The sequence below is a fragment of the Streptomyces sp. NPDC029216 genome (assembly GCF_040648015.1).
In the GTDB taxonomy this organism is placed as follows: domain Bacteria; phylum Actinomycetota; class Actinomycetes; order Streptomycetales; family Streptomycetaceae; genus Streptomyces.
In genome coordinates, this window is sequence record NZ_JBEZWL010000025.1 from 1 (window position 1) to 55521 (window position 55521).

The window sequence follows — 55521 nt, forward strand, 5'->3', positions numbered from 1 at the left end:
GCCGCCGCCGCGCGCGGGCGGCGGCTGCTGCGCCGGCGCCGCGCGCTGCGCCGGTTCGGCTGGGCGGTGCTGTGGGCGGCGGCGGTGGCCTTCACGGTGTGGGCGGCGCTGACGCACCCGTGGGTGACGCCGCCCAGCCACGTCTCACCGCCCCTGGAGGGCTGGTAGGCCCTCCAGGGGCGGCGGCGTACGACTAGCCCAGGGCCTGGGTGAGGTCCGCGATGAGGTCGTCGGCGTTCTCGATGCCCACGGACAGGCGGATCAGGTCCGCGGGGACCTCCAGGGCCGAGCCGGCCACCGAGGCGTGGGTCATGCGGCCCGGGTGCTCGATGAGGGACTCGACGCCGCCGAGGGACTCGGCGAGGGTGAAGATCTTCGTCCGGCCGCAGATCGCGACGGCCTCCTCCTCGCCGCCGGCGACCTGGAAGGAGACCATGCCGCCGAAGTTGCGCATCTGCTTGGCGGCGACCTCGTGGCCGGGGTGCTCGGGCAGGCCCGGGTAGAGGACCTTGGTGACCTTCGGGTGGCGCTGGAGCACCTCCACGACCTTCGCGGCGTTCTCGGCGTGCCGGTCCATGCGCACGGCCAGGGTCTTGATGCCGCGCAGCACGACCCAGGAGTCGAACGGGCCGGCCACCGCGCCCATGGCGTTCTGGTGGTAGGCGAGCTCCTCGCCGAGGGCCTCGTCGGCGGTGACCAGGGCGCCGCCGACGACGTCGGAGTGGCCGCCCATGTACTTGGTCAGCGAGTGCACGACCACGTCCGCGCCGAGCGCGAGGGGCTGCTGGAGGTAGGGGGAGGCGAAGGTGTTGTCGACGACGAGCTTGGCGCCGGCGGTGCGGGCGATGTCCGCGATCACCGCGATGTCGGTGATGCCCAGCAGCGGGTTCGAGGGGGTCTCCACCCAGATGACCTTGGTCTTCGGGGTGAGGGCGGCGCGCACGGAGGCGGCGTCGGAGGTGTCGGCGACCGACCACTCCACGCCCCAGCGGGAGACGACCTTCGCGAAGAGGCGGAAGGTGCCGCCGTAGGCGTCGTTGGGGATGACCACGTGGTCGCCCGGGGAGAGCAGCGTGCGCAGCAGGCAGTCCTCGGCGGCGAGCCCGGACGCGAAGGCGAGGCCGCGCCGGCCGCCCTCCAGCGCCGCGAGGTTCTCCTCCAGCGCGGTGCGGGTGGGGTTGCCGCTGCGGCTGTACTCGTAGCCGCCGCGCAGTCCGCCCACGCCGTCCTGCTTGTAGGTGGACACCTGGTAGATCGGGGGGACGACCGCACCGGTCTGCGGGTCCGCCGTGTTGCCCGCGTGGATCGCGCGGGTCTCGAAGCTCTGGTGCTCGTGGCTGTCGTCGCTCATGGGGCTGATGCTATGCCCCGTCCGTGCCGTGGTCCTCTCCTGGCCTGACGCCGCCTTGACACGGCGCTGACCCGGCCCGGGAAGGGGCCGCGGGCGCCGGCATTCGCGTTTGGCCCGCCGGGTCTGGTTCGCTGGGAGGCATGCAGATTATCTGGGTCCTGATGGGACTGGCCCTGGCCGGCCTCATGGTCTTCTCGTTCGTCCGGGCCAGGCGCGGTGGCGGCATCCGGCTGGTGGCGCCGGGCAGCCCCGACGCGGCCGACCCCGCGGACTACGGGTTCGCCCGGCAGGAGGAACTGGACGTCCGGGTGCCCGGGCCCGACCGGGACCTGATGGACGCTCTGGCGAACGTCCAGCGCAGCGGCGGCTGGCAGGCCGCCTCGGCGCTGCTCGCCGGGACCCCGAAGGACGGTGAGCTGCGCTGGCAGCGGGTCCAGGCCTTCGGCGGGGCGGCGGCGCTGGAGCTCGTGGAGCGTCCGGGGGTCGGTGCTCCGTGGCTGAAGGCGTGGCGGCTGGAGGCGGAGAAGGACGCGGGCGGCGCCCAGGTGCACGCGGAGCTGCTGGTGCAGCAGGCGTGGCGGTCCTCGGGCGGGGTGGGCTCGCAGGACCACCGGATCATCCTGGAGGAGGCGCGGGAGGCCTGCCGCAAGGCGGCGCTGCTGGCGCCGGGCGACCCGGTCCCGTTCATCACGGAGCTGGCGGTGGCGCGCGGACTCGGGTACGCGGAGGCCGAGTTCGACGCGCTGTGGGCGAAGGTGATCGACGTGGCGCCCGCGCACATGGGTGCGCACCTGGCGGCGCTGCACTACTGGTGCGAGAAGTGGCACGGCTCGCGGGAGAAGGCGGCCGCGTTCGCGGAGGCGGCCGCGGCCCGCGCCCCGCGGGGGTCGCTGCTGGCGGCGCTGCCGCTGTTCTCGCTGTACGAGAACCTTCCCGACACGGTGCTGGTGAGCGACTTCGGGCGGACCGCGGTCGTCTCGCGGGCGGTGGAGGGCGCCCTGTACGCGGTGCACCAGGCGCGGGCGGACGACCCGATGCTGGCGCACGTACGGCACCTGCTGCTGTGGTTCCTGGTGCGGATGGAGCGCTGGGCGGAGGCGATGGAGCAGGTGCGGCACGTGGACGGCTGCGTGGGCGCGCTGCCGTGGTCGGCGCAGCAGGACCCGGCGCACGCGTACGCGGTGGTGCGGGCGCTGGCGGTCGCCGGGTACGAGGCGAACGGCGGCTCTCCGGCGACGCTGCCGCACTGATCCTCCCGGGCGGGTACGGGAGTTGGGCGCGGGGGGAGCCGGAGCGGTGCGCGGGGGCCCGGGGACGGGCTCCCGCCGTCACCGAATCGTTGGCCAAATAAAGTTGCCGTAAGTGACGTGCGGGCCGCATGATCCGGCCGTGATCGCCAGTCACCGGGACCTCCCCCGCCCCGGCATCACCACCCGTACCGCCACCTCTCCACCCGGGGGATCCACCTGATGGGCGCCTCACTGCGCGCGCTGCGCGCTCTCGTCCTGCTCGCCGGCTTCTACCTGCTCGGCGCCATCCTGCTCAGCCTGCTCGGCCTCCTCGACTGGGCCGCCTTCAGCGTGCTGCACGGCCCCGCCGCCGGCAAGGTCCTCGTCGTCTCCGCCGTCCTCGCCGTCCCCATCGTGCGCGGCATGTTCATGCTCGGCGCCCCCGACCCGGAGCCCACGCCCGGAGTCCCCGCCACCGAGGCCGGCGAACCCGCCCTGTGGCAGGCCGTACGCGAGGTCGCCGCCCAGGTCGGCACCCGCGCCCCCGACGAGATCCTGCTGACCGACGAGGTCAATGCCGCCGTCTCCGAGGACGCCCGGCTGCTCGGCCTGCGCTCCGGCACCCGCCGCCTGCTCATCGGCCTGCCCCTGATGGCCGGCCTCGACGAGATGCAGCTGCGCGCCGTACTCGCCCACGAGATGGGCCACTACGCCAACCTCGACACCCGCCTCACCCCCCTCATCCGGCGCGGCCACATCCAGCTGTCCCGCACCGTCGCGCACTTCAACGAACGCGCCGACAAGAAGGTGGCCAAGGAACGGGCCAGGCAGGAGAAGCAGGCCGAGAAGCGCATCGCCCAGGGCAAGAAGGCCAAGGAGGTCGACACCGCCGGCCAGGGCATCAGCTACCGCGCCATGGCCCGCGTCTACGCCCTGTACGGCGCGTTCTACCAGCGCGCCACCCTCGCCGGCTTCCGCCGCCAGGAGCTCGCCGCCGACCTGGCCGCCGTCCGCGCCGCCGGCCGCGACGCCACCGCCTCCGCCCTGCGCGAGCTCAACGCCCTCGACCCGGCACACGGCTTCTACCTCGGCTCGTACGCCACCCTCGGCGTCCGCGTCGGCGTCCTGCCCCGCCCCGGCCAGTTCTTCGGCGGCTTCCGCCACCTCCTCGAAGCCCGCCACGCCGAACTCGACGAGCTGCGCACCGAGCTCTCCACCGAACCCGCCTCCCCCTACGACTCCCACCCCGCCCTCGCCGACCGCGTGGCCCGCATCGAGGCCCTGCCCGACGACGGCCGCGGCAGCCGGGACTCCCGCCCCTCGCTGGACCTGCTCGCCGACGCCGACGCCGCGATGGCCGCACTGGAGCCGCTCGTCCTCAGCCCCGAGGCGCTCGCACTGGAGCGCGCCGACTGGGACGACCTCGTCCACGCCACCATGAGCCACCACACCGTCCAGGACGCGCAGGGTCTCGGCGAGGAGCTCGAAGCCGTCGGCGCCGGCCCCGGCCTCGCCGCCCTGCTCGACGCCCTCGACGCCGACCCGGACGTGCGCTGGCGCTTCGCCGCACGCTTCCCCCAGTCCGACGAGGCCGCCGCCGCCACCGGCCGGGCCGCCCGCGAGTACGCCCGTCCCGTCGTACGCCGCGCCCTGGCGCTGCTCACCACCGTCGAGCTGACCGCCCGGGGCACCGTCCACTGGCAGGTGTCCTGGTCCGACGAGGCCGCCCTGCGCTACCCCGCCGACGGCTTCGAGGAGCGGCTGGCGGCCGCCCTGGACGCCGCCGCCGGAGACCCGTGCGACACCGAACCCCTGCGAAAGCTGGTCCTGACCCCGTGATGATCTTCCTGGCCGTGCTGGGCGCACTGCTGCTCGCCGGCGCCCTCTACGTGGCCCGCGGCTTCCTCCTGATCGCCAAGGCCAAGCGGCTGACCGCCCGGGCCGCCGCCATCGAGGCCGAGACCGAACTGCTGCGCGCGGAGACCGCCCGCATGGAGGCGGAGCAGGAGGCCTCCGAGGCCGACGAGGCCGCCGCCAAGGCCGCGGCCGTCGTCGCCCTCGGCTACGTCCCGGAGTCCGACCTCGACACGAGGTACTGGGCCCCCGTCCCCGCGGAGCGGACGGCGGTCCTGGCCTCCGTCCGCACGGGCGACTGGGCGGCAGGGGCCGCGTACGTCACGGCCGCCGGCTCCGACTGGGAGGAACGCTGGCAGCGGGTCGTCGCCCTCGCCGACCTCGCCGCCGAGGAGGACGACGCCTGGCTCCTCGCCTGGCGCGCGGCCCACCCCGAGGACCCCCTCGCCGCCCTCGTCAACGCCGAGACCGGGGTACGGACCGCGTGGAACGTACGCGGCCGCAAGGGGGCCGCGTACACCACCGCCGAACAGTTCCGCCTCTTCCGCGAGCTCCTCACCAAGGCCCAGCGGGACGCCCACGAGGCCCAGTCCCTGGCCGACCCGGCCGACCCGCTCCCGTACATGGTCGAACAGCACATCGCCCACGGCCTGGGCTACCCCCACGCCCGCTACCGGGCCCTGTGGGCCGAGATCACCGACCGGGCCCCGAAGGTCCTGTCGGCCCACACCCACGCCCTGGAGCACTGGTGCCAGAAGTGGCGCGGCTCCCACGAACTGGCCCTCGCCTTCGCCCGCGAGTCGGCGGCCGCGGGCGCACCGGGCGACCTGCTGACCCTGCTGCCCCTCATCGCGTACTTCGAGCAGGAGACCCACGAGGACGACCTGCTCGCCGAGACCTGGTACAAGGAGCCGGAGATCCTCGCCGCCGCGGACGCGGCCCTGGAGGACCTGGTCGCCGCCGAAACCGCCGACCCGGCCGACCCGCGGCTGCCCCGCATGCGGCACATGCTCGCCTTCGTCCTCTTCTGGCAGGACCGGGACGCGGAGGCGGTCGAACAGTTCCGCCAGGTGGACGGGCACATCGGCGTCATCCCCTGGTCCTACGCGGCCAACCCCCGCCGCCGCTACACGTACGCCCGCGACTGGGCGGTGGGCGTGGCACACCCGGACCTCTGAGACCGGCGGACGCGGACGCGGACGCGGACGACGGAAGGGAGGGGGAACGGGAACGGGAACGGGAACGGGGGAATGGGAACGACCCCCCGTCCGTTGTCTGTCCCACAAGGAGGAAATCCATGTTCTCGTACCGCCGCACGCCCGAGCTGCCCACCCGCGAGGAAGCCCTCAAGGGCCGCCCCGAAGCGCAGTTCTCCCTGCCGGAGCGCCACACGGTCCTCGGCAACCCCCTGGCAGGCCCCTACCCCTCCCACCTCGAAGTCGCCGACTTCGGCCTGGGCTGCTTCTGGGGCGCGGAGCGCAAGTTCTGGCAGACCCCCGGCGTATGGACCACCCTGGCCGGCTACCAGGGCGGCTACACGGAGAACCCCTCGTACGAAGAGGTCTGCTCGGGCCTCACGGGCCACACGGAGGTCGTCCGCGTGGTCTTCGACCCCGCCCTCGTCTCCTACGAGACCCTCCTCAAGCTCTTCTGGGAGTCCCACGACCCCACCCAGGGCTTCCGCCAGGGCAACGACGTCGGCACCCAGTACCGCTCGGCCGTCTACACCCACTCCCCCGCCCACCAGAAGACCGCCGAAGCCTCCCGCGACGCCTACCAGCGGGTCCTCACGTCCTCGGGCCACGGCACCATCACCACGGCCGTCCTCCCCGCCCAGGACCGCCCCTTCTGGCCGGCGGAGCCCTATCACCAGCAGTACCTCGACAAGAACCCCGGCGGCTACTGCGGCATCGGCGGCACGGGCGTCAGCTGCCCCATCGGCGTGGCCGAGGCCCCGGGCGCCTGAGGCCGGTCAGATGGTCGAGGCGTCGATCACGAAGCGGTAGCGGACGTCGCTGGCCAGGACCCGCTCGTACGCCTCGTTGATCTGATCGCCGCGGATCACCTCGATCTCCGAGCCCAGGCCGTGCCCGGCGCAGAAGTCGAGCATCTCCTGGGTCTCGGCGATGCCGCCGATCATGGAGCCGGCGAGGGTCTTGTTGCCGCCGATGACGGAGAACAGGTTCAGCTCCACCGGCTCCTCCGGGGCGCCGACGTTCACCAGCGCGCCGCCGACCCGCAGCAGGCCCAGGTAGCGGTCCAGGCCCAGCGGGGCCGAGACCGTGGACAGGATCAGGTCGAAGCGGCCCTTCAGCTCCTCGAAGGTGGCCCCGTCGGCGGTCGCGTAGTAGTGGTCGGCGCCCAGGCGCAGGCCGTCCTCCTTCTTGCGCAGGGACTGCGAAAGGACGGTCACCTCCGCGCCGAGCGCGTGCGCGATCTTCACCCCCATGTGCCCGAGCCCGCCGAGCCCGACGACCGCGACCTTCTTGCCGGGCCCCGCACCCCAGCGCTTCAGCGGGGAGTACAGGGTGATCCCGGCGCACAGCAGCGGCGCGGCGACGTCGAGCGCGAGACCGGCGGGGATGCGCACGGCGTAGTTCTCGTCGACGACGAGGTGCGTGGAGTAACCGCCGTACGTGGGCTCCCCGTTCCTGTCGAGGGCGTTGTACGTGCCGACCGCCCCCCGCACGCAGTGCTGCTCCAGCCCGGCCAGGCAGTACTCGCACTCCCGGCAGGAGTCGACCATGCAGCCGACGCCCACCCGGTCGCCGACCGCGAACTTCGAGACGCCCGCGCCGGCTTCGGTGACGACACCGGCGATCTCGTGGCCCGGGACCATGGGGAAGATGCCCTCGCCCCAGCCGTCGCGGGCCTGGTGGATGTCGGAGTGGCAGATGCCGGCGTACTTGATCTCGATGAGGACGTCGTGCTCACCGACCGGGCGGCGCGGCACGGTCGTGCGCTCCAGCGGGGCCTTGGGGGCGGGGACGGCGTAGGCGGCTACCTGCGTGACGGACATGCGGGGTTCTCCTCGGACGGGGGACGCCGGGCCCGCCGGAAGGGGCCGGCCGGGGCGTCCGTGCTGCGATGCCCCCACGATGCCCCGGCACGGTCCGGCCACCCAGCCCCCTGCGGAACCTAGGACCGCCGGACCTACCCCTGACGGGGTCAGGCTGAGGCCCCGCACCGCGCGGCCCCGCCCGGGATAATTGCGCCATGGACCACCGCCTGGACCAGCGAGCCGAGCTGGGAGACTTCCTCCGTACCTGCCGCGCCCGGCTGCGCCCCGAGGACGTGGGCCTGGCCGACTACGGGCGCCGCCGCCGGGTGCCGGGGCTGCGCCGCGAGGAGCTGGCGCAGCTGGCCGGGGTGTCGGTGGCGTACTACACGCGCCTCGAACAGGGCCACGGGCAGAACGTCTCCGCCGAGGTGCTCGACGCCATCGCCCGCGCGCTGCGCCTGAGCGACACGGAGGCGGCGCACCTGAACCACCTGGCCAGCCCCCGCACCCGCGCCCGCGGCCGCGCCCGGCGGCCCCAGCAGGTCCGCCCGGAGCTGCGCACGCTGCTGGACGCGATGGAGGGCGTGCCGGCGTACCTGGTGGGGCGGCGGCAGGACGTCATCGGCTGGAACCGGCTGGCGGCGGCCGTCTTCGGGGACTTCGGGGCGCATCCGGCGGCGGAGCGGAACCTGGTGCGGCTGGTGTTCCTCGACCCGGCGACGGCCGAGCTGTACGCGGACTGGGAGTGCCGGGCCTGCGAAGTGGTCAGCAACCTGCGGCTGTACGCGGGCCAGCACCCCGACGACGAGCAGCTGACGGCCCTGGTCGGGGAGCTGTCCGTGAAGCACGAGGAGTTCCGCCGGCTGTGGGCGGCGCACACGGTCGCCGACAAGACGCACGGGGTGAAGCGGCTGCGCCACCCGCTCGTGGGCCCGCTGGAGCTGGCCTTCGAGACGCTGACCCTGCCCGACGACCCGGCGCAGTTCCTGGTCACCTTCCACGCCGAACCGGGCTCCCCCTCGGCGGACGCCCTGCGGCTGCTGTCGTCGTGGACCGCACCCATGGCGCCCACCGCACCCGCGACTTCCGCCGGAGAGCCGGCCGGGGAGCCGGCCGCCTGACCGGGAGGGCCCCGGAGAAACGAAACGGCGGGGAGCCCCGAAGGGCTCCCCGCCGTCTGCCGGCCGGTGTCACGTCACGCGGACGGACCGGCCTTCCACTCCGCCCAGCTCATGTTCCAGCCGTTCAGGCCGTTGTCCGGCTTGATGGTCTTGTCCGGGGAGTTCACCACGGTGACCACGTCGCCGATGAGCGAGTTCTCGTAGAACCAGGCACCGGCGGTGTCCGGGTCGTTGGCGCCCTTGGCATCGTTGAGGCCGACACAGCCGTGGCTGGTGTTCACGCTGCCGAAGATCGAGTCGGCGCCCCAGTAGTTGCCGTGGATGAACGTGCCCGACGTGGACAGCCGCATCGCGTGCGGGACGTCCTTGATGTCGTACTCGCCCTTGCCCTCACTGTTCTTGAAGCCGACGGTGGAGCCGTCCATCCGGGTCTCCTTGAACTTCTCGGAGATCACCATCTGACCGTTGTAGGTCGGGTTCTCCGGGGAGCCCGCCGAGATCGGGATGGTCTTGAGGACCTGCCCGTCACGGGTGACCGTCATCTTCTTGGTCTTCGTGTCGACCGTGGAGACCTGGCTCCGGCCGACCTTGAAGGTGACCGTCTTGTTCTGCACGCCCTGGATGCCGGGCGCGCCCTGAACGCCCTGGAGGGCGAGCTTCAGGGTGACGGTGGAGTTCGCCTGCCAGTACTGCTCCGGACGGAAGTCCAGGCGCTGGTTGCCGAACCAGTGGCCGACGACTTCCTGGCCGCTGCTGGAGGTGACCGTGATGGCCGCCTGGACGGCCTTCATGTCCTTGATCGGCTTGTTGAAGTTGATCGAGACCGGCATGCCCACGCCGACCGTCTGACCCTCTTCCGGCGTGTAGTCGCCGATGAAGCTGTTCTCGGGCGACAGGGTGGTGAAGGAGGCGTTCTCGTGCGCCTCGCGCCCGGCCTCGTCCTTCGCGGTCGCCGCCAGGGCGTACTTCGTGGAACGCTTCAGCGCGGCGTCCGGCTTCCAGCTCTTGCCGTCGGCCGCGATCTTGCCCTCGACGGCCGTACCGTCCGAGCTCTTCAACTCGACCTTGGTGAGCGTGCCGTCGCTGACCGTGACGCTCGCTCCGTCGGTCGTGGCTATGTTGGTGGCACCGTCCTTCGGCGTGATCGCTATCTTCGCCTTGGAAGCGTCCTTCGCCGCCGCCGCGTCGACGTCGGCCTGGGACTTGGCCGAGCCGCCGCCCTGAGACTTGTCGGCACCCCCGTCATTGCAGGCCGAAAGCATCAGTACGCCGCCGAGCACAGCGGACACGGCCACCAGGGACCGTCGCCGCCGCTTGCTGTACGTCCTCACACGTCACTCCATCGTTGCCGGAAACCCCGAGGCTGCATTCCCGGGATCGGGCCGGGCAGGGGGGATCACCCCCTGCACGACCTGACAACGCGTTAACGACGCGGATCGGTTCCACATTCCGTTCGAATGTGTGCAACCCCACGGTCAGGCGTTGTCGGCCTCTTCTTCGAAGTCCCCATCTTCCCCGTCCAGGTCCCACTCCAGGGACTCGGGGTCGTATTCGACGGGTTCACTGCTCCAGGAGGCCTGGGCCAGCTCCACGCCGGCGAGCTCCGCGACCAGGTCGGTGGGGTCGACGAGGTAGGCCAGGGCCTCGGACTCATCTTCCCGCACCGCGGACTCGGCGTGGCCGCGTTCCTCGTCCGGCATGAACTCGTCGGCCTTGATGTGGGCGAGGGCGGCGCCGATGAGGGCATCGGAATCCGACACCTCCAGCACCAAATCGACGCGAAGCCGGACGTAACGTGATGTGTCAGAAGGGTTCATACGACGGAGAGTAAGCCCGCGACAGCCTCGACTTTCCCGCGACCCGCCCCTTTCACTAGCATCTGCGCACACGGCCAATTCGCTGCTTCCGCAAGGGGGATCGCACCGTGTCCGCACCTCGACCGCTGCTCACCGCTCTCGGAGCGACCACCCTCCTCGCCGCCCTCTGGTTCGTCCCCTCGGCGAACGCCACCGCCCCGGATCCCCAGACCTCCTCGGGAGCCCCCGCCGCCGCCAACACGGGCACGGTCACGGGCGAGGGCACGGGCGACGGCACCATCGCCCCGGAGGACCACCCCGCAACGATCACAGTCCTCTCCCTGGCCGACACGGGCAGCGTCGACACCACCCCGTACGTCCTGGGCGGCACCCTGTGCCTGGGCCTGGGGGCAGGCTTCGTGACGTTCTCGGTGCGGCGGTCGCGGGTGGGGTAGGGGGGCCGGGCATCCGGCGGCCTCATCGTCCTGATTCCGGACCAGGGGCCGCCCAGCCGAAACCCCGCCCTCCCCCGGCCCCGACCCCGCCCCTGAACACCAGAAGGCCGCGCCCCCGGGAAACCCCCCGGGGCGCGGCCTCCACCAGCACAGCCCCTACGCCAGCGGCCCCGTCACCGGCTCGACCGCCGCCACCAGGCCGCCCGCGCGGACGAAGGCGTCGGCCGCCGCGAGGTCCGGGGCCAGGAAGCGGTCCGGGCCGGGGCCCTCGACGCCCGCCGCGCGGACCGCCGCGAGGGCGGCCTGGCTGGCCGGGGCCGGGGTGAGGCCGTGGCGCAGCTCCAGGGCGCGGGTCGCCGCGTAGAGCTCGATGGCGATGATGCGGGTCAGGTTGTCGATCGCCGTCCGCAGCTTGCGCGCCGCCGACCAGCCCATGGAGACGTGGTCCTCCTGCATGGCGGAGGACGGGATGGAGTCGGCCGAGGCCGGTACGGCGAGCCGCTTCATCTCGCTGACCAGCGCGGCCTGCGTGTACTGGGCGATCATCAGCCCGGAGTCGACGCCGGCGTCGTCCGCGAGGAACGGCGGCAGGCCGTGGCTGCGGTTCTTGTCGAGCAGCCGGTCCGTGCGCCGTTCGGCGATGGAACCGAGGTCGGCGGCGGCGATGGCCAGGAAGTCCAGGACGTAGGCGACGGGCGCCCCGTGGAAGTTGCCGTTGGACTCGACGCGCCCGTCGGGCAGGACGACCGGGTTGTCGACGGCGGCGGCCAGCTCGCGGGAGGCGACGAGGGCGGCGTGCGCCATGGTGTCGCGGCCCGCGCCGGCGACCTGCGGGGCGCAGCGCACCGAGTAGGCGTCCTGCACGCGCGGGGCGGACTCCTCCTGGAAGTGCCCGGTGAGCCCGGAGCCCTTGAGGACGGCGGCCATGTTGGCGGCGGCGGCGCCCTGGCCGGGGTGCGGGCGGATGGCGTGCAGCTCGGGCTGGAGCACCTTCTCGGTGCCGAGCAGGGCTTCCAGGGTGAGCGCGGCGGTGATGTCGGCGGACTTGTACAGGGTGTCGAGGTCGGCGAGGGCCATCACCAGCATGCCGAGCATGCCGTCGGTGCCGTTGAGGAGGGCGAGGCCCTCCTTCTCGCGGAGCTCGACGGGCTCGATGCCGTGCTCGGCGAGCAGTTCGCCGGCGGGGCGGACCACGCCGTCGGGGCCCTCGGCGTCGCCTTCGCCCATGAGCGCGAGGGCGCAGTGGGAGAGCGGGGCGAGGTCGCCGGAGCAGCCGAGGGAGCCGTACTCGTGGACGACGGGGGTGATGCCGGCGTTGAGCAGGTCGGCCATGGTCTGGGCGACCGAGGGCCGTACGCCGGTGTGCCCGGAGGCCACCGTCTTCAGGCGCAGGAACATCAGGGCGCGGACGACCTCGCGCTCGACGCGCGGGCCCATGCCGGCGGCGTGCGAGCGGACGATGTTGCGCTGGAGCTGCGCGCGCAGCTCGGGGCTGATGTGCCGGGAGGCGAGGGCGCCGAAGCCGGTCGAGACGCCGTAGACGGGCTCGGGCTTGGCGGCGAGCGCGTCGACGATCTCGCGGGCGCGGCCGAGGGCTTCGAGCGCCTCGCCGGACAGCTCGACCCGCGCGTTGCCTCGGGCGACGGCGATGACGTCCTCGGCGGTGGTCCCGGAGGTCCCCACCACGACAGTGTGCATATCCATATTCAGCACCCTACGGACTGAATCCCTTCATGTCACTAGCTGGAAATGTCACGATCGGGTCCGCCCATTACCCCTTACGGACCAACCCTGTCGGCACCACCCGCCCCACCTGCACCCACGCCCTCACTGCCTCCCCCGGAACCGCCGCCGCTCCCCGGACGCCTCCCGCGCCGCGGCGTCGGCCAGGCGCACCACCGCCGTGTCGCGGCCCGCGACGACCGGGCCCACCGACCGGGCGGCCTTCGCCTTGTACTGCGCGGCGTCCGCCAGCCGGAACAGCCGCCGCGAGGACTTCACGGGCCCGATCGGGTCCCCCGTGGAGGCGACCCCGCAGGCCACGCCCTCCCCCAGCTCCAGCGCGGCGGCCCGGGCGCACACCTCCTCGGTCACCGCCACCACCTCGTCCGCCGACGGGCCGACGCTGACCAGGCAGAACTCGTCCCCGCCCAGCCGTGCGACCAGGGCGCCCGCCAGCATGGCCCCGCACAGGCTGAGCACCGAGCCGAACCGTTCCAGCAGCCGGTCGCCCGTCGCGTGCCCGAGGGTGTCGTTGACCTTCTTCAGGCCGTTCAGATCGCAGACGACCAGGCTCACCACCGCCCCCGAGCGCCGGTGCTCCTCCAGCGCCTCGTCGAGCCGCATGTCCACGGCCCGCCGGTTGGCCAGGCCGGTCAGCGGGTCGGTGAAGGCCAGCCGCCGGGCTTCCTCCAGGCGCTCGTTCTGCGCGAGCCCCGCCGCCACGACGGCCGCCAGGACGGTCGCGAACTCGGCGTCGGTGTCGTCGAAATCGGCCAGGCCCACGTCCCGGGCGACGTACAGCTCCCCCCAGGCGCGCCCGCTGAGCACGATCGGCGCGACCACGCACGTCCCGCGCCCCCGCGCCCGCAGGGCCGCGCCCCGGCGCCCGGGCCGGCCGGCGGCCGCGCTCTCCACCCAGGCGTGCGGCCCGCCGCCCCCGACCCAGCGCTCGTGCAGGAACTCGGTGATCTCGGGGAAGTCGTGCACGGGATAGGACTCGTCCTCGGGGAACTCCTCCTCCCCGGCCCGCAGCTCCCCCTCGTTGACGAGGACCCGCAGCCGCCCGCGCTCGCGCTCCCAGGCGGAGATGGCCGCGAAGGACCCGTCCATCGCCAGCCGGGCCCCCCGGGCGGCGGCCCGGACGCTGTCCCGCGGCGCGCAGGCCGCCGCCATGGCCTGCGCGAGGCCCACGACGGCCCGAAGCCGCCCGTCAACTTCCATCACCCTAGATTAGGGAGTTTTATCCGATTTAGTGATGGATGGCGCGACTTTGGGTGACCCCGGGACCGCACCGCGCAGCCGACGCCGGGCGGAGCAGGGGGCTACTGGCCCGGCCACTCCGGCTTGCGCTTCTCGTTGAACGCCGCCACGCCCTCCGCCCGGTCGCCCGAGAAGGCCACCGTCCGCCAGGCCGCGTCCTCGATCTCCAGCCCGGCCGCCAGGTCCATCCCGTGCCCCAGCCGCAGCGCCCGCTTGGCCGCGCGCAGCCCGACCGGGGAGTTCGCCGCCATCGCCGCGGCCAGCTCCAGGGCCCGCGCACGGTCCTCGCCGGCCGGGGCCAGCTCGTCGACCAGCCCCAGGGACAGCGCCTCGGCCGCCTCCACCCGGCGGGCCGTGAAGATCAGCTCGGCGGCCCGGGCCGCCCCGACCCGGCGCGGCAGCAGCTGCGTGCCGCCGCCGCCCGGGATCACGCCCACCGACACCTCGGGCAGCCCGACGACCGCCGTCCCGTCGGCCACGATCACGTCGCAGGCCAGCGCCAGCTCGAAGCCGCCGCCCAGCGCGAAGCCGTGCACGGCCGCGATGGTCGGCATCGGCAGCTCCAGCACGCCCCCGTACGCACCCCGGGTGGTCGGCCGCTGCCGCACCAGCTCGGCGTCCGTCAGCGAGTTGCGCTCCTTGAGGTCCGCGCCCACGCAGAAGGCCCGCTCGTGGGTGGAGGTCAGCACGACGACCCGTACGCCGGGATCGGCCGCGAGCGCGTCACAGGCGGCGGAGATCGACCGCGCCATCTCCGTCGACACGGCGTTCATCGCCTTGGGGCGGTCCAGCACCAGCTCCGCGACCACTCCGCGCTCGCCGTGCCGCCGCACCGCCACGAACTCCCCGAACCGGGCTTCGTCGTTCCCGCCCACGGCACACTCTCCCGGAAAAGTTAACGAACGTTACCCGGGGATCTTAGGCGTCCGCCGCGTCAACGACCAGGGCTCCACGACACCCAGTCCGCGCACCGGCCGCTGCCACATCGGCTGGAGCGCGAAGCGGTACGAGCCGCCGCCCTCCTCCTTCTCGGCCGACTTCTCCGACACCGGCGCCGCACCCGTGCGGCCCAGCTCCTCGGCCATCGCACCGTCCACCAGCACCGCGTCCTTCGGCGCTATGGAGGTCAGCCGGCTCGCCAGGTTCACCGTCGTCCCGAAGACGTCGCCCATCCGGGTGGTCACCGTCCCGAAGGCGATCCCGACGCGCAGCTCCGGCATCTGCGGGTCCGCTTCCATCGTCTCGATCAGCCGCAGGGCGATCTCCGCCGCCGTCGCGGCGTCGTCGGCGCAGTACAGGACCTCGTCGCCGAGCGTCTTGATCAGCCGGCCGCCGTGCGCGGCCACCAGGTCCGCCGCCGTGGTCTCGAAGGCCTCGACCAGCTCGCCGAGCTCCTCCTCCTCCAGCCGCCGGGTGAGCCGGGTGAAGCCCACCAGGTCGGCGAAGCCCACCGCGAGCCGCCGGTCGACCATCTCCTCGTCGTCCGCGACCTGCACCACCCGCCCCGTGGCCGCCGCCAGCTGGCGCCGCCACACGTAGACGAGGAACTCCTCCAGCTCCGGCAGCAGCAGCTCGACCAGCGGGTACGTGACCTCCGTACGGGTCATCCCGGGCTCCGGCGGCTCCGTCAGCCCCTCCAGGAAGGAGTCGATCTGCCATTCCGCCAGCCGGGCGGTGGTCTGCCCGGTGGAACGCGCCACCTGCACCGCCATCGGCTCGCTCAGCAGCCCGGCCTCCACCAGGCCGGCGAGCCGCCGCAGCGCCAGTACGTCGGCTTCCGTCAGGGCCTTGGCCTGCCCGATGTCCGCGAAGCCCATGGCCCGCCAGAACCGCGAGGCCAGCTCCATCGAGACGCCGGCGCTGCGGGCCGCCTGGAAGGGCGTGTAGCGCCGCTCGGCGCCCAGGATGAGCTGCTCCAGCCGGATGGCGAGCGGGTCGGCCGTGGGCTGCGCCGCATGGTCGACCTCGTGGAACGGGGTGTGCTGGTCCCGCCCGATCGGGGTCCCGGGATTGCCCGCGGAGCCGGACGAGGACGCGCTGGACGTAGAGTCGTCGACGGTCAAGGGCCGCCTCCTGTCCATTCCGTGCGCACAGCCGAACCGGGTGATCACCGCGAGGACCGGGATCGCCTAAACCATACGGCAGGTGTGCCGTAGCTCACTCCCCCAGTTCCGGCGCCGACGAGGTTCGAGCCACCCCCGGCCCCGCCGGCGGGTGAGGCGCCGGGGGTCCGGGGGCGGAGCCCCCGGCAGCGGCGCCGCACCCGAACCCCCTGGAAGCCGGTGCTAGCGGACCGCCCTCAGGTGGACCACGTCACCCGCCCCCACCGCCACCCGCTCGTCCTCGGCCGTCCGGATCACCAGGTGCCCGTCGGTGTCCAGCGCCTCGGCCGTACCGGTGAGCGTCCGGCCCCCCGGCAGGTCGGCCCGCACGTGCCGGCCGAGCGTCGCGCAGCCCGCCGCGTACGTCTCCTGCAGGCCGCTTTCCCCCGGGTCCCCGGCGGCGTCGCGCCAGCGCCCGTACCACTCCTCCAGCGACCGCAGCACGGCCTTCAGCAGCGGCTCCCGGTCGGTCACGGTCGCCTTCGCCAGGGCCAGCGAGCCCGCCTGCGGTACGGGCAGCTCGTCCTCGGTGAGGGTGACGTTGAGGCCGATCCCGATGACCACCCCGTCGCCCACCCGCTCGGCGAGGATGCCGCCCGCCTTGCGCTCCTCGCCCTCCACGGTCACCAGCAGGTCGTTGGGCCACTTGAGCAGGGCGTCCACCCCCGCCGCCCGCGACAGCCCGCTCGACGTGGCCACCCCGGCGAGCAGGGTCAGCCACGCCCACCGCTCCTCGGGCACGCCCGGGCCCGGCTTGAGCAGGACGGAGAAGAACAGCCCGGACCGGGCCGGCGCGACCCAGCTGCGGTCGAGCCGCCCACGACCGGCGGTCTGCTCCTCGGCGACCAGCACGGCCCCCTCGGGCAGCTCCGCGGCCCGGGCCGCGAGATCGGTGTTGGTGGACCCGGTGGAGGGCACGACCTCCAGCGAGGTCCACAGCCCGCCCTCGGTGACGAGGGCCCTGTGCAGTGCTGCGGGATTGAGCGGGGGCCGGTCCAGGCTCGACCAGCGTCCGGCTCCCGCTGCGGCTGAAGCATCTGATGGCGTCATGCAACCCAATCTAGGTGTGTCAAACGCCGCACTGCCGAGCGCCATGCCCGCCGATACGCTACGCACCAGTAGCCAGCAGCAGTCAATCAATTGACCAGGCAGTTGACACCACACAGGGAGCCGCGACCCCGATGTCCCAACCCTCAGAGCCGATCGACATGCACACGACCGCGGGCAAGCTCGCGGATCTGCGGCGCCGAGTCGAGGAAGCCACGCACGCCGGTTCCGAGCGCGCCGTCGAGAAGCAGCACGCCAAGGGCAAGCTGACGGCACGTGAGCGGGTGGCGTTGCTGCTGGACGAGGGGTCGTTCGTCGAGCTGGACGAGTTCGCCCGGCACCGGTCGACGAACTTCGGGCTGGAGAAGACCCGCCCCTACGGCGACGGCGTCGTCACCGGCTACGGCACGGTCGACGGCCGGCCCGTGGCCGTGTTCTCGCAGGACTTCACCGTCTTCGGCGGGGCCCTCGGCGAGGTCTACGGCCAGAAGATCATCAAGGTGATGGACTTCGCGCTGAAGACCGGCTGCCCGGTCGTCGGCATCAACGACTCCGGCGGCGCCCGCATCCAGGAGGGCGTCAGCGCCCTGGGCATGTACGGCGAGATCTTCCGCCGCAACGTCCACGCCTCCGGTGTGATCCCGCAGATCAGCCTGGTCGTCGGCCCCTGCGCCGGCGGCGCCGTGTACTCCCCGGCCATCACCGACTTCACGGTCATGGTGGACCAGACCTCGCACATGTTCATCACCGGGCCGGACGTCATCAAGACGGTCACCGGCGAGGACGTCGGCTTCGAGGAGCTGGGCGGTGCGCGCACCCACAACTCCACCTCGGGCGTGGCGCACCACATGGCGGGCGACGAGAAGGACGCCATCGAGTACGTGAAGTCGCTGCTCGCGTACCTGCCGTCGAACAACCTGTCCGAGCCGCCCTCCTTCCCGGAGGAGGCGGACACCGAGGTCTCCGACGCCGACCTCGAACTCGACGTGCTGATCCCGGACAGTGCGAACCAGCCGTACGACATGCACACTGTGATTGAGCACGTGCTGGACGACGGGGAGTTCCTGGAGACGCAGTCCCTGTTCGCCCCGAACATCCTGACCGGCTTCGGCCGCGTCGAGGGACACCCGGTGGGCGTGGTCGCCAACCAGCCGATGCAGTTCGCCGGCTGCCTGGACATCAACGCCTCGGAGAAGGCCGCGCGCTTCGTGCGGACGTGCGACGCCTTCAACATCCCGGTGCTGACCTTCGTCGACGTGCCGGGCTTCCTCCCGGGCACCGACCAGGAGTACAACGGAATCATCCGGCGCGGGGCGAAGCTGATCTACGCCTACGCCGAGGCCACCGTCCCCCTCATCACCGTCATCACCCGCAAGGCCTTCGGCGGCGCCTACGACGTCATGGGCTCCAAGCACCTCGGCGCGGACCTCAACCTGGCCTGGCCGACCGCCCAGATCGCCGTCATGGGCGCGCAGGGCGCGGTGAACATCCTGCACCGGCGCACGATCGCGGAGGCCGCCCCGGAGGAGGTGGAGGAGACCCGTGCCCGGCTCATCACCGAGTACGAGGACGCCCTGCTCAACCCGTACACGGCCGCCGAGCGCGGTTACATCGACGCGGTGACCATGCCCTCCGAGACCCGCGCCCACGTGGTGAAGGGGCTGCGGCAGCTGCGCACCAAGCGGGAGTCCCTGCCCCCGAAGAAGCACGGCAACATCCCCCTCTAGGCCCCGAGGAGCTCACAGTGATGATCAAGGTCGTCAAGGGCAACCCGACCCCCGAGGAGCTGGCCGCCGCACTGGCGGTGGTCCAAGCGCGCGCGGCGGCGCTGGCCTCGGCCCCGTCGGGCGCGCCCCGGGTCCCGGACGAGTGGGCGGCGCCGGGCCGGGTGGCCCGTCGGCACGCGCTGCGGCCGGGGCCGCGCGCGTGGGGCCGTACGTACTGGCCGGGCCAGGGCTGAACCCGTACGGGCCGCACGGCCCGCGGAATATGGCGCGAACGGACGGTGGCGCCTGAGTACCCGTACTCAGGCGCCACCGGCGTGCCGGGGCAAGGATCGGAGCATGCTCTGGTCAGACCCGAAGGACGAGCCGCCGAAGGACATGCGCGACGCCCAGGCGATGCTGCGGCGGATGCTGGTGGTGCTCCTGCTGGCGACGCTGGTCGGCGTGTACGTCCTCGGCGTGGCCCCGTTCTAGGCCCGCCTACGATGGCCCCCATGACCGTACGCACGCTCGTCCTCGCCTCCGCCTCCCCCGCCCGGCTGAACCTGCTGCGGCAGGCCGGGCTGGCCCCGCACGTGATCGTCAGCGGCTTCGACGAGGACACGCTGGACCACGACGACCCGGCCGCCCTGGCGCTGGCCCTGGCCGAGGCCAAGGCGGGCGTGGTGGCGGAGCTGGCGGAGGCCGCGGGCGCGCTGGTGATCGGCTGCGACTCGGTGCTGGAGCTGGACGGCGAGGCGCTCGGCAAGCCGGCCGACGCGGCGGAGGCCACGGCCCGCTGGAAGTCGATGCGCGGACGGGCCGGCGTGCTGCGCACGGGGCACTGCGTGATCGACACGGCGACGGGGCGTCAGGTCTCGGCGACGGCCTCGACGACGGTCCGCTTCGGCGAGCCGACGGACGCGGAGGTGGCGGCGTACGTGGAGAGCGGCGAGCCGCTGCACGTGGCCGGGGCGTTCACCCTGGACGGGCTGTCCTCGGCGTTCATCGACGGCATCGACGGGGACCCCGGCAACGTCATCGGCCTGTCGATGCCGCTGCTGCGCTCCCTGTTGGGGGAACTGGGCGTCTCCATCACGGATTTGTGGGCCTGAGTCCCTCCTGCGGCGCGGAGGGGGCCGTCAGGTCGTGCTCCGCGTAGAGGGTCAGCGTCAGCACGATCAGGCAGAAGAGGGCCGTCGTCGCCGCGAAGGCGCCCCAGCCGACGAGTCCGACGGCGAGGGCGCCGAGCACCCCGTGGGTGACGGCGGCGGCGACGAGGACGACCCGGGCGGCGCGGCCGGGCGGGCGGTCGCGCAGGGCGGTGACGGCGAGGAGCACGGCGTTGAGCAGCAGGAAGGCCCCCATCGCCACGCCCAGGCCATACGTTGCCTTGGACATGACATTCGGATCGCTGCCCGCGACCGACATCGACTGACTGGCGGTCGCCCGGCCGAGCACCACGTGGACGAGCACGAGCACCGCCGCCTCCGCAACGAGCGCGAGCGCGCCCAGCCCCGCCACGAGTCTGCGCAGCACGACGCCCCCATCCCTCCCACGCCACAAGCGTGTTCGACGCCACGGAGGCTACTAACGAGTAAACCTGTGGACAAGGGGTCGGGGCCGCTTCGTTACGGGAGGGGGTCCGTGACGGCTCTCACTCAAAGAATGCATAGGCCGTTCGTAGGGACTCCACAAAGAATCAGCAGGGGCGGCTGACCCGCCGAACAGAGACCTTCCCCGCGGTACGGGGTTACTGTGCAGTCGGGGATGTCCCTGACCTGGGGCTACACAAGGGTTTTCGCACTCGAAGGGCACTCGCATCACGCTCTGTGTGGGCAAGCTCACCACCGGGGAAGGGTCGTAAGGCCGTGTCGGCAGTCCCTAAACTCAGCTTGTTTCAAGGAGGGAGCCATCGTGCGCAAGGTGCTCATCGCCAACCGTGGCGAAATCGCTGTCCGCGTTGCTCGGGCCTGCCGGGACGCCGGGATCGCGAGCGTAGCCGTCTACGCCGATCCGGACCGGGACGCTCTGCACGTCCGCGCGGCAGACGAAGCTTTCGCGTTGGGCGGTGACACCCCGGCGGCCAGCTACCTCGACATCGGCAAGGTCCTGCAGGCCGCCGCCGACTCGGGTGCGGACGCCATCCACCCCGGATACGGCTTCCTGTCCGAGAACGCCGAGTTCGCCCAGGCCGTCCTCGACGCGGGCCTGACCTGGATCGGCCCGCCGCCGCAGGCCATCCGCGACCTCGGCGACAAGGTGGCCGCCCGTCACATCGCGCAGCGCGCCGGGGCCCCCCTCGTCGCCGGCACCCCCGACCCGGTCTCCGGGGCGGACGAGGTCGTCGCCTTCGCCGAGCAGCACGGGCTGCCCATCGCCATCAAGGCCGCCTTCGGCGGCGGCGGCCGCGGCCTGAAGGTCGCCCGCACGCTGGAGGAGGTCCCCGAGCTGTACGAGTCCGCCGTGCGCGAGGCCGTGGCCGCCTTCGGCCGCGGCGAGTGCTTCGTCGAGCGCTACCTCGACAAGCCGCGCCACGTCGAGACGCAGTGCCTGGCCGACTCCCACGGCAACGTGGTCGTCGTCTCCACCCGCGACTGCTCGCTCCAGCGCCGCCACCAGAAGCTCGTCGAGGAGGCCCCGGCCCCCTTCCTGTCCGAGGCCCAGAACGCCGAGCTGTACGCCGCGTCCAAGGCCATCCTCAAGGAGGCCGGCTACGTCGGCGCGGGCACCGTCGAGTTCCTGGTCGGCACCGACGGCACCATCTCCTTCCTGGAGGTCAACACCCGCCTCCAGGTCGAGCACCCGGTGACCGAGGAGGTCGCCGGCATCGACCTGGTCCGCGAGATGTTCCGCATCGCCGACGGCGAGGAGCTCGGCTACGGGGACCCGGTCCTGCGCGGCCACTCCATCGAGTTCCGCATCAACGGCGAGGACCCGGGCCGCAACTTCCTGCCCGCCCCCGGCACCGTCACCCGGTTCGACGCGCCGTCGGGCCCGGGTGTCCGCCTGGACGCCGGCGTGGAGTCCGGCTCGGTCATCGGCCCCGCCTGGGACTCGCTGCTCGCCAAGCTCATCGTCACGGGCGCCACCCGCGAGCAGGCCCTCCAGCGCGCCGCCCGCGCCCTGGCGGAGTTCAACGTGGAGGGCATGGCCACCGCCATCCCGTTCCACCGCGCGGTCGTCGCCGACCCGGCCTTCGCCCCGGCCGACGGCAACCCGTTCACGGTCCACACCCGCTGGATCGAGACCGAGTTCGTCAACGAGATCCCGGCGTTCACGGCCCCGGCCGCCGAGGACACCGAGGACGAGCCCGGCCGCGAGACGGTCGTCGTCGAGGTCGGCGGCAAGCGCCTGGAGGTCTCCCTCCCGTCCTCGCTGGGCATGACCCTGGCCCGCACGGCCGCGGCCGGCGGCGCCAAGCCGAAGCGCCGCGCCGCCAAGAAGTCCGGCCCGGCCGCTTCCGGCGACACCCTCGCGTCCCCGATGCAGGGCACGATCGTCAAGGTCGCGGTCGAAGAAGGCCAGCAGGTCAACGAGGGCGACCTGATCGTCGTCCTGGAGGCGATGAAGATGGAGCAGCCGCTGAACGCGCACCGCTCCGGCACCATCGTCGGCCTGACGGCCGAGGTCGGCGCCTCCCTCACCTCGGGCGCCACGATCTGCGAGATCAAGGACTGACGCCCCCGCACCCCCGCGAAGGCCCCCGCCCGGCTCCCCGGGCCGGGGGCCTTCGCACTTCCCGCCTGGCGGTGCTGGGCACAGCCCCCGCAGGGCCCCACAACACCGCCGGCCGGTGTCCGACGGGCCGCCCTGGCGGGGACGGCCCGGCGGACACCGGCCGGACGCTCTGGGTAACGCGCGGCTAGCGCCGCCTCATGTCCGCGACCCGCGCCCTCTCCCCCGCCGCCTGCTGCTCCAGCATCGCGGCGGAAGCGCTCCGCAGCTGCGCGGTCGGCCCCCCGCGCCGCTGCACCGGCAGCGGGGCGTCCCGGCGCGGCCTGCGCCCCTGCATGCCGTCCCCGGCCCCGCCGTGCCCGCCGGAGGCCGGCGCGGAGCCGGCCACGGTGATCTGCACGCCCTGGTCGGCCAGCGCCTGGAGCTCGGTGGCGGCCCGGTCGTCGTGCGCCGGGGGCTCGTCCGTCACGAGCCGGGTCATCACGTCCGTCGGCACCGTCTGGAACATGGTGTCGGTGCCCAGCTTCGTGTGGTCGGCGAGGACCACGACCTCCGCAGCCGCCTGCACCAGCGCCCGGTCCACGCTCGCGGAGAGCATGTTGGACGTGGACAGCCCGCGCTCGGCGGTCAGCCCGCTGCCGGACAGGAAGGCCCGCGAGACCCGCAGCCCCTGGAGGGACTGTTCGGCACCGCTGCCGACGAGGGCGTAGTTCGACCCGCGCAGGGTGCCGCCGGTCATCACCACCTCCACCCGGTTGGCGTGCGCGAGCGCCTGGGCGACGAGCAGCGAGTTGGTGACGACGGTGAGCCCGGGCACCCGGGCGAGCCGTCGGGCCAGCTCCTGGGTCGTGGTGCCCGCGCCGACGACGACGGCCTCGCCTTCTTCGACGAGGCCGGCCGCGACATCGGCGATGGCGGTCTTCTCCGCCGTCGCGAGATGGGACTTTTGCGGAAAGCCGGACTCCCGCGTGAAACCGCCCGGCAAGACCGCACCGCCGTGCCGGCGGTCGAGGAGTCCTTCGGCCTCCAGTGCCCGCACGTCCCGCCGTACGGTCACTTCGGAGGTCTGGACGACGCGGGCGAGCTCACGGAGCGATACCGCACCGTTGGCCCGCACCATTTCGAGGATCAATTGACGACGTTCAGCAGCGAACACGAAACTGACAGTAACCCCAACGACCGTCTGGTTTCAGCTCCTTGCGCCGGAATACCGAAGTTGTCCATACGGTGGGGCGACAAGTGGTATACGCGTCCGAACCGACACCGCACGTCCACCCGGACGTCACCGGGCGGCCGGGCGCCCGCCCCAACCGCCCTGCCAAGAGCGGCGGTTGGGCCGGACCGTGCCGAACGCTACGCCTCTCCGGCGGCCTTGCGCGTGTGCAGCTGGCGGGCGACCTCGGCGATCGAACCGGACAGCGAGGGGTACACGGTGAACGCGTTTGCGATCTGCTCGACCGTCAGGTTGTTGTCGACGGCGATCGAGATGGGGTGGATCAGCTCGCTCGCACGCGGCGAGACGACCACGCCGCCGACCACGATGCCGGTGCCCGGTCGGCAGAACAGCTTCACGAAACCGTCCCGGATGCCCTGCATCTTGGCGCGCGGGTTGCGCAGCAGGGGCAGCTTCACGACACGGGCGTCGATCTTCCCGGCGTCCACGTCGGCCTGGGTGTAACCGACAGTGGCGATCTCGGGGTCGGTGAAGACGTTCGAGGAGACCGTCTTCAGGTTCAGCGGGGCCACCGCGTCGCCGAGGAAGTGGTACATCGCGATGCGCCCCTGCATGGCGGCGACGGAGGCCAGGGCGAACACCCCGGTGACGTCACCGGCGGCGTAGACGCCCGGCGAGGACGTCCGCGACACCTTGTCGGTCCAGATGTGCCCGGACTCCTTCAGCCGGACCCCGGACTCCTCCAGGTTCATGTCCTTGGTGTTCGGGATCGCGCCGACCGCCATCAGGCAGTGGGTGCCGCTGATGACCCGGCCGTCGGAGAGGGTCACCTCGACCCGGTCGCCGACCCGCTTGGCGGACTCGGCGCGCGAGCGGCCGATGACGTTCATGCCGCGGCGGCGGAAGACGTCCTCCAGGACGGCGGCCGCGTCCGGGTCCTCACCCGGCAGCACGCGGTCGCGGGAGGACACCAGGGTCACGCGGGAGCCGAGCGCCTGGTACGCGCCGGCGAACTCGGCGCCGGTCACACCGGAGCCGACCACGATGAGCTCCTCGGGGAGCTCCTCCAGGTCGTAGACCTGGGTCCAGTTGAGGATGCGCTCCCCGTCGGGCATCGCGTCCGGGATCTCGCGCGGGGTACCGCCGGTGGCGATCAGCACGGCGTCGGCGGTGAGGATCGTCTCCGTGCCGTCGGCCGCGGTGACGATGACGTCCCGGGTGCCGTCGATGCCCTGCGGCCCGCCGAGCTTGCCGCGGCCGCGCATCACGCGGGCGCCGGCGCGGGTCACGGAGGCGGTGATGTCGTGCGACTGGGCGAGCGCGAGGCGCTTCACGCGCCGGTTCACCTTGCCGAGGTCCACGCCGACCACGCGGGCGGCCTGCTCGATGGGCGGGGTGTCGTCGGCGACGACGATGCCCAGCTCCTCGTACGAGGAGTCGAAGGTGGTCATGACCTCGGCGGTCGCGATGAGGGTCTTGGAGGGCACGCAGTCGGTCAGCACCGACGCCCCGCCCAGACCGTCGCAGTCGACGACGGTCACCTCCGCGCCGAGCTGGGCCCCCACCAGGGCCGCCTCATACCCGCCGGGTCCGCCGCCGATGATCACGATCCGGGTCACGAAAACTCCGCCTCACGTCTGCCCGGCCGGCTGCCGCCCCGGCCGGCGATCCGGGGGGTCTCCCCGGGGGATGCATTCCACGCCTATTGTCCCGCACGCTTCAAGGTGCTCCACTCCCGGTCCTTCATCCGTGCGCCATCCGGGCACGCGTGCCGGGGCGCCCCTCCCGTACCCTCGACCTCATGTCGCTCTACGCCGCGTACGCCGGCAACCTCGACCCGCGGCTGATGACGCGCCGCGCTCCGCATTCGCCGCTGCGCGGCACGGGCTGGATCAACGACTGGCGGCTGACCTTCGGCGGCGAGCAGATGGGCTGGGAAGGCGCCCTCGCCACCATCGTGGAAGCCCCCCGCCAGCAGGTCTTCGTCGCGCTGTACGACATCGCGCCGCTGGACGAGGACTCCATGGACCGCTGGGAGGGCGTCGGCCTCGACATCTACCGCCGCATGCGGATCCGGGTGCACACGCTGGACGGCGAGGAGCCGGCCTGGTGCTACGTCCTGAACGGCTACGAGGGCGGCCTGCCCTCGGCCCGCTACCTGGGCGAGATCGCCGACGCGGCGGAATCGGCGGGCGCCCCGCACGACTACGTGATGGAACTCCGCAAGCGCCCCTGCTGAGCCCGGGGCGGAGCCCCAGCCTCCTTCCAGCCCCGCCGGGGGACGATTCGGCGGAAACGACAAGGCAACGATCCGAACACCGTGAGCTGCGCCATCTACGCGCGTAGGCGATAAGCGGCTACGCTCGTCTGCGTGAACGCATCTGTTACCGACCCCTTCGCCGCCGCCGACGCCGCCGCCGCCCGCCTCCGCGAGCTCACCGGCGTCGAATCCCACGATGTCGCCCTCGTCATGGGCTCCGGCTGGGCCCCCGCCGCAGAGGCGCTCGGTGCGCCCGAGGCCGAGTTCCCGGTCACCGAGCTGCCCGGCTTCCCGCCCGCCGCCGTCCAGGGCCACGGCGGCAAGATCCGCTCGTACAAGATCGGCGACAAGCACGCCCTGGTCTTCCTCGGCCGGACCCACTTCTACGAGGGCCGCGGCGTCGCCGCCGTCGCGCACGGCGTCCGTACCGCCGTCGCCGCCGGCTGCAAGACCGTCGTCCTCACCAACGGCTGCGGCGGCCTGCGCGAGGGCATGAAGCCCGGCCAGCCCGTCCTGATCAGCGACCACCTCAACCTCACCGCGACCTCGCCGATCGTCGGCGCGAACTTCGTGGACCTCACCGACCTGTACTCGCCGCGCCTGCGCGCGATGTGCAAGGAGATCGACGAGACCCTCGAAGAGGGCGTCTACGTCCAGTTCCCCGGCCCGCACTACGAGACCCCGGCCGAGATCAACATGATCCGCGTCATGGGCGCCGACCTCGTCGGCATGTCCACCGTGCTGGAGGCCATCGCCGCCCGTGAGGCCGGCGCCGAGGTGCTCGGCATCTCCCTGGTCACCAACCTGGCCGCGGGCCTGTCCGGCGAGCCGCTGAACCACGAAGAGGTCCTCCAGGCCGGCCGCGACTCCGCCGCCCGCATGGGCACCCTGCTGACGCAGGTCCTCGCCCGCATCTGACCGACGACCGACGACGTACGAGAGGCAAGGCGGAAGCAGTGCAGGAAAAGGACGACCTCCTCATCCGGGCCCGTGCCTGGCTCGCCGAGGACCCGGATCCGGAGACCGCGGCGGAACTCACGGCGCTCATCGAGGCGGGCGACACCGCCGAGCTCGCCGGCCGGTTCTCCGGCACGCTCCAGTTCGGCACCGCCGGACTGCGCGGTGAGATCGGCGCCGGCCCGATGCGGATGAACCGCTCCGTGGTCATCCGCGCCGCGGCGGGCCTGGCGGCCTACCTCAAGGCCCAGGGCCACGAGGGCGGCCTGGTGGTCATCGGTTACGACGCCCGCTACAAGTCCGCGGACTTCGCCCGCGACACGGCGGCCGTGATGACCGGCGCCGGTCTGCGCGCGGCCGTCCTGCCCCGCCCGCTGCCGACGCCCGTCCTCGCGTACGCCATAAGGCACCTGGGCGCCGTCGCCGGCGTCGAGGTGACCGCGAGCCACAACCCTCCGCGGGACAACGGCTACAAGGTCTACCTCGGCGACGGCTCGCAGATCGTCTCCCCGGCGGACGCGCAGATCGCGGCGGAGATCGACGCGATCCCCTCGCTCGACGCGGTCCCCCGCCCCTCGGACGGCTGGCTCCAGCTCGACGAGGAGGTCCTGGAGGCCTACCTGGCGCGCACGGACTCCGTCCTGACCCCCGGCTCCCCCCGGGGCGTGCGGACCGTCTACACGGCCATGCACGGCGTCGGCAAGGACGTCGTCATGGCGGCCTTCGCCCGCCACGGCTTCCCGGCGCCGGTGCTCGTGGAGGCCCAGGCGGAGCCGGACCCGGCCTTCCCGACGGTCGCCTTCCCGAACCCGGAGGAGCCGGGCGCGATGGACCTGTCCTTCGCGAAGGCCGCCGAGGTCCAGCCGGACATCGTGATCGCGAACGACCCGGACGCGGACCGCTGCGCGGTGGCCGTGCCCGACAACGGCGGCTGGCGCATGCTGCGCGGCGACGAGGTCGGCGCCCTGCTGGCGGCCCACCTGGTACACAAGGGCGCCCAGGGCGTCTTCGCCGAGTCGATCGTCTCCTCGTCCCTCCTGGGACGCATCGCGGAGGCGGCGGGCCTCGGCTACGAGGAGACCCTCACGGGCTTCAAGTGGATCTCCCGCGTCGAGGGCCTGCGCTACGGCTACGAGGAGGCCCTCGGCTACTGCGTGGACCCCGAGGGCGTCCGCGACAAGGACGGCATCACGGCCGCCCTCCTCGTCGCCGAACTGGCCTCGGTGCTCAAGGAGCAGGGCCGCACCCTGACCGACCTGCTGGACGACCTGGCGATGGCCCACGGCCTGCACCACACCGACCAGCTCTCGGTCCGCGTCTCGGACCTGTCGGTCATCGCGAACGCGATGGCGCAGCTGCGCGCGGAGCCCCCGACGGCCCTGGCGGGCCTGCGGGTGGCCTCGGCGGAGGACCTGTCCCAGGGCACGGAGAAGCTCCCGCCGACGGACGGCCTGCGCTACTACCTGGAGGGCGACTACAAGGCCCGGGTGATCTGCCGCCCGTCCGGCACGGAGCCGAAGCTCAAGTGCTACCTGGAGGTCGTCGTCCCGGTGGCCGAAGCCTCGGACCTCACCCAGGCCCGCACCCGGGGCCAGGAAATCCTGGACACGCTGAAGAAGGACCTCGCGGCGGCAATGGGCCTGTAGCCCCCACCCCTGCCACACCCCCGGCCCCCGCAGCCCCGGCTGCGGGGGCCGGGGGCGTTCGGGGGGGGACAGCCGGGCGGGCCGGGTCCGGCAGACCGGGCATCCGACCCCCTCAGCATGCCCATCGGGACCCTCGTACGCCCCAGATCGCTACGCGCTCCTCATTTCTCAGCGTCCGGCGGCCGTCTGGGGTCGATCCCCGCCCGAGATGGCGGGCACCTTCATGATCATTACAGTGGGGGCATGACCGCACGAGACGACTTGCTCATCGATCTGATCAATCGGACGGAGATGGAGGGCGAGGGCCCGCGCATCACCGTCGTCGCGCAGGGCGTGGTGATAACGGGCCGGATCGCGGCCCATCGGCACTGGGCAACGCATCTTGCGGTGCAGCTCAGTGAGACGGGTTTGCCCGATGAGCGGTTCGCCGAGGACTTCAGCCGCGAGGCCGGGGAGACCCCTGAGTATCCCCCAGCCTTCCTCCATCTCCAGGGCTGCCACCTGATCTCCGGCGCCAGCAGCCTTCCCGCCGCACTGGGCGAGTCTTTCCGGGTCCCACTCGCCATGATCAGTGCGTGGAGCGTGCGTTGAGTCCCCATTCGCCTCACCGGCTTCCGGCGGTTGTGCGGGGCTGATCGAACGCGTACGGGATGCCGCGCTCCCACAGTTCTTCGGCATGGCCCGCGAAGCGGTCGTACATGCCGTCTTCGCCGTGTCGGCGGAGGTGGAACATGGGCGAGTCGTGACCGATCACGCGCGCGAGGTGAGGGGTGACGAGAGCGTCGGAGTCGAAGAGGAAGACGCTCAGGCCGACGTGGTTTCTCCCCGTTCGGGTCGCCGAGGAGAAAGCGGATCCGGCAGCCGCTCTGGACCTTCTTGCGGATGATCCCGGCGAGGCCAGGATCATGGTCCAGAAGAAGTAGTTCGTGTACCCGGCCAGCAGCATGTCGGAAGTCGTGTCGGCGACCAGCCTGGCCCACACCGTGGAAGGGCACGCGGAGCGGTACGGGTACGAGTGGACAAGCTCCCTGTCCTGCCCGGTCTTCACACGGCTGCTCACTGCTTCGGGCCAGATCATGCACTCCTCAACTCCCAACACCCGCGCCACATCCGCACGGTTTCGAGCATGCGGCACCAGCGTGGGTGTGACGCGGGTAGCGGCCCCGGACGGCCTGCGGCCGCCGAGACGACAGGAGCGCGTAGCGATCTGACGCGCCCATCGGCCCCGGATACCGGCCTGGTTGGCATTTGGTGCGGATATCAGCCACGGACGGCCGTCGGACGCTGAGACGAGAGAAGCGCGTAGCGATCTGACGCGGACGGCGGTCCCGATTACTGCTGATGGGGGGCCGGATGCCCGGTCTGCCGGCCCCCGGCCTCCCCGACTGATCCCTGACACGGCCGCATGCCCGACGGACATCCGTCCCGTTCCTTTGGGGGGTTCCCGGCAGTCTTCGGCATTTCGTGGCGGGTCGGCCTGTCAAGGGTCGCCGCAGGCGATCGCGTAGCGACGCGACCGAAGGGAGCGCCCTTGACAGGGCGGCCCGACGCGGAAGGACGATGAGACTGGCGGGAACCCCCCGAGCCCTCTCTGAGACCGCTGAGTGGGGTCCCGACCTCCCAGGTACCGGTGCGCTGGCCGGTTCCGGGCCGGGCAGGTGCCGCCGGGCGGCGGGTGGGCAGCCACCGCCCAGCCTCCACCCGTCGAGGGGGCGATGGCCGGCCCCCGCCGAGACGCGCCCCCCTCAGGTCGCCGTCGGCGTCGGCGAGCCGCTCGGCCGGACCAGTTCGCCCAGGGTGGGGGCCGACTCCGGGCGGGAGCGGACCGCATCCGTGCACTCCCATGCGCGGGGCGGGTCCGCGTCCGGGCCGCCCAGGACGACCGGGCCCGGGCCCGCCGAGACGGCGTCGCTCGCGGAGAGGGTGCACACGATCTGGGCCAGGGCCACCGGCGGCAGGTCCTCGGGCTTGCGGCTCAGCCGGACCGTCCCCGCCGGGTCGCCCGCGCGCGCCGGGGCGGCCGTGAGCCCCTCCGGTACGCCGGTCGTGAAGCCGCCCTCCCGTTCCTGCTCGGACGGGACGCGCTCCAGCTCCTCCAGCAGCGCCTGCGCGACCAGCGTGACGGGCTCGCGCCCGGTCCGCTTCTCCGGCACCGGGACGACCCGCTCCACGGCCACCAGCTGCGATCCGCAGACCAGCTCCACCTTGGCGCGGAAGCCCTGCACCCCGCTCTGCCCCGACGGCAGGTCCGGGGTGTCGCAGGACACCCGCGACGGGGCCGGCCCCACATCGACCGGAACCGTCGTGGCCCGGATCCCGCACCCCGACAGCAGAACGCCGACGGCGAGCACCCCGACCCCTGCCAGCCCCCTACGCGTCCGTACCGGAGCCACCGGCGATCACCTTCCCCACGTCCACCGGAAGCCGCAGCGTGAACACGGCCCCGCCCTCCGGGCCGTTCGCGGCCGTGATGTCGCCGCCGTGAATGTGGGCGTTCTCCATCGCGATCGACAGGCCCAGCCCGCTGCCGTCCGACTTCGGCCGGGAGGCGCTCGCCTTGTAGAAGCGGTCGAAGACGTGCGGCAGCACCTCCTCCGGGATGCCCGGCCCGTTGTCCTTGACCGCGACGACCAGCCACTCGCCCTCGACCCGTACCGACACCCGCACCGGCGAGCCGCCGTGCTTGAGCGCGTTGCCGATCAGGTTGGCCAGGATGACGTCGAGCCGCCGCGGGTCGAGGCGCGCCACGATCCCGCGTCCGGCGTCCACCTCGACGGCGTCCAGCCAGGCCCGCGCGTCGATGCACGCCGTGACCTGGTCGGCGACGTTCACGTCGTCGAGGACCAGCCGCGCGGTCCCCGCGTCGAAGCGGGTGACCTCCATCAGGTTCTCCACCAGGTCGTTGAGCCGTCGGGTCTCGCTGACCACGAGACCCACGGCCGGCGCGATCATCGGGTCGAGGTCGTCGACCTCCTCCTCCAGCACCTCAGCGACCGCGGTCAACGCCGTGAGCGGCGTGCGCAGTTCGTGGCTCATGTCGGCCACGAACCGCCGGCTCGCCTCCTCGCGGGCGCTCATGTCGGCGACCTTCTTCTCCAGGGCTTCCGCCGTCCGGTTGAAGGTCCGTGACAGATCGGCCAGTTCGTCGGTCCCGGACACGTCGAGCCGGTGGTCGAGCTCGCCCTCCCCCAGCCGCCGTGCCGCCTCGCCGAGCCGCTGTACGGGCTTCAGCACGGTCCGTGCCGCCGCCTGCGCGAGCAGCGCCGACCCGAGCAGTGCCAGCCCCGTCGCGATGGTCAGCGACCAGCCGAGCGCGTTGAGGTCGTCCCGCTCCGTGGCCAGCGACTTGTACATGTAGCCGGTGGGCCCGCCGCCCACGATCCGCGTGCCGCCGACCAGGTACGGGTTGCCGCCGGGCTTCGTCCGCTGCCAGTACATGTGGTACTCGGAGTCGTTGGCGGTCGTGGACTTCTGCCGGTCGTTCACGGCGTGCTGGAGGGACTTCGGTACGTCGTCGAGCCCGAACGAGGTGGCCCCGGCGGTGCCGAACACCAGCCGCCGGTCCTTGCGTTCGTGGACGAGCAGCACGCTGTACCCGGGGCTGCTGCCCGCCATCAGCTCGGCGGTGCGCTGCAGTTCCTCGGGGGTGGGGTCGGCGGGCAGGGCCGCGGCCCGGTTCTGCATCTCCTGGCGGAAGTCGCCGAGGGCCGCGTCCTGGGTGCGGGTGAGCACCGCCTCGCGGTTGAGCCAGTACGCGATCCCGGAAGCGGAGACCGCGGCCGTGAGGGCGACCAGGGCGAACACCACGAGCAGCCGCAACCGCAGGCTGGTCCAGCGCCGGCCCGCGAACAGGGCCTTGGTCACTGCGGGGAGTCCAGCCGGTAGCCGACACCCCGGACGGTACGGATCAGGGTGGGCGACGAGGGCACTTCCTCGACCTTGGCGCGCAGCCGCTGTACACAGGCGTCGACGAGCCGCGAGTCGCCCAGGTAGTCGTGCTCCCACACCAGCCGCAGCAGCTGCTGGCGGGAGAGCGCCTGTCCGGGCCGGCGGCTGAGCTCCAGCAGCAGCCGCAGCTCGGTGGGCGTGAGCTGGAGGTCCTCGCCGTTCTTCGTCACGGTCATGGCGGCCCGGTCGATGACGAGCGACCCGAACACGGCGGAGTCGCTGGCCTCGCGCTCGCCGCGGCGCAGCACGGCGCGGATGCGCGCGTCGAGCACCCGGCCCTGGACGGGCTTGACGACGTAGTCGTCGGCCCCGGACTCCAGGCCCACGACGACATCGATGTCGTCGCTGCGCGCGGTGAGCAGGATGATCGGCAGCTGGTCGGTGCGGCGGATCCTCCGGCACACCTCGAAGCCGTCGATCCCGGGCAGCATGACGTCGAGCACGATCAGGTCCGGCCGCTGCTCGCGCAGCAGTTTCAGGCCGTCCTCACCCGTCGCCGCGGTGGCCACACGGTGGCCCTGGCGTGTCAGGGAGAGTTCGAGGGCCGTGCGGATGGCGTCGTCGTCCTCGATCAGCAACAGGAAAGGCACGGGCTCATTCTGTCCCATCGGTCGTCGGGACTTCGACCGTCGCGCGCGACGGATCCGGCCCGGGGTGGCTGTGACAGTGCTGTGACAGTCGACGGACACGCCGGTTAAGTCCGCCGGGCAGTCTTTTGTCATCGAAGCACGGACCGAAGCAGACTCCACGACGGGGGGCGCGAGATGAACACGCTGCACAGCACCACCACCAGCGCGGTTGTCACGCGGCTGCACGACGCGAACCGCCGGGCGGGTGTCCGTACGGTGCCGGGCTCCCGGCGGCAGGCTCACGTTGTAGCCATTGACGCGAACCAGTACCAGGCGGTTCCCGCCCAGCGGACCCCGTCCTCCCCTTCCTCCTCGGAGGCGGAGTTCACGGCGTACGTCCAGGAGCGGCGCGCGGCCCTGTACGCGACGGCCTTCCACCTCACCGGCGACCGCCACGAGGCCGAGGACCTGCTGCAGAGCGCGCTGTTCTCCACGTACCGCGCCTGGGACCGGATCAGTGACAAGGCGGCGGTGGGCGGCTACCTGCGCCGCACGATGACGAACCTGCACATCAGCGCGTGGCGTCGGCGCAAGCTGAACGAGTACCCGACGGAGGAGCTGCCGGAGACGGCCTCCGACACGGACGCGATGCGCGGCACGGAGCTGCGCGCGGTGCTCTGGCAGGCGCTGGCCCGCATCCCGGAGCCGCAGCGCACGATGCTGGTGCTGCGCTACTACGAGGGCCGCACGGACCCGGAGATCGCGGAGATCCTGGGCATCAGCGTCGGCACCGTGAAGTCGAGCATCTGGCGCTCGCTGCGCCGGCTGCGCGAGGACGAGGTGCTGAGCTTCGGGCGTGACGAGGCGGAGTCCTTCGGGGAGCTCGTCGCGTAAGCCACACACCACAGACCACCGGCCAGGGGGTCCGTCCTACGGGGGTGGGGCGGAGGCCATGGGGGGGATGAAGGCGGGATCAGGCGGCCGGGGGTCCGTTTGGTCCCGCCTTCTCTTTGTGCCCGGGTACGGGAAGTGCCCGGGCACTTTCCATGCCCGGGCACTTCTGGACGACCGCCTGTGGCTAGGCCGCGGCGGCGCTCGCCGAGCGGTGGCGGCCCGCCGCCGCTGCCGCGAGGCGGCCCAGGGCTTCGTCGCGGCCGCAGGCGTGGGCGCCGAGGGCGATGTGCCGGGCGACGATGCCGCGCTCGGCCCGCATCAGGCGCAGGCCCCGGCGGACCAGGAACGGCAGCGACTTGCGGCCCTCGCGCAGGTCGCGGGCCAGCCGGCGGCGGAAGGTGGTGGAGGGGCGGCCGCGCAGGCAGATCGCGTCGGCGAGGAGGCCGAGCTCCTGGCAGCGGGCGGCGATGTCGGCGGCGAAGATGCCCTCCGCGATGAACAGCGGGGTGCGGGAGATGTCCAGGGTCTCCGTGCCGGTGCGGGAGCTGGTCGCGATGTCGTAGACCGGGACCTCGGTGCGGCCGGTGCGGCAGAGTTCGGCGACGGCGGCGACGGCGACGTCCGCGTCCCAGGACCGCGGGGAGTCCCAGTCGATGTCCGAGCTGCCCTCGACCAGGGGGAGGGTCGGGTCCGTCCCCTCCTTGTAGAAGTCGTCCAGGCGCAGTACGGGCAGACCCGAGCGGGCCGCCAGCGAGGACTTGCCGGAACCCGAGGGGCCGGTCAGGAGCACGACGCGCGTCGGAAGGGGAGATGAACAGCTCACGGGAGACCAGTGTGAGGCATTACCCGGCGTATCAACACACTGCCGACAGCCCCTGCGACCGGTCTCACACGCCGGGTTGGAATCCGGGAAGCCTCTGCGACTACGCTGTGTGCGCACGCGACTACGACCACAGGCGGGAACCAATGGCACGTCACGCAGCCTCCGACCCCTCTCCCCACCGGCTCCGCTCGGCCGGACTGACCCTCTCGATGGCCGGGGCGGCCCTGGCCATGGCGGCCGGCGGGGCGCAGGCGGGCGAGCTGGACCCGGCGGCGGCCGTCGCCGGGGTCGTCGACCCGATCTCCGACCTGAAGGTGAACCCGCTCGCCCACACCGGGGTGGACCCGCTGGACAACGGGGTGGGCACGAAGGTCGCCGACTTCCCGGCCGTGGGCACCACGATGGTGACGGGGGTGCTGACGCAGGGGCCGTCGGTGAAGGAGATTCCGCAGGCGGCGGTCTCCTCGCTGCTGGGGCCGGTCCTGCCGAAGTCGTAGGACGGAGCACGCGAAGGCCCCGGCAGCACTGGGGTCCCCCCCAGCGGTAGCTGGGGGAGGGTTGCTGCCGGGGCCGGTTCGTGTGGGGCTCTAGTACGAAGAGCCGCCCGAGCCCAGCGATCCGGTCGGGTGCCAGACCGTCTTGGTCTCCAGGAACGCCGTCAGGCGCGACGTGCCCGGGTCGGCGGTCCAGTCGTCCACAGGCTGTGGACGCAGGACGCGCTTGAGGTTGTCCGCCGCGGCGATCTCCAGCTCCTTGGCGAGGGCCGCGTCGGCGCCCGCGAGGTCGATCGCGTTGACGTCCTGGTGGGCCGCGAGGTGCGGGCCCATCTCGGCGGCCTTGCCGGAGAGGATGTTGACCACGCCGCCGGGCAGGTCGGAGGTGGCCAGCACCTCGCCCAGGGACAGGGCGGGGAGCGGGGCCTTCTCGCTGGCGATGACGACGGCGGTGTTGCCCGTCGCGATCACCGGGGCGATCACCGAGACCAGGCCCAGGAAGGACGAGTCCTGCGGGGCCACGACCGTGACGACGCCGGTCGGCTCCGGGGTGGAGAGGTTGAAGAACGGGCCCGCGACCGGGTTGGCCCCGCCCACGACCTGGCTGATCTTGTCGGTCCAGCCCGCGTACCAGACCCAGCGGTCGATCGCCGCGTCGACGACCGCGGCGGCCTTCGACTTGGACAGGCCCTCGGCCTCGCCGACCTCGCGGACGAACTGCTCCCGGCGGCCCTCCAGCATCTCGGCGATGCGGTAGAGGATCTGGCCGCGGTTGTACGCGGTGGCGCCGGCCCAGCCGCCGAAGGCCTTGCGGGCCGCGACGACCGCGTCACGGGCGTCCTTGCGGGAGGACAGCGGGGCGTTCGCCAGCCAGTTGCCCTTGGAGTCGCTCACCTCGTACACCCGGCCGCTCTCGGAACGGGGGAACTTGCCCCCGACGTACAGCTTGTAGGTCTTGAAGACGTTCAGACGCAGAGAGGACTCAGACATCGAGGTAGGCCTCCAGACCGTGGCGGCCGCCCTCGCGGCCGAAGCCCGACTCCTTGTAGCCGCCGAAGGGCGAGGTCGGGTCGAACTTGTTGAACGTGTTGGCCCACACCACACCTGCGCGGAGCTTGTTGGCGACCGCGAGGATGCGGGAGCCCTTCTCCGTCCAGATGCCGGCGGACAGGCCGTACTGGCTGTTGTTGGCCTTGGCGACGGCCTCGTCCGGGGTGCGGAAGGTCAGCACGGACAGGACCGGGCCGAAGATCTCGTCGCGGGCGACCGTGTGCGCCTGGGTGACGTTCGTGAAGAGCGTCGGGGCGAACCAGTAGCCGGCGGACGGCAGCTCGCACGCCGGGGACCAGCGCTCGGCGCCCTCGGCCTCGCCCGTGTCGGCGAGGGCCGTGATCCGGGCGAGCTGCTCGGCGGAGTTGATCGCACCGATGTCGGTGTTCTTGTCGAGCGGGTCGCCCAGGCGCAGCGTGGAGAGGCGGCGCTTGAGGGAGTCCAGCAGCTCGTCGTGGATCGACTCCTGGACCAGCAGGCGGGAGCCCGCGCAGCAGACCTGGCCCTGGTTGAAGAAGATGCCGTTGACGATGCCCTCGACGGCCTGGTCGATGGGGGCGTCGTCGAAGACGATGTTGGCGCCCTTGCCGCCCAGCTCCAGGGTGACCTTCTTGCCGGTGCCGGCGATCTGGCGGGCGATGGCCTTGCCGACCGCGGTGGAGCCGGTGAAGGCGACCTTGTTGACGTCCGGGTGGGCGACGAGTTCGGCGCCCGCGTCCCCGTAGCCGGGGATGATGTTGACGACGCCCTTGGGCAGGCCGGCCTGGCGGCAGATGTCCGCGAAGAACAGCGCCGAGAGGGGGGTCGTCTCCGCCGGCTTCAGGACGACGGTGTTGCCGGTGGCCAGCGCCGGGGCGATCTTCCACGCGAGCATCAGCAGCGGGAAGTTCCACGGGATGACCTGGCCGGCCACACCGAGCGGGCGCGGGTTCGCGCCGTAGCCGGCGTGGTCGAGCTTGTCGGCCCAGCCCGCGTAGTAGAAGAAGTGCGCGGCGACCAGCGGGAGGTCCGCGTCGCGGGTCTCCTTGATCGGCTTGCCGTTGTCCAGGGTCTCCAGGACGGCCAGCTCGCGGCTGCGCTCCTGGATGATCCGGGCGATGCGGAAGAGGTACTTGGCGCGCTCGGAGCCGGGCAGCGCGGACCACTTCTCGAAGGCCTTGCGGGCGGCCTTGACGGCGCGGTCGACATCGGCGGCGCCGGCCTGGGCGACCTCCGACAGGACCTCCTCGCTGGAGGGGCTGACGGTCTTGAAGACCTTGCCGTCGGCGGCGTCGGTGAACTCGCCGTCGATGAAGAGCCCGTAGGAGGGGGCGATGTCGACGACCGAGCGGGACTCGGGAGCCGGTGCGTACTCGAAGAGGGATGCCATGGTGATCAGTCCACCGTCACGTAGTCGGGTCCGGAGTAACGCCCGGTGCTCAGCTTCTGGCGCTGCATGAGCAGGTCGTTCAGCAGGCTGGAGGCGCCGAAGCGGAACCACTCGTTGGTCAGCCAGTCCTCGCCCGCGGTCTCGTTGACCAGGACCAGGAACTTGATGGCGTCCTTGGTGGTGCGGATGCCGCCGGCCGGCTTCACGCCGATCTGGATTCCAGTCTGCGCCTTGAAGTCGCGGACGGCTTCGAGCATGAGCAGGGTGTTGGCGGGGGTGGCGTTGACGCCGACCTTGCCGGTGGAGGTCTTGATGAAGTCGGCGCCCGCGAGCATGCCGATCCACGAGGCGCGGCGGATGTTGTCGTACGTCGACAGCTCGCCGGTCTCGAAGATGACCTTCAGCCGGGCGGCGGTGCCGTCCTCGCGGACGCACGCCTCCTTGACGGCCTTGATCAGCTCGTACGTCTCCAGGTAGCGGCCGGCGAGGAAGGCGCCACGGTCGATGACCATGTCGATCTCGTCGGCGCCGGCGGCGACGGCGTCACGGGTGTCGGCCAGCTTGACCGGCAGGGCGGCCCGGCCCGCCGGGAAGGCGGTGGCGACGGAGGCGACCTTGACGTCGGCGCCGTTCAGGGCCGCCTTGGCGGTGGCCACCATGTCGGGGTAGACGCAGACCGCGGCGGTCATGGGCGTCGTGCGGTCGAGGGGGTCGGGGTGGACGGCCTTGGCGGCGAGCGACCGGACCTTGCCCGGGGTGTCCGCACCCTCGAGCGTGGTCAGGTCGATCATCGAGATGGCCAGGTCGATGGCGTACGCCTTCGCCGTGGTCTTGATCGAGCGGGTGCCGAGGGCGGCCGCGCGGGCCTCCAGTCCGACTGCGTCGACGCCGGGCAGCCCGTGCAGGAAGCGGCGCAGCGCGCTGTCGGACGTCGTCACGTCAGCGAATGCGGTGAGGGTGGTGGGCATGGTCACCAGATGAGCATATCTACGCGCGTAGCGACCTGTCACCCCCCACGTGCACATCTGGGCGTGACGTCCACCATCGGTGCGGCCGGGCCCTCCGCCCGGCCGTACGGCAGAATCGGCGGCATGACCACACCCTCCCCCCATGAGCCGGTCTACGCCGACCGCGTCTACCGCTCCCCCATGGCCGTCGTCACCGGGGTGCTGCTGCTCGCGATGATCGCGTGGCTGTGCGGGGACGCCGTCGTGCGCGGCTCGGCCGACGGCCGGTGGATCGGGCTCGCCGCCGCCGTGTGCCTCGTCCCGCTGACCGTGGCGTACACGATCCGGCCCGCCGTCTTCGCCAACGAGGACCGGCTGCGGGTCCGCAACCCCTTCCGGACCATCGTGCTGCCGTGGGGCTCGGTCGACGCGGTGCGGGCCGGGTACTCGGCGGAGGTGCTGGCGGAGGGGTCGACGTACCAGCTCTGGTCGGTGCCGGTGTCGCTGCGCGAGCGCAAGAAGGCCAACCGCGGCGGGCTCCGCGCGGCGGCCACCGGCAAGGGTGCCGGCGCTGCGGACGGGGCGGCTGCGGTTCCGCGGGCCTCCGCGGACAAGGCCGTCGACGAGCTGACCGAGCTCGCCGAGCGCGGGGCGGCCCGGCCGGGGGCGCGGGGGCCGGTCACCGTGAAGTGGGCGTACGAGATCATCGCGCCGGCGGTGCTGGGCGCGCTCGCGCTGGTCGTGCTGCTGGCGGTCGGGTAGGAACCCCGGCCGAGACGGCTCACTCCTGACCGGAACCGCTGCTGCCGGGGGTGGCGTCCTCGGTGGTGTGCACCGTCATGAGGGCAGCGGCAGCGCCGCCACCGCCACACAGCTCCCGGTCCGTCCCCGGCTTCTGAGCGGGGCCCTGCTGGCCGCGCATCTGCTGCTCGTCGGATGGCTCACCCTGCGCCCCCTGGACGTGCCCTGGGCGGCGGCCGCGAACCTGACCCCGCTGGAGGGGATCCGGGCGGACCTGGCGATGGGGCCGCTGGAGGCCGCGCGGCGGATCGGGGAGGGGCTGGCGCTGCTGGCCCCGCTGGGGGTGCTGCTGCCGCTGGCCGGCGGCCGGCTGGTGGCGGGGCCGCTGGCGGCGTGGTCCTCGCTGGTGCGGACGGCGGCCGCGGCCGTCCTGATCTCGCTGAGCATCGAGATGCTCCAGACCGCGGTCCCGGGGCGGGTGCTGAACGTGGACGCCCTGCTGCTGAACACCGCCGGGGTGGTGATCGTGCACGTGGCGGTCGTACCGGCGCTGCGGGCCAGGCTGCGCAGGCCCCTGATGTCCCGGGAGGCCGCTTCTCAGGGGAGCACCCCGAGAATTCCCAGGGTCGGTCTCGGCCCGTGGACCGAGGTCCTTTCGGCGGTACCGCGCGAGTATTGATTCATCGCGCCAGGCAATCAAGGAAAGCGCGCGAATCCCGATGCGAAGGAGAACACCATGAGCGCGCTGACCCGCCCCCGTGACGGACGGCTGATCGGCGGCGTCTGCGCCGGACTGGCGAAGCGGTTCGGAATGAAGGCCCGCACGATGCGGCTCATCTTCGTCGTGTCCTGCCTGCTGCCCGGCCCGCAGTTCCTGATCTACCTGGCGCTGTGGCTGCTGATCCCGAACGAGAAGTCCGGCGTCGGGGCGCCGAGCACGGCCTGGTGATTCCGGCCGGTGCCCAGCCGCTTTCCGGCGGGGATCAGCCGGCCTTCCCGACCTTCTCCAGCTGCTTGTCGGCGACTTCCTGCGGAACCGCCGCCTTCTGGCCGGCGGCCGCCACGTTGAGGGCCATCAGCCGTACGACGGTGGAGCCCTCACGGACGACGACCAGGTGGACCTGGGCCGAGACGCCGTCGGCAGCGGCGGTCGTGGTCCAGCTGACGCTCTCGTCGCCGGCGGTCTTGAACGGGACCGCCTTCACGTCCCGGTAGGTGCCGCTCTGCTTCTGAACGGTGGCGGTGAAGCCGGAGCCACAGGCCGCGACGGCCTCGCGGAGCCGGGCGACGACCCGCTTGGCGTCGCTCTCGTCGTAGGAGCTGACGGAGGCGGAGACGGCGAGGCCGACCTGCTTCTGGGAGCCGATGCCGCGGTTGACGGTCTCGTGCGCGGCCGGGTCGGGCTTGTCGCCCATGATGTCGGCGAGCGGCTGGCAGGCCTTCTTGTCGGCCTGCGGCTGGCCGTCGGGGGCGTTCGGGTTCTTGCCCTGCGCGGAGACCTGGTAGCCGGGGAGGTCGCCCTGTTCGAGGGCGGCGCGGTTCAGCCGGTCGTCCTTGGCCTTGGGGGCGGGCGAGGCGGCCTGGGCGCCGGGGGTGCCCGAGGCGCCGGAGGGCGCGCCGGCCGCGGAACCCTTGGGGTCCGGGCTCTTGCCGGCCGCGGGTGCGTCCGTGCCGCTGCTGCAGCCGACGGCCCCGAGGAGCAGGGCGGGGAGCAGCGCGAACGCCGTCGCGGGCGCCTTGAAACGTGCCGTGATGCGCATGACCGAACCTCAGACCCCGTGTGTCGGCGGGCAGTTGGTGGTGATCGTGGCACACTGCGCCGCGTGGCGCACACCACCTCGAAGGGGTGCGCGCCACGCGAACGGGCGTGCGGTCGGGGGTCCGGATCAGCCGCCGAGGCCGCCGAGCGCGGGGACTCCGCCGAGCAGCTGGGTGATGGGGGCGGCGGGGTCGCTGGCCTGGCCCTCCTGGGCAGCCTGGTCCGTCTGGTTGGTGAGGGAGCTGGTGGCGCTGGTGACGGTGCCGAGGGCGTCCGTCAGGTTCGGGGTCGGGAGCGCCGAGGCGGAGGCGGTACCCGCGGCACCCGCGGCGAGGGCGGCACCAATGACAGCGACACCGAGGGACTTGGCAGCAGACTGCTTCATGAAAAATCGTCCTTGCGACGGGGAATCGAGCGGCTCCGCAAACTAGCCACTTCAAACCCCCTCCCGCAAACATCCTTAAATATGAGAAAGCGCCCGGGATTTACGATCCCCGGACGCTTTCCCTCTGTTATGCCGTGGCCTAGGCCGATACAGATCCGCTGGTCGAAGCGGTCTGACGGAACAGCCACTCGGACTTCAGCTCCGCGTAACCCGGCTTGATCACGTCGTTGATCATCGCCAGTCGTTCATCGAAAGGAATGAACGCGGACTTCATGGCATTGACGGTGAACCACTGCATGTCGTCGAGCGAGTAGCCGAAGGCGTCGACCAGGTGCTCGAACTCGCGGCTCATGCTGGTGCCGCTCATCAGCCGGTTGTCGGTGTTGACCGTCAGGCGGAAGTGCAGCTTGCGCAGCAGGCCGATGGGGTGCTCGGCGTACGAGGCGGCCGCGGCGGTCTGCAGGTTCGAGGTCGGGCACATCTCCAGGGGGATGCGCTTGTCCCGGACGTACGAGGCCAGGCGGCCGAGCTTCACGGAGCCGTCGGCGGCGACCTCGATGTCGTCGATGATCTTCACGCCGTGGCCCAGGCGGTCGGCGCCGCACCACTGGAGGGCCTGCCAGATCGACGGCAGGCCGAAGGCCTCGCCGGCGTGGATGGTGAAGTGGTTGTTCTCCCGCTTGAGGTACTCGAAGGCGTCGAGGTGGCGGGTGGGGGGGAACCCGGCCTCGGCGCCGGCGATGTCGAAGCCGACCACGCCGTTGTCGCGGTAGCGGTTGGCCAGTTCGGCGATCTCCAGCGCGCGGGCGGCGTGGCGCATGGCGGTCAGCAGGGCGCCGACGCGGATGCGGTGGCCGTTGGCCCTGGCGCGGCGCTCGCCCTCGCGGAAGCCGTCGTTGACCGCCTCGACGACCTCTTCGAGGGTCAGGCCGGCCTCCAGGTGCTGCTCGGGGGCGTAGCGGATCTCGGCGTACACGACGCCGTCCTCGGCCAGGTCCTCGGCGCACTCGGCGGCGACCCGGAAGAGGGCCTCCTTGGTCTGCATGACGGCGCAGGTGTGCGCGAACGTCTCCAGGTAGCGCGGGAGGGAGCCGGAGTCGGCGGCGTCGCGGAACCAGACGCCCAGCTTGTCGGCGTCGGTCTCGGGCAGCTTGTCGTAGCCGACCTCGGCCGCCAGCTCGACGATGGTGCCGGGGCGCAGGCCACCGTCGAGGTGGTCGTGCAGCAGCACCTTGGGGGAGCGGCGGATCTGGTCCGGGGTGGGCTTGTCGGTGGTCTCGCTCGTCATCCCGGCACTCTACTCCTACGCGCGTAGAGCAACCCGTCGGCGGCAGGCGTCGATATGTAACAGAGACCGTACGGACGGGTGGCATACACCTGCCGGTCTGAGACTGTTCCGCCATGGCACAGCATGCGCCGCCGGCGCGCGGGGCCCGCCTGGGGCGGGCGGCCGGCGCGAACGGCTCGGACACGACGGTCAGTGGTGTGGTCCTCCTGCTCCCGGGGACGTCCAGGATCACCCCCGGTCCCCTGCGCCCGCTCGCGCGGGCGCTGGCCCGGGCGGGCGGGGCGGAGGGGCTGGTGGCGCACCCGGTGCTGCACGGCCCCGGGGACCGCGAGGAGGCCGCGCGGTGGGCGGCGGACGAGGCGCTGCGCCGGTACGGGGACGTGCCGGTCTGCCTGGCCGGCTTCGGCACCGGGGGCCGGACGGCGCTGCGGGCGGCGGGGCACGACGCCGTCAACTCGGTGCTGGCGCTGGCCCCTTGTTTACCGGAGGAGGTGCGCGGCGGCTCCCCTGAACCGGTGAAACAGCTCGCCGGGCGCCAGGTGCTGATCGTGCACGGCACGAACGACGCGCGCAGCGACCCGGAGCGGTCCTTCCTGCTGGCGGCGCGGGCGAAGAAGGCGAATCGTTCTACCTGCCGGTTCGAGGTGCACTCCGACGGGCACGGGCTGCGGGAACACCGGGCGGAAGTGGTGGCACTCGGGGTGGACTTCGTCCTCGGCTCGATGCTCTCGGGGCGGTACTCGCGGCCGGTGACGGACGCGCTGGCGGCGCCCCCGCCGCTGGGGCTGCGGATGCCGCTGGCCTCGGGTTTCGGGCGGTCGCTGCGGGGGTGAGGGCGGTCGCTGCCGGGGTGAGGGGTGGGAGGCCCGAGAGTAAAGTGAGGAGTGGACTCGGGGGTTCTTTCTCTCCTGGAGGCGATGGGGCATGGCCGGATTGGTGCGCAGGAGTTTCGACAGCGCCGACGAGACCCGGCCGTTCGCGGACGGCAAGGGCCGGCTGGACCTGGTCCAGGCGGAAGGCGGAGCCGTCGGACGTGCGGTGTTCGAGCCGGGCTGGCGCTGGTCGGAGCACATCAAGCCGCTGGCCGGCACGGAGAGCTGCCAGTCGGCGCACACGGGGTACATGGTGAGCGGCCGCATGCACGTCGTCATGGACGACGGACAGGAAGACGACTACGGCCCGGGGGACTTCATGCAGATCGCGCCCGGGCACGACGCCTGGGTGGTCGGTGACGAGCCGGTCGTGGCGCTGGACTGGACGGGCTTCGGGGACTACGCGAAGCCGAAGTAGGACGGGCCCGCGGGGCGGGGGCGGGCGCGGCGTCCGTCCGTGCCTGCCGCTCCGCCCCCTCACGGTCGGACGGCACCGATGGATGCGGCGCGACCGCCCCCGGCACGCCGTGATCCCTACTGTGCCGGTTCGGCATATGCGGCATGCGGGGATCCAGGAGTCGACTTGTCGCCTTGCGGGAACCCGAGGGGTTTATAAACGGTCACGTTCAGGGACGAATAGGCATATGCCAGTCGATGCCGACGGAGCTGATGGATCCGATCTGAGCCCCGCCGCGCGGCGCCTGTACGCCTTCGCCGTGGAGCGGTACGCCTTCACCCCGGCCGAGGCCACCGCCGCGCTCGGCGCCCGCGCGGGCGCCGCCGTCACGGAGCTGGCCGCCGCCCATCTGCTCCAGCGGGCCCCCGGCGAGGAGGGCCCCGAGCGGTGGACGGCGGTCCCGCCGCGGGCGGCCGCCGCCCGCGCGCTGGCCCCGCTCGCGCTGCTCGTACGGGAGACCCACGACGAGATGGACCGGCTGCGCGGGCGGCTGGAGGCGCTGGTGCCGGCGTACGAGGCGGGGGCCGCGCACCGGGACGCGGGCGGGTCGGGCCGTCTGGAGCTGGTCACCGACCTCGGGGCGGTACGCGGGATGATCGCCGAGCTGGTGGCGGGCTGCGAGCGGGAGCTGCTGACCTCCCAGCCGGGCGGCGGGCGGCCGCAGGAAACCCTGGAGGAGGCGGTCGGGCGGGACGAGTCGCTGCTGGCGCGCGGGGTCCGGATGCGGACCATCTACCAGCACACGGCACGCTACTCGCGCCCGACGGCCGCGTACGTGGAACGGGTGACGGCGCTGGGGGCACAGGTGCGGACCCTGGGCGACGGCCTGATGCGGATGCTGATCTTCGACGCGCACACCGGCCTGATGTCGGTCCCCGACCGCCAGGGGGCGGCGCTGGTGGTCCGGGAACCGAGCGTCGTCCACTTCATGACGGCCGCCTTCGAACGCTCCTGGCTGGGCGCCCGCCCCTTCCCGACGACGGTCAGCCCGGAAGCCGCCAAGTCCCTCTCGGACGAACTCCGCCAGACCATCGTCCGACTCCTGTCGGAAGGCCTGGAGGACAAGGTCATCGCCCGCCGCCTGGGCATGTCGGAACGCACCTGCCAACGCCACATCGCGGAGATCATGCGCGCGATCGGCGCCAAATCCCGCTTCCAGGCCGGGTACTTGCTGTCGGCAGCGACAGCCGGCCGACCCGGCAAGAAAGACCCCGCGGGCCCCGACGGGCCGGGTTAGGACGGGGGTTCCAGTTCTGGGATCAGGCGGCCGCGGCGGGAGAGGAGGAAGCGTTTGAAGGCGGCTACCGGTGGGGTGTCCGGGTGGCCGTCCAGCCAGGCCACGCCGATCTCGCGGACCGCGCGCGGTGCCGTCACCGTCAGCTCGACCACCCCCGGGCGGGGGACGAGGGGCGGCGGAAGGAGGGCCACGCCCAGGCCCGCCGCGACCAGGCCGCGCAGGGTCTCGGCCTCCTCGCCCTCGAAGGCCACCTTCGGGGTGAACCCGGCCTCCGCGCACAGGTCGTCCGTGATGCGGCGCAGGCCGTAGCCCGCCTCCAGGGTGACGAAGGTTTCCTCCGCGGCCTCGGCGAGGCGGATGCGCTTGCGGCCCGCGAGGCGGTGGTCGTCCGGGACGACCAGGCGCAGGCGTTGCTCGTCGAGGCGGCGGGCCACCAGGTCGGGGGCGTCGGGCACGGGCGAGGTCAGGCACAGGTCGAGCTCCCCGGCGCGGAGCTTCTCCAGCATGGCCTCGCCGTAGTTCTGGACGAGGGCGAAGCGGACCCGCGGGTGGTCGGCCCGGAAGGCGCGGATCAGGCCGGGCACGGTCTCGGGGCCGAGGGTGTGCAGGAAGCCGAACGCGACCTTCCCGAAGGCCGGGTCGGCGTCCTGCTGCACGGAGCCGGCGGCGCGGGCGATCCCGCCCAGGGCCTCCTCGGCGGAGGCGAGGAAGGTCCGGCCGGCGGTGGTGAGGGCGACGGTGCGGCCCTTGCGGGCGAACAGCGAGACGCCCAGGTCCTGTTCGAGGCGGACCATCGCCCGGGACAGGGTGGACTGGGGTACGCCCAGCTCGTGGGCGGCGCGGGTGACGTGCTCGTGCCGGGCGACCGCGACGAACTGGGCGAGGCGGGGGGCCAGCTCCCGTGTCACGGCCATGTCTTCTTCGTAACGGTTCGTTGACACCTGCGCCCCTGAGCTGTGGTGATGCGTGAGTGGATTGATTATGGCGAATTCGTGCATTGGACGCATGAAAGGGGACGGCTTAGCGTCGAGGTATGTCTCCCGCTCATACCGGGGCACTCGTCATCCCGGGTGCCTCCACCCCGTCGTCCCCCGAGCCCCACTCCCCCGGCCGCCCCGGCTACCGCCGGATGAGCCTCGCGCTCTTCGCCGCCGGACTGGCGACCTTCGCCCTCCTCTACTCCACCCAGGCCCTGCTGCCCGCGGTCTCCGCCGGCTTCGGCGTGACGGCCGGTCAGGCCAGCTGGACGGTGTCCGCGGCCACCGGCGCGCTCGCCCTGTGCGTCCTGCCGCTCAGCGCGCTGTCCGAGCGGTTCGGGCGGACCCGGATGATGACCTGGTCGATGGTGGTGGCCGTCGCCGTCGGCCTGCTGGTGCCGTTCGCGCCGGGCCTGGAGTGGCTGGTGGCGCTGCGCGCGGTGCAGGGCGCGGCGATCGCCGGCATCCCGGCCTCCGCGATGGCGTACCTGGCGGAGGAGGTCCGGCCGAAGGCGCTGGTCGGGGCGATCGGCCTGTTCGTGGCCGGCAACTCCATCGGCGGGATGAGCGGCCGCATCGTCACCGGCTGGGGCGCGCAGCTGTGGGGCTGGCGCGGCGGGCTGCTGGCCGTCGGCGTGATGGCGCTGGCCTGCGCGGTGGCCTTCCTGGTGCTGCTGCCCCGGGCGCGGTTCTTCCGGCCGGCCTCGCTGAACCCGCGCGCGGTGGGCCGTACGGTCACCGGGCACCTGCGCGATCCGCTGCTGCTACGGCTGTACGGGATCGGCGCGCTGTTCATGACGGTCTTCGGGGCCGTGTACACGGTCATCGGCTACCGGCTGGTGGAGGCGCCGTTCTCGCTGGGCCAGGGCGTGGTCGGGTCGATCTTCCTGATCTACCTGGTGGGTACGGCCTCCTCGGCGGCGGCCGGGCAGCTGGTGGCGCGGACGGGGCGGCGCGGTGCGCTGTACCTGGCGGTGACCACGACCGCGCTGGGGCTGCTGCTGTCGCTCGCCGACACGCTGTGGCTGATCCTGCCGGGGCTGGTGCTGATCACGGCGGGCTTCTTCGCCGGTCACGCGGTGGCCTCCTCGGCGGTGAGCCGGACGGCGAAGACGGGCCGGGCGCAGGCCTCGGCGCTGTACCAGTCCGCGTACTACCTGGGTTCCAGCGCGGGCGGCACCCTGGGTGCGCTGGCGTACCACGCCGCCGGGTGGGAGGCCACGGTCGGGATCGCCCTGCTGGCGGTGCTGGGCGTCGTCTCGATCACCCTGTACGGGTCCCACGCGGCCCGCGCCGAGCGGCGGCTGCCGGTCACGGCGGCGGCCGCGCGCTGAAGCCCCGCCCGGAGTCCGTCCCAAGTCCCGCCCGGAGCCCGGTCAGAAGTCCCGCCCGAAGTCCCGTCCGACTCCTATCCGGCGTGCCCTGCGCGCTCTAGCGTGGAGGGCATCGGCGCCCCCAGGGTGCGGGCGCGGCAGGGGAGGACCGGATGGCGGGGATACGCGTGCGCGCGCGGCGGCGGGCCGCGGTGGTGTTCGGCGGGGCGCTGGCGCTGGCGGCGCCCCTGGTGGTCGCAGGGGGCGGGGCGGCGCAGGCCGCCGGCTCGTGCAACGTGACGACGGGGCCGTACCAGCGGCAGGTGGAACAGTTCCTGGGGCGGCCGGTGGACGGGGTGCAGTCGGCGGCCGACTGCTCCGCCATCCAGGCCTTCCAGGCCACCCACGGGATCACCCCCACGATGGGGTACGCCGGGCCGCTGACCTGGCAGACGATGAGCACGATGCTGGCGCAGCGGGCGGCCGGCAAGAACCCGAACGCCGAGGGCAAGTGCCCCGTCAACCTGGGGCGGATCGCCTGCGTCGACCTGACCCGGCAGCTGAGCTGGATCCAGGACGGGGCCACGCTGAAGTACGGTCCGGTGCCGGTGCGCACCGGCAAGGCGGAGACCCCGACGCGGACCGGGCTGAAGAAGATCTACTACCGCAACATCAACCACTGGTCGACGATCTACAACGTGGCGATGCCGTACGCCCAGTTCTTCGACGGGGGCATCGCCTTCCACTCGGTGGAGAAGAGCATGTGGAACCCGCCGGGCTCGGGCGGCTGCGTCAACATGACGACGACGGACGCGAAGGCGTACTGGAACATGCTCACCAACGGCGAGGACGTCTTCGTGTACGGGCGCAAGCCCGGGACCTGACGCACCGCGCCGCGCTGCGGCTGCCGTTGTCAGACCCCTCGGGTAGTTTCCGAAGTGACGGGAAACCACCTGGGGGACGGCAGCCATGAGTGACCTCGCAACCACCTCCCCGGAGCTCGACGCGGCGATGGACCGCTACCGCGTCGAGCTGACGGGCTACTGCTACCGGATGCTCGGCTCGGCCTTCGACGCCGAGGACGCCGTGCAGGACACCTACGTCCGCGCCTGGCGGGCGTACGGGAGGTTCGAGGGCCGCTCCTCGCTGCGGTCGTGGCTGTACCGGATCGCCATGAACGTCTGCCTGGACGTGCTGAACGCCGGGAAGAAGCGGGCCCGTCCGATGGACCTGTCCGCCCCGCAGCACCAGGCGTCGGCCGTGCTGAACGAGCGGCCCGAGGTGACCTGGCTGGAGCCGGTGCCCGACGGGCGGGTGCTGCCGCAGACCGCCGACCCGGCGGAGATGGCCCTGGCGAAGGAGTCCGTGCGGCTGGCGTTCGTGGCGGCCCTGCAGCACCTGCCGGCGAAGCAGCGGGCCGTGCTGATCCTGCGGGAGGTGCTGGCCTGGAAGGCGGACGAGGTCGCGCAGCTCCTGGAGACCACGGTGGCCTCGGTGAACAGCGCCCTCCAGCGGGCCCGGGCGACCCTCTCGGGGCAGGCGCTGCGGCCGAGCGATCCGGCGGACCCGCTGGACGCGGACCAGGCGAAGCTGCTGGAGCAGTACCTGTCGGCGTTCGAGGCCTACGACATCACGCGGCTGACCGCCCTGCTGCACGAGGACGCGGTGCTGTCGATGCCGCCGTTCGACCTGTGGCTCCAGGGGCACGCGGACATCGCCGCCTGGCATCTGAACCAGGGCATCGGCTGCAAGGGCTCGCGGCTGATACCGACGACGGCGAACGGGCTGCCGGCCTTCGGCCAGTACCGTCCGCGCGAGGACGGCCGGCCGGGGCACGTGCCGTGGGCGCTGCAGGTGCTGGAGATCTCAGAGGGGCGGATCGTCGGGCTGAACGCCTTCCTGGACACCGACCGGTGGTTCCCGCTGTTCGGGCTGCCCGAGGAGCTCGACGAGGCCTACGAGGCCTGCGAGGTCCAGCAGGGCGCGTAGCGCGGGGGTCGCCCCCGTGACGTGGAAGGGGGTGCGGTGGCTGCGGGCGGTCAGGGCCATGCGGGCGAGGGCGTCGACGGTGGCGAGGGTGGGGCGGGTGACGCCTGCTGCGTCGCAGACCACCGCCGCCGGCTGTCCGGGGCCGTCCCGGCAGGCCTCGCTGACGCGGGCGCAGAGGGCGGGGACGTCCGGCTGGGGCCCGTCCAGGGCCAGGGTTCTGATCTCCACAGGTGGATGACCTGCCGCGGCCGCGGAACTCATCGGTGGGGCCCTGCGGGGCTGGACACGGCCGCTGCGCGGCACTGTCCAGCCCGCGCAGCGGCCCTGCCCCGTGCCCGGGACTACGCGATGCGGTCCAGGACGATCGGGTTCGCCGTGAACGCCGTGCCGGCCGGGGCGACGTCGTAGCAGCCCTCCAGGGAGGCCAGGGCGTAGTCGAACTTCTCCGGGGTGTCCGTGTGCAGGGTCATCAGCGGCTGGCCGGCGGTGACGGTGTCACCCGGCTTCGCGTGCAGCTCGATGCCCGCGCCGGCCTGCACCGGGTCCTCCTTGCGGGCGCGGCCCGCGCCCAGGCGCCAGGCGCCGACGCCGACTGCGTACGCGTCGAGGCGGGTCAGCACGCCCGAGGCGGACGCGGTGACCACGTGCTGCTCGCGGGCCACCGGCAGGGCCGCGTCCGGGTCGCCGCCCTGGGCGGAGATCATCCGGCGCCACACGTCCATGGCGGAGCCGTCGGCGAGGGCCTTCGCCGGGTCGGCGTCCTTGATGCCGGCGGCAGCCAGCATCTCCTGCGCGAGGGCGATGGTCAGCTCGACCACGTCGGCCGGGCCGCCGCCGGCCAGGACCTCGACGGACTCGCGGACCTCCAGGGCGTTGCCCGCGGTGAGGCCGAGCGGGGTGGACATGTCGGTGAGCAGGGCGATCGTCTTGACGCCGCTGTCGGTGCCCAGGGCCACCATGGTGGAGGCGAGCTCGCGGGCGTCCTCGATGTTCTTCATGAAGGCGCCGGAGCCGACCTTGACGTCGAGGACGAGGGAGCCGGTGCCCTCGGCGATCTTCTTCGACATGATCGAGGAGGCGATCAGCGGGATGGCCTCGACGGTGCCGGTGACGTCGCGCAGGGCGTAGAGCTTCTTGTCGGCCGGGGCCAGGCCGTCGCCGGCCGCGCAGATGACGGCGCCGGTGGTGTCGAGGACGTTCAGCATCTCCTCGTTGGAGAGCAGCGCGCGCCAGCCCGGGATGGACTCCAGCTTGTCGAGGGTGCCGCCGGTGTGGCCGAGGCCGCGGCCGGACAGCTGCGGGACGGCCGCGCCGCAGGCGGCGACGAGCGGGGCGAGCGGGAGGGTGATCTTGTCACCGACGCCGCCGGTGGAGTGCTTGTCGGCGGTGGGGCGGGAGAGGGAGTCGAAGTTCATCCGCTCGCCGGAGGCGATCATCGCGGCGGTCCAGCGGGCGATCTCGGCCCGGTTCATGCCGTTGAGCAGGATGGCCATGGCGAGCGCCGACATCTGCTCGTCGGCGACGACGCCGCGGGTGTAGGCGTCGATGACCCAGTCGATCTGCTCGGGGCTCAGCTCACCGCGGTCCCGCTTGGTCCGGATGACGGAGATGACGTCCATGAGGTGACTTCCTTCTACGCGCATAGAGATGAGGGGGGAGAGGTTCAAGGAGTTTCAGGTGGGGGTGGAGCCCGGCTCGAAGACGGCCGACGGCCCTCCGCCCGGTGGGGCGGAGGGCCGTCGTCACGGCTGTCTGAGGTGGTCGGGCCCGAAGGCCTGGGGCAGCATCGCGCTCAGCGGGAGGATCCCGTCCGGTGTCTCCACCAGCAGGTCCGGGCCGCCGAACTCGTAGAGCAGCTGGCGGCAGCGCCCGCAGGGGACGAGGATCTCGCCCTTGCCGTCCACGCACGTGAAGTGGGTGAGACGGCCGCCGCCGGTGGCCTGGAGGGAGGAGACCAGGCCGCACTCGGCGCACAGGCCGAGGCCGTAGCTCGCGTTCTCGACGTTGCAGCCGGTGACCATCCGGCCGTCGTCGACCCGCGCGGCCACCCCGACCGGGAAGCCCGAGTACGGGGCGTACGCCCGGGTCATCGCGTCCCGGGCGGCCGTCCTCAGGGCTTCCCAGTCGACCGTCGGGGCCGGGGTCACTTGCCCTGGCCCTTGCGGTACGGCATGCCGTCCGCCTTCGGCATCCGCAGGCGCTGCGCCGACAGGGCGAGCACCAGCAGCGTCGTGACGTACGGGGCGGCGTCCACGAACTGGCTGGGCACCTGGTCGGTGAGCGCGTACCAGATGAAGAGCCCGGCGGCGCAGACCGCGGCGATGCCGGCCTGGAGGTACTTCTTCTTGTACAGCTGCCAGGCGACGGCGAGCACGAGCAGGACCGCGATGAGCAGGAGCATCGCGTGCACGTTCTCGGCACCGCCGCGCAGGCGGAGGCTGTAGGTGAAGCCGAAGAGGCCCGAGCCGAGGGCCATGCCGCCCGGCATCCAGTTACCGAAGATCATCGCGGCGAGACCGATGTAGCCGCGGCCGCCGGTCTGGCCCTCCTGGTAGATGCCGGTGGAGACGATCGCGAGGAACGCGCCGCCGAGGCCGGCCATCGCACCGGAGACGATCACGGCGATGTACTTGTACTTGTAGACGTTGACGCCGAGGGACTCTGCGGCGACCGGGTTCTCACCGCAGGAGCGCAGGCGCAGACCGAACGCGGTGCGCCACAGCACCCACCAGGTGACCGGGACCAGCAGCACGGCGACGACGGTCAGCAGCGAGAGGTTGGTGACCAGACCGCCCAGGGCGCCGGCGGCGTCGGAGATCAGGAACCAGTGCTTGCCCTGGAGCGTCGCCAGCCAGTCCGAGAGCCCTGGAATGGTGATCTCGGTGATCGGGTCGATGCGCGGGGACTGCTTGGAGGAGCCGCCCGGGGTCTTGTCGAAGGTGAAGTTCGACAGGTACTGGGTGAAGCCGACGGCCAGGATGTTGATCGCCACACCGGAGACGATGTGGTTCACGTTGAAGGTCACGGTGATGATCGCGTGCAGCAGGCCGCCGATGGCGCCGCCGACGATGCCCATGAGGACACCGGTCCACGGACCCCACTGGTAGCCGGCCCAGGCACCGAACCAGGTGCCGAGGATCATCATGCCTTCGAGGCCGATGTTGACCACGCCCGCGCGCTCGGCCCACAGGCCGCCGAGGCCCGCGAGGGCGATCGGCACGGCGAGCTGGAGGGCGCCGGAGAACTGGCCGACGGAGGTCAGGTCGTTGGCGCCGGAGATCAGGCGGACGACCGAGACCAGCGCGAGGCCGGCCGCGACGATCAGCAGGATCCAGGGCAGGGTGAGCTTGCGGCGTCCGCCGCCCTTCTTGGGCGCGGCGCTCGTCGCGGAAACGGTGCTGGTGCTCACGCCGCGACCTCCTTGTTGTCGGTCTTGAGGGCGTGGCCGGCGGCCAGCTCTTCGCCGACCTTCTGCTGCTGGCGGCGGATGCCGTAGCGGCGGACGAGCTCGTAGCTGACGACGACGGCGATCACGATCAGGCCCTGCATGATCGTGCCGATCTCCTTGGCGTACCCCGCGGTGTCGAGACCGGCGGACGCCTTGTCGATGAAGGCGATCAGGAAGGCCGAGAAGAAGATGCCGATCGGGTTGTTCCGGCCGAGGAGGGCCACGGTGATACCGGTGAAGCCGACGCCCAGCGGGAAGGACAGGTTGTACGTGTGCGACTCGCCGAGCAGCAGCGGCATACCGGTCAGACCGGCGACGGCGCCCGAGATGAGCATCGCCGTCATGATCATCTTCTTGGGCTCGACGCCGGAGGCCTGCGCGGCGGACTCGCTGGCGCCGGAGGCGCGCAGGTCGAAGCCGAAGCGGGTCCGGTTGAGCACGAACCAGTAGACGATGCCGAGCGCGAAGGCCACGAAGGTGAAGCCGTAGATGTCGCCGCCGGGCAGGGACACGGCCGGGAACCAGCCGGACTCCGCGATGTCACCGGTGGTCAGGTCGTTGGAGCCCTCGGGCTGCACGCCGAGGTTCTTCGGCAGGATCAGCCAGGCGATCAGCGAGGTCGCGATGGCGTTGAGCATGATCGTGGAGACGACCTCGCTCACGCCGCGCCGGGCCTTGAGGATGCCCGCGATACCGGACCAGAAGGCACCGGTCGCCATGGCGATGACCACGATCAGCAGGATGTGCAGCGGAGCCGGCAGCGAGACCGAGGCACCGACCACGGCGGAGACCATCGCCGCGAGACGGTACTGGCCGTCGACGCCGATGTTGAAGAGGTTCATCCGGAAACCGATGGCCACGGCCAGGGCTGCCAGGAAGTAGATGCCGGCCTGGTTGACGATCAGGACCTGGATGTCCTCGTAACCCGCCTGCTCGATCATGATCCGCAGCGGATCGATCGGGTCAACGCCGGAAGCGGCCAGCACGAGCATGGTCAGCACGAGGGCGCTGACCAGCGCGAGCACCGGTCCGGCGGCTGCCAGGAGCAGCCGGTCCTTGTCGAATTTCTTCATCGGGCCTCGTCCTCCGTGGTGTCGCCGTCGACCCCGGCGGAGTGGTTGTCATGGGCTTCGAGGTGCCCGCTGGCGGCGCCTGTCATGGCGGTGCCGAGCTCCTCGGGCGTGATGGTCGCCGGGTCGGCGTCCGCGACCAGGCGGCCGCGGTAGATGACCCGGAGCGTGTCGGACAGGCCGATCAGCTCGTCCAGGTCCGCCGAGATCAGGAGCACGGCCAGGCCCTCGCGGCGGGCCTCGCGGATGGCGTCCCAGATCTGCGCCTGCGCGCCGACGTCCACACCGCGGGTGGGGTGAGCGGCGATCAGGAACTTCGGGTTGTGGCTCATCTCGCGGCCGACGATCAGCTTCTGCTGGTTGCCGCCGGAGAGGGAGGCCGCGGTGACGTCGATGCCGGGGGTGCGCACGTCGTACTCGCGCACGATCCGCTCGGTGTCCTTGCGGGCGGCCTTCGGGTCGAGGATGCCGCCCTTGGAGTTGGGCTTCTCGGTGACGTGGCCGAGGATGCGGTTCTCCCAGAGGGGGGACTCCAGCAGCAGGCCGTGCCGGTGGCGGTCCTCGGGGATGTAGCCGATGCCGCCCTCGCGCCGCTTGCGGACCGGCATCTTGGTGATGTCGGTGCCGTCGAGGGTGATGACGCCCGTGTCGGGGGTGATCATGCCCATGAGGGCCTCGATCAGCTCCGTCTGGCCGTTGCCCTCGACACCGGCGATGCCGAGGATCTCGCCCTTGTGGATGGTGAAGCCGATCCCGTCGAGCAGGAGGCGGCCGGCGACCGGGGCCTCGCGCAGGTCGGTGTCGGAGTCGCCCAAGGCGGGCGCGGAGGTCTCGGGGGTGATGACGGCGCCGGAGTCGGCGACGGTCAGGCCCTCGACCGTGAGCATCGGGGTCGTGGTCACCGTGGACTCGCGGGTCTCCGGCGAAGGCAGCTCGGTGCCGACCATGAGCTCGGCGAGCTGCTTGGTCGTGGCCGTCTTCGGGTCGGCGGTGCCGACCGTGGTGCCGCGGCGGATGACGGTGATGTCGTCGGCGACCTTCAGCACCTCGCCCAGCTTGTGCGAGATGAAGATGACGGTCAGGCCCTCGGCCTTGAGCTCGCGCAGGTTGTCGAAGAGCGCGTCCACTTCCTGCGGCACGAGCACGGCGGTGGGCTCGTCGAGGATGAGGGTCTTCGCACCGCGGTAGAGGACCTTGAGGATCTCCACGCGCTGGCGGTCGGCGACGCCGAGGTCCTCGACCAGGGCGTCGGGACGCACGCCGAGGCCGTACGCGTCGGAGATCTCCATGATCTTCTTGCGGGCCTTGCCGCCGATCCCGTAGAGCTTCTCGCCGCCGAGGACGACGTTCTCCAGGACCGTGAGGTTGTCGGCCAGCATGAAGTGCTGGTGGACCATGCCGATGCCGCGGGCGATGGCCTCGCCGGGGTTGCTGAAGGAGACCTGCTCCCCGTCGATGGCGATGGTGCCCTCGTCCGGCTTCTGCATGCCGTAGAGGATCTTCATCAGGGTCGACTTGCCGGCACCGTTCTCGCC

General features: G+C 72.2%; 55 protein-coding genes and 1 pseudogene (1 of these 56 only partly in view). 26 read left to right on the top strand and 30 right to left on the bottom strand.

Going from position 1 to position 55521, the window contains the following annotated elements; translation table 11 throughout:
• Positions 1 to 193: 193 nt before the first annotated feature.
• Positions 194 to 1351 carry a cystathionine gamma-synthase gene (locus AB0F18_RS12570; RefSeq protein ID WP_362058386.1) on the bottom strand — a complete coding sequence of 386 codons (1158 nt, stop codon included), beginning with the start codon at positions 1349 to 1351 and terminating at the stop codon, positions 194 to 196.
• Positions 1352 to 1491: 140 nt separating this feature from the next.
• Between AB0F18_RS12570 and AB0F18_RS12575 the strand changes: the two genes are divergently transcribed.
• The 4 genes from AB0F18_RS12575 (at position 1492) to msrA (ending at position 6400) form a co-directional block, all read left to right on the top strand.
• Entirely contained in the window at positions 1492 to 2601 is a 1110-nt protein-coding gene (locus AB0F18_RS12575; RefSeq protein ID WP_362058389.1) for a hypothetical protein, read from the top strand.
• A gap of 219 nt (positions 2602 to 2820) precedes the next feature.
• Positions 2821 to 4419: a M48 family metallopeptidase gene (locus tag AB0F18_RS12580; protein ID WP_362058392.1), complete on the top strand. Its 1599-nt coding sequence runs from the start codon at positions 2821 to 2823 to the stop codon at positions 4417 to 4419.
• Positions 4416 to 5612: a hypothetical protein gene (locus tag AB0F18_RS12585; protein ID WP_362058395.1), complete on the top strand. Its 1197-nt coding sequence runs from the start codon at positions 4416 to 4418 to the stop codon at positions 5610 to 5612. Before AB0F18_RS12580 ends, AB0F18_RS12585 begins: the two co-directional genes overlap by 4 nt.
• A 119-nt stretch (positions 5613 to 5731) precedes the next feature.
• Positions 5732 to 6400 carry a peptide-methionine (S)-S-oxide reductase MsrA gene (gene msrA, locus AB0F18_RS12590; protein ID WP_362058398.1) on the top strand — a complete coding sequence of 223 codons (669 nt, stop codon included), beginning with the start codon at positions 5732 to 5734 and terminating at the stop codon, positions 6398 to 6400.
• Positions 6401 to 6406: 6 nt separating this feature from the next.
• Here msrA and AB0F18_RS12595 read toward each other — a convergent pair whose 3' ends face one another.
• A complete protein-coding gene (locus AB0F18_RS12595; RefSeq protein WP_362058399.1) occupies positions 6407 to 7453 on the bottom strand; it encodes an NAD(P)-dependent alcohol dehydrogenase in 1047 nt (348 codons plus the stop codon).
• Positions 7454 to 7650: 197 nt separating this feature from the next.
• On the opposite strand from AB0F18_RS12595, the gene AB0F18_RS12600 reads away from it, so the two are divergent.
• Positions 7651 to 8556, top strand: coding sequence for a helix-turn-helix transcriptional regulator (locus tag AB0F18_RS12600; RefSeq protein WP_362058401.1), 906 nt, complete (start codon positions 7651 to 7653; stop codon positions 8554 to 8556).
• Positions 8557 to 8630: 74 nt separating this feature from the next.
• Here AB0F18_RS12600 and AB0F18_RS12605 read toward each other — a convergent pair whose 3' ends face one another.
• Positions 8631 to 9887 (bottom strand): Ig-like domain-containing protein, encoded by a 1257-nt coding sequence (locus AB0F18_RS12605; protein WP_362058403.1) that lies wholly within the window; start codon positions 9885 to 9887, stop codon positions 8631 to 8633.
• A 144-nt stretch (positions 9888 to 10031) separates the two neighbouring features.
• Positions 10032 to 10373 (bottom strand): hypothetical protein, encoded by a 342-nt coding sequence (locus AB0F18_RS12610; protein ID WP_362058406.1) that lies wholly within the window; start codon positions 10371 to 10373, stop codon positions 10032 to 10034.
• A gap of 107 nt (positions 10374 to 10480) precedes the next feature.
• Here AB0F18_RS12610 and AB0F18_RS12615 point away from each other — a divergent pair, with 107 nt between their 5' ends.
• Positions 10481 to 10807: a hypothetical protein gene (locus AB0F18_RS12615; protein WP_362058409.1), complete on the top strand. Its 327-nt coding sequence runs from the start codon at positions 10481 to 10483 to the stop codon at positions 10805 to 10807.
• A gap of 156 nt (positions 10808 to 10963) precedes the next feature.
• Here the strand turns inward: AB0F18_RS12615 and hutH are convergent, their stop codons facing one another.
• The 5 genes from hutH to AB0F18_RS12640 all read right to left on the bottom strand — a co-directional run bounded on the left by hutH (position 10964) and on the right by AB0F18_RS12640 (position 16941).
• Positions 10964 to 12505: a histidine ammonia-lyase gene (gene hutH, locus AB0F18_RS12620; protein WP_362058547.1), complete on the bottom strand. Its 1542-nt coding sequence runs from the start codon at positions 12503 to 12505 to the stop codon at positions 10964 to 10966.
• 129 nt (positions 12506 to 12634) lie between these two features.
• Entirely contained in the window at positions 12635 to 13750 is a 1116-nt protein-coding gene (locus tag AB0F18_RS12625) for a GGDEF domain-containing protein (RefSeq protein WP_362058412.1), read from the bottom strand.
• A gap of 101 nt (positions 13751 to 13851) precedes the next feature.
• Entirely contained in the window at positions 13852 to 14664 is an 813-nt protein-coding gene (locus AB0F18_RS12630; protein ID WP_362058415.1) for an enoyl-CoA hydratase-related protein, read from the bottom strand.
• Between the two features lie 30 nt (positions 14665 to 14694).
• Positions 14695 to 15852, bottom strand: a complete 1158-nt coding sequence (locus tag AB0F18_RS12635) for an adenylate/guanylate cyclase domain-containing protein (protein WP_362058418.1) — start codon at positions 15850 to 15852, stop codon at positions 14695 to 14697.
• 222 nt (positions 15853 to 16074) lie between these two features.
• Complete coding sequence (locus tag AB0F18_RS12640) at positions 16075 to 16941, bottom strand: biotin--[acetyl-CoA-carboxylase] ligase (RefSeq protein ID WP_362058421.1); 867 nt, start codon at positions 16939 to 16941, stop codon at positions 16075 to 16077.
• Between the two features lie 131 nt (positions 16942 to 17072).
• On the opposite strand from AB0F18_RS12640, the gene AB0F18_RS12645 reads away from it, so the two are divergent.
• From AB0F18_RS12645 to AB0F18_RS12660, 4 genes are all read left to right on the top strand, one after another.
• The gene (locus AB0F18_RS12645; RefSeq protein ID WP_362058424.1) at positions 17073 to 18665 is read left to right on the top strand and encodes an acyl-CoA carboxylase subunit beta; all 1593 of its coding nucleotides are present in this window, start codon (positions 17073 to 17075) and stop codon (positions 18663 to 18665) included.
• 20 nt (positions 18666 to 18685) lie between these two features.
• The gene (locus AB0F18_RS12650) at positions 18686 to 18898 is read left to right on the top strand and encodes an acyl-CoA carboxylase epsilon subunit (protein ID WP_362058427.1); all 213 of its coding nucleotides are present in this window, start codon (positions 18686 to 18688) and stop codon (positions 18896 to 18898) included.
• A 103-nt stretch (positions 18899 to 19001) separates the two neighbouring features.
• Entirely contained in the window at positions 19002 to 19136 is a 135-nt protein-coding gene (locus tag AB0F18_RS12655; RefSeq protein WP_344163986.1) for a hypothetical protein, read from the top strand.
• A gap of 11 nt (positions 19137 to 19147) precedes the next feature.
• On the top strand, positions 19148 to 19756 hold the full coding sequence (locus AB0F18_RS12660) for a nucleoside triphosphate pyrophosphatase (RefSeq protein ID WP_362058430.1): 609 nt from the start codon (positions 19148 to 19150) through the stop codon (positions 19754 to 19756).
• Here AB0F18_RS12660 and AB0F18_RS12665 read toward each other — a convergent pair.
• Positions 19737 to 20180 (bottom strand): hypothetical protein, encoded by a 444-nt coding sequence (locus AB0F18_RS12665; protein ID WP_362058433.1) that lies wholly within the window; start codon positions 20178 to 20180, stop codon positions 19737 to 19739. The genes AB0F18_RS12660 and AB0F18_RS12665 overlap by 20 nt on opposite strands.
• A 378-nt stretch (positions 20181 to 20558) precedes the next feature.
• On the opposite strand from AB0F18_RS12665, the gene AB0F18_RS12670 reads away from it, so the two are divergent.
• The gene (locus tag AB0F18_RS12670; RefSeq protein ID WP_362058436.1) at positions 20559 to 22322 is read left to right on the top strand and encodes a biotin carboxylase N-terminal domain-containing protein; all 1764 of its coding nucleotides are present in this window, start codon (positions 20559 to 20561) and stop codon (positions 22320 to 22322) included.
• 184 nt (positions 22323 to 22506) lie between these two features.
• Here AB0F18_RS12670 and AB0F18_RS12675 read toward each other — a convergent pair whose 3' ends face one another.
• On the bottom strand, positions 22507 to 23475 hold the full coding sequence (locus AB0F18_RS12675; RefSeq protein WP_362058439.1) for a DeoR/GlpR family DNA-binding transcription regulator: 969 nt from the start codon (positions 23473 to 23475) through the stop codon (positions 22507 to 22509).
• Positions 23476 to 23672: 197 nt separating this feature from the next.
• A complete protein-coding gene (locus tag AB0F18_RS12680) occupies positions 23673 to 25112 on the bottom strand; it encodes an NAD(P)H-quinone dehydrogenase (protein ID WP_362058441.1) in 1440 nt (479 codons plus the stop codon).
• Between the two features lie 182 nt (positions 25113 to 25294).
• Here AB0F18_RS12680 and AB0F18_RS12685 point away from each other — a divergent pair, with 182 nt between their 5' ends.
• The 4 genes from AB0F18_RS12685 (at position 25295) to AB0F18_RS12700 (ending at position 28947) form a co-directional block, all read left to right on the top strand.
• Complete coding sequence (locus AB0F18_RS12685) at positions 25295 to 25732, top strand: gamma-glutamylcyclotransferase (protein WP_079429452.1); 438 nt, start codon at positions 25295 to 25297, stop codon at positions 25730 to 25732.
• Between the two features lie 132 nt (positions 25733 to 25864).
• Entirely contained in the window at positions 25865 to 26671 is an 807-nt protein-coding gene (locus AB0F18_RS12690; protein ID WP_362058444.1) for a purine-nucleoside phosphorylase, read from the top strand.
• 38 nt (positions 26672 to 26709) lie between these two features.
• On the top strand, positions 26710 to 28356 hold the full coding sequence (locus AB0F18_RS12695) for a phospho-sugar mutase (protein WP_362058447.1): 1647 nt from the start codon (positions 26710 to 26712) through the stop codon (positions 28354 to 28356).
• 243 nt (positions 28357 to 28599) lie between these two features.
• Positions 28600 to 28947 (top strand): hypothetical protein, encoded by a 348-nt coding sequence (locus AB0F18_RS12700; RefSeq protein ID WP_362058450.1) that lies wholly within the window; start codon positions 28600 to 28602, stop codon positions 28945 to 28947.
• Positions 28948 to 28960: 13 nt separating this feature from the next.
• Here the strand turns inward: AB0F18_RS12700 and AB0F18_RS12705 are convergent, their stop codons facing one another.
• The 4 genes from AB0F18_RS12705 to afsQ1 all read right to left on the bottom strand — a co-directional run bounded on the left by AB0F18_RS12705 (position 28961) and on the right by afsQ1 (position 32894).
• Positions 28961 to 29302, bottom strand: coding sequence for a hypothetical protein (locus AB0F18_RS12705; protein ID WP_362058453.1), 342 nt, complete (start codon positions 29300 to 29302; stop codon positions 28961 to 28963).
• Positions 29303 to 30101: 799 nt separating this feature from the next.
• Positions 30102 to 30749: a hypothetical protein gene (locus AB0F18_RS12710; RefSeq protein ID WP_362058455.1), complete on the bottom strand. Its 648-nt coding sequence runs from the start codon at positions 30747 to 30749 to the stop codon at positions 30102 to 30104.
• Positions 30727 to 32220, bottom strand: a complete 1494-nt coding sequence (locus tag AB0F18_RS12715; RefSeq protein WP_362058458.1) for a HAMP domain-containing sensor histidine kinase — start codon at positions 32218 to 32220, stop codon at positions 30727 to 30729. Before AB0F18_RS12715 ends, AB0F18_RS12710 begins: the two co-directional genes overlap by 23 nt.
• Positions 32217 to 32894: a two-component system response regulator AfsQ1 gene (gene afsQ1 / locus AB0F18_RS12720; RefSeq protein ID WP_185117195.1), complete on the bottom strand. Its 678-nt coding sequence runs from the start codon at positions 32892 to 32894 to the stop codon at positions 32217 to 32219. Before afsQ1 ends, AB0F18_RS12715 begins: the two co-directional genes overlap by 4 nt.
• A gap of 174 nt (positions 32895 to 33068) precedes the next feature.
• Between afsQ1 and AB0F18_RS12725 the strand changes: the two genes are divergently transcribed.
• Entirely contained in the window at positions 33069 to 33767 is a 699-nt protein-coding gene (locus tag AB0F18_RS12725; RefSeq protein ID WP_362058462.1) for a SigE family RNA polymerase sigma factor, read from the top strand.
• Positions 33768 to 33951: 184 nt separating this feature from the next.
• On the opposite strand, the gene AB0F18_RS12730 is transcribed toward AB0F18_RS12725, so the two are convergent.
• Positions 33952 to 34590, bottom strand: a complete 639-nt coding sequence (locus AB0F18_RS12730) for an ATP-binding protein (RefSeq protein ID WP_362058465.1) — start codon at positions 34588 to 34590, stop codon at positions 33952 to 33954.
• Positions 34591 to 34733: 143 nt separating this feature from the next.
• Between AB0F18_RS12730 and AB0F18_RS12735 the strand changes: the two genes are divergently transcribed.
• Positions 34734 to 35087 carry a hypothetical protein gene (locus AB0F18_RS12735; RefSeq protein WP_362058468.1) on the top strand — a complete coding sequence of 118 codons (354 nt, stop codon included), beginning with the start codon at positions 34734 to 34736 and terminating at the stop codon, positions 35085 to 35087.
• 90 nt (positions 35088 to 35177) lie between these two features.
• Here AB0F18_RS12735 and AB0F18_RS12740 read toward each other — a convergent pair whose 3' ends face one another.
• The 3 genes from AB0F18_RS12740 to deoC are packed head-to-tail and all read right to left on the bottom strand — an operon-like array spanning position 35178 to position 38471.
• Complete coding sequence (locus AB0F18_RS12740; protein ID WP_362058471.1) at positions 35178 to 36074, bottom strand: aldehyde dehydrogenase family protein; 897 nt, start codon at positions 36072 to 36074, stop codon at positions 35178 to 35180.
• Positions 36067 to 37503 (bottom strand): aldehyde dehydrogenase family protein, encoded by a 1437-nt coding sequence (locus AB0F18_RS12745; protein ID WP_362058474.1) that lies wholly within the window; start codon positions 37501 to 37503, stop codon positions 36067 to 36069. Before AB0F18_RS12745 ends, AB0F18_RS12740 begins: the two co-directional genes overlap by 8 nt.
• 5 nt (positions 37504 to 37508) lie before the next feature.
• Complete coding sequence (gene deoC / locus AB0F18_RS12750; RefSeq protein WP_362058550.1) at positions 37509 to 38471, bottom strand: deoxyribose-phosphate aldolase; 963 nt, start codon at positions 38469 to 38471, stop codon at positions 37509 to 37511.
• 123 nt (positions 38472 to 38594) lie between these two features.
• Here deoC and AB0F18_RS12755 point away from each other — a divergent pair, with 123 nt between their 5' ends.
• From AB0F18_RS12755 to AB0F18_RS12765, 3 genes are all read left to right on the top strand, one after another.
• Positions 38595 to 39212, top strand: a complete 618-nt coding sequence (locus AB0F18_RS12755; protein ID WP_362058477.1) for a PH domain-containing protein — start codon at positions 38595 to 38597, stop codon at positions 39210 to 39212.
• A gap of 133 nt (positions 39213 to 39345) precedes the next feature.
• A complete protein-coding gene (locus tag AB0F18_RS12760) occupies positions 39346 to 39870 on the top strand; it encodes a VanZ family protein (protein ID WP_362058553.1) in 525 nt (174 codons plus the stop codon).
• A gap of 57 nt (positions 39871 to 39927) precedes the next feature.
• The gene (locus AB0F18_RS12765; protein ID WP_362058480.1) at positions 39928 to 40140 is read left to right on the top strand and encodes a PspC domain-containing protein; all 213 of its coding nucleotides are present in this window, start codon (positions 39928 to 39930) and stop codon (positions 40138 to 40140) included.
• 34 nt (positions 40141 to 40174) lie between these two features.
• Here the strand turns inward: AB0F18_RS12765 and AB0F18_RS12770 are convergent, their stop codons facing one another.
• From AB0F18_RS12770 to AB0F18_RS12780, 3 genes are all read right to left on the bottom strand, one after another.
• Complete coding sequence (locus AB0F18_RS12770) at positions 40175 to 40951, bottom strand: hypothetical protein (RefSeq protein WP_362058483.1); 777 nt, start codon at positions 40949 to 40951, stop codon at positions 40175 to 40177.
• Between the two features lie 126 nt (positions 40952 to 41077).
• Complete coding sequence (locus AB0F18_RS12775; protein ID WP_362058485.1) at positions 41078 to 41335, bottom strand: hypothetical protein; 258 nt, start codon at positions 41333 to 41335, stop codon at positions 41078 to 41080.
• A 139-nt stretch (positions 41336 to 41474) separates the two neighbouring features.
• Positions 41475 to 42623, bottom strand: a complete 1149-nt coding sequence (locus AB0F18_RS12780) for an adenosine deaminase (protein ID WP_362058488.1) — start codon at positions 42621 to 42623, stop codon at positions 41475 to 41477.
• Between the two features lie 113 nt (positions 42624 to 42736).
• On the opposite strand from AB0F18_RS12780, the gene AB0F18_RS12785 reads away from it, so the two are divergent.
• From AB0F18_RS12785 to AB0F18_RS12795, 3 genes are all read left to right on the top strand, one after another.
• Positions 42737 to 43456, top strand: coding sequence for an alpha/beta hydrolase (locus AB0F18_RS12785; RefSeq protein WP_362058491.1), 720 nt, complete (start codon positions 42737 to 42739; stop codon positions 43454 to 43456).
• Between the two features lie 91 nt (positions 43457 to 43547).
• The gene (locus AB0F18_RS12790) at positions 43548 to 43913 is read left to right on the top strand and encodes a cupin domain-containing protein (RefSeq protein ID WP_362058494.1); all 366 of its coding nucleotides are present in this window, start codon (positions 43548 to 43550) and stop codon (positions 43911 to 43913) included.
• A 226-nt stretch (positions 43914 to 44139) separates the two neighbouring features.
• Positions 44140 to 45189: a helix-turn-helix transcriptional regulator gene (locus AB0F18_RS12795; protein ID WP_362058497.1), complete on the top strand. Its 1050-nt coding sequence runs from the start codon at positions 44140 to 44142 to the stop codon at positions 45187 to 45189.
• Here the strand turns inward: AB0F18_RS12795 and AB0F18_RS12800 are convergent.
• Complete coding sequence (locus tag AB0F18_RS12800) at positions 45186 to 46103, bottom strand: LysR family transcriptional regulator (protein ID WP_362058500.1); 918 nt, start codon at positions 46101 to 46103, stop codon at positions 45186 to 45188. The genes AB0F18_RS12795 and AB0F18_RS12800 overlap by 4 nt on opposite strands.
• Positions 46104 to 46222: 119 nt before the next feature.
• On the opposite strand from AB0F18_RS12800, the gene AB0F18_RS12805 reads away from it, so the two are divergent.
• The 3 genes from AB0F18_RS12805 to AB0F18_RS12815 all read left to right on the top strand — a co-directional run bounded on the left by AB0F18_RS12805 (position 46223) and on the right by AB0F18_RS12815 (position 49468).
• A complete protein-coding gene (locus AB0F18_RS12805) occupies positions 46223 to 47500 on the top strand; it encodes an MFS transporter (protein WP_362058503.1) in 1278 nt (425 codons plus the stop codon).
• A 152-nt stretch (positions 47501 to 47652) separates the two neighbouring features.
• On the top strand, positions 47653 to 48363 hold the full coding sequence (locus AB0F18_RS12810) for a L,D-transpeptidase (RefSeq protein WP_362058506.1): 711 nt from the start codon (positions 47653 to 47655) through the stop codon (positions 48361 to 48363).
• Between the two features lie 85 nt (positions 48364 to 48448).
• A complete protein-coding gene (locus AB0F18_RS12815; protein WP_362058509.1) occupies positions 48449 to 49468 on the top strand; it encodes a sigma-70 family RNA polymerase sigma factor in 1020 nt (339 codons plus the stop codon).
• Between the two features lie 30 nt (positions 49469 to 49498).
• Here AB0F18_RS12815 and AB0F18_RS12820 read toward each other — a convergent pair.
• The 6 genes and pseudogenes from AB0F18_RS12820 to AB0F18_RS12845 form a co-directional block, all read right to left on the bottom strand.
• A pseudogene (locus AB0F18_RS12820) lies at positions 49499 to 49729 on the bottom strand (hypothetical protein); the annotation flags it as partial.
• A gap of 80 nt (positions 49730 to 49809) precedes the next feature.
• Positions 49810 to 51087 carry a thymidine phosphorylase gene (locus AB0F18_RS12825; RefSeq protein ID WP_362058512.1) on the bottom strand — a complete coding sequence of 426 codons (1278 nt, stop codon included), beginning with the start codon at positions 51085 to 51087 and terminating at the stop codon, positions 49810 to 49812.
• A gap of 123 nt (positions 51088 to 51210) precedes the next feature.
• A complete protein-coding gene (locus AB0F18_RS12830) occupies positions 51211 to 51615 on the bottom strand; it encodes a cytidine deaminase (RefSeq protein WP_362058515.1) in 405 nt (134 codons plus the stop codon).
• A complete protein-coding gene (locus AB0F18_RS12835) occupies positions 51612 to 52877 on the bottom strand; it encodes an ABC transporter permease (RefSeq protein ID WP_362058518.1) in 1266 nt (421 codons plus the stop codon). The genes AB0F18_RS12830 and AB0F18_RS12835 overlap by 4 nt, the downstream gene beginning before the upstream one ends.
• The gene (locus AB0F18_RS12840; RefSeq protein ID WP_362058521.1) at positions 52874 to 53989 is read right to left on the bottom strand and encodes an ABC transporter permease; all 1116 of its coding nucleotides are present in this window, start codon (positions 53987 to 53989) and stop codon (positions 52874 to 52876) included. Before AB0F18_RS12840 ends, AB0F18_RS12835 begins: the two co-directional genes overlap by 4 nt.
• Positions 53986 to 55521 carry the 3' portion of an ABC transporter ATP-binding protein gene (locus AB0F18_RS12845; protein WP_362058556.1) on the bottom strand. It continues 123 nt past the right edge of the window, so the window shows 1536 of its 1659 coding nt (coding positions 124-1659); its start codon lies beyond the right edge, outside the window — the gene reads right to left on this strand; it ends in the stop codon at positions 53986 to 53988. The genes AB0F18_RS12840 and AB0F18_RS12845 overlap by 4 nt, the downstream gene beginning before the upstream one ends.

Coding starts and splice junctions, on each gene's coding strand:
- AB0F18_RS12570 (WP_362058386.1), bottom strand. CDS start 1,351: ATGAGCGACGACAGCCACGAGCACCAGAGCTTCGAGACCCGCGCGATC.
- AB0F18_RS12575 (WP_362058389.1), top strand. CDS start 1,492: ATGCAGATTATCTGGGTCCTGATGGGACTGGCCCTGGCCGGCCTCATG.
- AB0F18_RS12580 (WP_362058392.1), top strand. CDS start 2,821: ATGGGCGCCTCACTGCGCGCGCTGCGCGCTCTCGTCCTGCTCGCCGGC.
- msrA (WP_362058398.1), top strand. CDS start 5,732: ATGTTCTCGTACCGCCGCACGCCCGAGCTGCCCACCCGCGAGGAAGCC.
- AB0F18_RS12595 (WP_362058399.1), bottom strand. CDS start 7,453: ATGTCCGTCACGCAGGTAGCCGCCTACGCCGTCCCCGCCCCCAAGGCC.
- AB0F18_RS12600 (WP_362058401.1), top strand. CDS start 7,651: ATGGACCACCGCCTGGACCAGCGAGCCGAGCTGGGAGACTTCCTCCGT.
- AB0F18_RS12610 (WP_362058406.1), bottom strand. CDS start 10,373: ATGAACCCTTCTGACACATCACGTTACGTCCGGCTTCGCGTCGATTTG.
- hutH (WP_362058547.1), bottom strand. CDS start 12,505: ATGCACACTGTCGTGGTGGGGACCTCCGGGACCACCGCCGAGGACGTC.
- AB0F18_RS12625 (WP_362058412.1), bottom strand. CDS start 13,750: ATGGAAGTTGACGGGCGGCTTCGGGCCGTCGTGGGCCTCGCGCAGGCC.
- AB0F18_RS12640 (WP_362058421.1), bottom strand. CDS start 16,941: ATGACGCCATCAGATGCTTCAGCCGCAGCGGGAGCCGGACGCTGGTCG.
- AB0F18_RS12645 (WP_362058424.1), top strand. CDS start 17,073: ATGTCCCAACCCTCAGAGCCGATCGACATGCACACGACCGCGGGCAAG.
- AB0F18_RS12650 (WP_362058427.1), top strand. CDS start 18,686: ATGATCAAGGTCGTCAAGGGCAACCCGACCCCCGAGGAGCTGGCCGCC.
- AB0F18_RS12655 (WP_344163986.1), top strand. CDS start 19,002: ATGCTCTGGTCAGACCCGAAGGACGAGCCGCCGAAGGACATGCGCGAC.
- AB0F18_RS12660 (WP_362058430.1), top strand. CDS start 19,148: ATGGCCCCCATGACCGTACGCACGCTCGTCCTCGCCTCCGCCTCCCCC.
- AB0F18_RS12685 (WP_079429452.1), top strand. CDS start 25,295: ATGTCGCTCTACGCCGCGTACGCCGGCAACCTCGACCCGCGGCTGATG.
- AB0F18_RS12700 (WP_362058450.1), top strand. CDS start 28,600: ATGACCGCACGAGACGACTTGCTCATCGATCTGATCAATCGGACGGAG.
- AB0F18_RS12705 (WP_362058453.1), bottom strand. CDS start 29,302: ATGCTGCTGGCCGGGTACACGAACTACTTCTTCTGGACCATGATCCTG.
- AB0F18_RS12725 (WP_362058462.1), top strand. CDS start 33,069: ATGAACACGCTGCACAGCACCACCACCAGCGCGGTTGTCACGCGGCTG.
- AB0F18_RS12735 (WP_362058468.1), top strand. CDS start 34,734: ATGGCACGTCACGCAGCCTCCGACCCCTCTCCCCACCGGCTCCGCTCG.
- AB0F18_RS12740 (WP_362058471.1), bottom strand. CDS start 36,074: ATGTCTGAGTCCTCTCTGCGTCTGAACGTCTTCAAGACCTACAAGCTG.
- AB0F18_RS12745 (WP_362058474.1), bottom strand. CDS start 37,503: ATGGCATCCCTCTTCGAGTACGCACCGGCTCCCGAGTCCCGCTCGGTC.
- deoC (WP_362058550.1), bottom strand. CDS start 38,471: ATGCCCACCACCCTCACCGCATTCGCTGACGTGACGACGTCCGACAGC.
- AB0F18_RS12755 (WP_362058477.1), top strand. CDS start 38,595: ATGACCACACCCTCCCCCCATGAGCCGGTCTACGCCGACCGCGTCTAC.
- AB0F18_RS12765 (WP_362058480.1), top strand. CDS start 39,928: ATGAGCGCGCTGACCCGCCCCCGTGACGGACGGCTGATCGGCGGCGTC.
- AB0F18_RS12770 (WP_362058483.1), bottom strand. CDS start 40,951: ATGCGCATCACGGCACGTTTCAAGGCGCCCGCGACGGCGTTCGCGCTG.
- AB0F18_RS12775 (WP_362058485.1), bottom strand. CDS start 41,335: ATGAAGCAGTCTGCTGCCAAGTCCCTCGGTGTCGCTGTCATTGGTGCC.
- AB0F18_RS12780 (WP_362058488.1), bottom strand. CDS start 42,623: ATGACGAGCGAGACCACCGACAAGCCCACCCCGGACCAGATCCGCCGC.
- AB0F18_RS12785 (WP_362058491.1), top strand. CDS start 42,737: ATGGCACAGCATGCGCCGCCGGCGCGCGGGGCCCGCCTGGGGCGGGCG.
- AB0F18_RS12790 (WP_362058494.1), top strand. CDS start 43,548: ATGGCCGGATTGGTGCGCAGGAGTTTCGACAGCGCCGACGAGACCCGG.
- AB0F18_RS12795 (WP_362058497.1), top strand. CDS start 44,140: ATGCCAGTCGATGCCGACGGAGCTGATGGATCCGATCTGAGCCCCGCC.
- AB0F18_RS12800 (WP_362058500.1), bottom strand. CDS start 46,103: ATGGCCGTGACACGGGAGCTGGCCCCCCGCCTCGCCCAGTTCGTCGCG.
- AB0F18_RS12805 (WP_362058503.1), top strand. CDS start 46,223: ATGTCTCCCGCTCATACCGGGGCACTCGTCATCCCGGGTGCCTCCACC.
- AB0F18_RS12810 (WP_362058506.1), top strand. CDS start 47,653: ATGGCGGGGATACGCGTGCGCGCGCGGCGGCGGGCCGCGGTGGTGTTC.
- AB0F18_RS12815 (WP_362058509.1), top strand. CDS start 48,449: ATGAGTGACCTCGCAACCACCTCCCCGGAGCTCGACGCGGCGATGGAC.
- AB0F18_RS12825 (WP_362058512.1), bottom strand. CDS start 51,087: ATGGACGTCATCTCCGTCATCCGGACCAAGCGGGACCGCGGTGAGCTG.
- AB0F18_RS12840 (WP_362058521.1), bottom strand. CDS start 53,989: ATGAAGAAATTCGACAAGGACCGGCTGCTCCTGGCAGCCGCCGGACCG.